A 54806-nucleotide genomic window follows, 5' to 3' on the forward strand; every position below is an offset into this window, starting at 1 on the left:
GGGCTGGGACAGCCGGTCCGGCTCGATCTAACGTCCCATCCCAATCCCATCCCAAATCCCCAATCCCTTTCTTTACCGTAAGCGCTGGAAGCGGCGATCCTCTCCGATCATGACCGGCAGGGTCATCAGTTTACCGTCTCGCAGCAAGGTATCCGGATTTCGGTGCCGGGGCGGGTTTCGGCAATCAGATCCATGGCATGGCGCATATTGCGAATGGCCTTGTCCTCGATCTCCACCAGTACATCTTCCTGCATAATGCCGGCCGCGGCCGCCGGGCCCTGCTCATTGACCGCCTCCACATAAATACCGGTACGTTCTCCCAGTTTGAGCAACTGCGCCATCATCGGCGTCATGTCGGCGCCACTGATGCCCAGATAGCCGCGGATCACCCGGCCGTTGACGATCAGTTCCTGCATGATGCGGTGAGCCAGGGCGTAGGGAATGGCGAAATTGATGCCGTAGCTTTCCTGATGGGCCAGGCTCTGGAAGGAGGCGGTGTTGATACCCACTATTTCGCCGTAGACGTTGATCAGGGCACCACCGGAGTTGCCGGCATTGATGGCGGCATCGGTCTGCAGCAAATCCTGGCGGCCGTTGCTGTCCGGTCCCATGCTGGACAGACCGGTCCGGCCGGTGGCACTGATAATCCCCTGGGTGATGGTCTGTCCCACGTTATAAGGGTTACCGATGGCCAGCACGATATCGCCGACCTGAGGCGCGAGCTTGTCATCCTGGGGGATAACCGGCAGCTGGCCGGCTGCTATTTTCAGTACCGCCAAATCGGTAGGGACATCGAAGCCGGTCACTTCTCCGGCGAGAATGCGGCCATCCTGCAATGCGACGATGATCTGATCCGCATCGGCGATCACGTGGTAATTGGTGAGGATATAGCCCTGTTCCGACATGATCACACCTGAACCCAGGCCGGTGGCGCTGAGTTCGGCAGCGTCTTCACCGCGCTGAAAACTGCGGGTATAGATATTGACCACGGCGGGGCCGGCCCGGCTGGCGGCATAGGAAAAGCTGGACACGCCCACCTGCTGGTTACGCCACCAGTGCCCGAAGGGCTGGGTCTTGAGTTGTGGAAACAGCAATAACAGGATCAGGGCCATCAGGATACCGAAAGCGCCGGCCTGAAGCAGAAACTTGAGAGAAGAGGCTAGCCGCATGGGGTGCTGTAATTGTTGTCGAATGACTACAGCATAACATATCGGACCATGAGGAGTGAGCGGAGAGGCGTGAGGGGGATTTACCCCTCACGCCTTGCTGAATTACCTGAGCACCAGATAGATGGAAGAGTTGCCGCGCTGGATGTTGAGCGCCATCACTTCCGGTTTGGCCTGAATAATCTGGCGTAGATCGTTGAGGTCTTTTACCCGCTGGCGATTGACGCCGATAATGATATCGCCTTTTTCCAGGCCGGACATGGCGGCCGGGGAGCGGGGCGTCACCTCGGTGATCTTCACACCCTTCACCTTGTCATCGTTATCGGTCGGGGCCAGCAGTGCGCCTTCGAGAGCCTGATTCAGGGTGTTGGCCTGAATATTTTCCTCGTCGGCCGGGGACAGGGTCACCTCGACCTGCTGCTCCTTGCCATCACGAAACAGCCCCAGGGTAACGTTTTTATCGGCACCCATGGTGGCCACCTTGGCGCGCAGCTCGCCGAAGGAACGGATGGGTTTACCGTCCAGACTGATGATGATGTCACCGGCCTGCAGACCGGCCTTGGCGGCGGAAGATCCTTCCAGCACCTGGCTGACAAAGGCGCCGTGTTGGCTGCGGTAACCGAAGGTACGCGCCAGTTCAGAGGTCAGCTCGCCGCCCATGACGCCCAGCACCCCACGGCGGACTTCACCGTATTCGAGGATTTGATCGGTCAGATTCTTGACCATGTTGGCGGGAATGGCGAAGCCGATGCCGATGTTACCGCCGCCCGGGCCGAGGATGGCGGTATTGATGCCGAGCAGCTTGCCTTCCAGATCCAGCAGGGCCCCTCCGGAGTTACCGGAGTTGATGGCCGCATCGGTCTGGATGAAGTTTTCCAGGTTCTCCACGTTCAGGCCGGAGCGACCGAGGGCACTGATGATGCCGGAGGTCACGGTCTGCCCCAGGCCGAAGGGATTACCGATGGCAATGGCGAAGTCACCGACCTTGAGCCGGTCGGAGTCGGCAAACTCGATTTCGACCAGTCCTTTGGCGTCCACCTTCAGCAGGGCAATATCGGTCTGCTTGTCGGTGCCGATCAGCTCGGCCTCGTACTCCTGGCCATCGATCAGGGTGATAATGATCTTGTCTGCGTCTTCGATTACGTGGTTGTTGGTGATCACATAGCCTTTGTCGGCATCGATGATGACGCCGGATCCAGCGCCTGGAAGGGTCTTTCCTGTACCTGCTCACCGGGGGCGTGGGACCGAAAAAAAAGCGGAACGGCTCGGGTAGCACCTGACGGCTGATCTTGCTGCCGGAAACGGAGATATTAACCACGCCGGGGCTGACCTTTTCCACCACCGGCGCCAGGCTGTTGATGCTGCTGCCGGCTCCAAATGGCAGGGCGGCCTGGGCCTGGGGCAACATCGCCAGTCCCAGGCTCAGGGTCAGGGCGGAAATCAGGGGGAGTCGACGTTTCATGTACATGCTCCTAAATCGATACATTCATCAGGGAAAGAATTCATTGTGACCAGCCTGGGGGCCGAAGAGTTCCGATATGGTCTGTATTATTTATTGTGGTTTTTGCTAGCGAGATCAAGCCCCTGTCGCTGGCCGGACTTGCTCAGGCAGGGAGAGGGCATTTACACTGGGGCTCCCGAACCGCTTTGATATACCCTAATGACCCCGAGCAAAAAATACCAGGCAGATCTCAGTCGCAGCGATTTTGTCAGCGATCCGGCCCAGGCCATGGCGGTCTCGCACCTGCAGCGGCTGTATGATGAACTGATGCAGCCAAGCGCCGGCGCCCAAGGTTTCCTTGTGGAACCGTATCACCGGACGGCAGCCGGAGCCGGTGAATGTCATTCAGGGGCTGTATTTCTGGGGGGGCGTCGGCCGGGGCAAGACCTATCTGGTGGACACCTTCTATGATTGCCTGCCGTTCGATAACAAGCTCAGGGTGCATTTCCATCGCTTCATGGTGCGGGTGCATGACGAACTGCAGCGTCTCAAGGGGCAGTCCGATCCGCTCAAGCTGGTGGCCGAGCAACTGGCCCGGGAGGCGCGGGTGATATGTTTCGACGAGTTTTTCGTTTCCGACATCACCGACGCATGATACTGGGCACCTTGTTCCAGTATCTGTTCGGCCACGGCGTTATTCTGGTGGCGACTTCCAATATTCCACCGGACGAGTTGTATCGCAATGGCCTGCAACGGGCCCGTTTTCTGCCGGCCATTGCGCTGATCAAGCAGCACTGCGAGGTGGTCAATGTCGATTCGGGCATCGATTACCGGCTGCGTACCCTGGAGCAGGCCGAAATCTATCATTCGCCGCTGGATGCCCAGGCAAAGACCAATCTGGAACGGTATTTCGATCGACTGACCAGCGAACCCGGCACGCGGGGAGCCGAGATCGAGGTCAATCATCGCCGGCTCAAGACCCTTGCCGAAGGCGACGGTGTGCTTCATATCGATTTTCAGGAACTGTGCTGCACGGCCCGCTCTCAGCTCGATTATATCGAACTGGCACGGTGCTACCATTCGGTGTTGCTGGCCAATGTGCTGCCGATGGGGCGGGACAGCGATGATGCGGCGCGCCGCTTTATCGCCATGGTCGACGAGTTCTATGAGCGGCATGTCAAATTGATCATCTCGGCGGCGGTACCGATGCCGGAACTCTACGGCCAGGGGCGGCTCGGTTTCGAGTTCAGACGCTGTTTATCCCGGCTGACTGAAATGCAATCCCACGAATATCTTGCCAGAGAGCACCTTCCTTAGTCACAATACCCGCCCCGGTATCTGGGCATGATGCCGGGAAGGGGCGGGCGGGCCGACTAATTTTAATGGGCATTAAAATTAGCAGGTGATTTTTACGGCAACTTTACCTATAATCGCCCGGCCCACGTTACACAGCTGTCGATAAGACAGCATCACAGTAAGCAGACTGGTGCTCGAAGGGGTACAGGTCTTGTCGTGTTTTGCGCATGTGCGCAAGTGTATGATTCATTTTAAGTAATTTGGGTTTATCCATGAAAACTTTTGTTGCTAAGCCAGAAACCGTAAAGCGTGACTGGTATGTTGTTGATGCAGAGGGCAAAACTCTGGGTCGTCTGGCCACCGAGATTGCTCGCCGTCTGCGCGGTAAGCACAAGCCGGAATTTACTCCGCACGTTGACTGTGGCGATTACATCGTCGTTATCAATGCCGAGAAAGTTCAGGTGACCGGTAATAAAGCCGAAGGCAAAATCTACTACTCTCACTCCGGTTTTCCGGGTGGCATCAAGTCCATCAGCTTCGAGAAGCTGATTGTACGCAAGCCTGAGATGGTAATTGAGTCTGCCGTTCGCGGCATGCTGCCCCGTGGCCCGCTGGGTCGTGCTATGTTCCGCAAGATGAAAGTCTTTGCAGGCAGCCAGCACAACCACGCTGCGCAACAACCTCAAGTACTGGACATCTAAGGCGGGATTAGGCAAATGGCAGAAACTCAATACTACGGTACCGGTCGTCGCAAAAGCTCCACTGCACGTGTATTCGTGAAGCAGGGCAGCGGCAACATCGTTATCAACAAGCGCTCACTGGATCAGTACTTCGGTCGCGAAACCGCCCGCATGGTGGTTCGTCAGCCGCTGGAACTGGTTGAGATGACCGAAAAGCTGGACCTGTACATCACCGTTTCCGGTGGTGGCATTTCCGGTCAGGCCGGCGCTATTCGTCACGGCATTACTCGTGCCCTGATGCAATACGACGAAACCCTGCGCGGTTCTCTGCGCAAGGCTGGCTTCGTGACTCGTGACGCTCGTCGCGTTGAACGTAAGAAAGTCGGTCTGCATAAAGCACGTAAGCGTCCCCAGTTCTCCAAGCGTTAATTGGGATTGCGTTTTGTATATCAAAGCCCGGGTTTACCCGGGCTTTTTTATATTTGAAGGAATGGATCAATTTCACTAATGATTTGTTGTTTTAGAACAAATTATGCTGCGAAATAATGATTTTTTGACTCTTTAGCCGTCCTTGTAAAAGACCACGCTTTTCTTTAGAATTTCGGGGTTTTTTTGTGGCAATTGAAACCATAATATCCGCCGCAGTTGTCACAAACCGTCTCGAAGCATGGAACGAACAATAAACGCGCGGAGACCAAAATGGGAGAGTTTTTGGATGAGCAATGCGCCAGTTGATACCGGTCGCCGCAGATTTCTGACCTGGTCAACCACAGCCGTGGGTGGGGTCGGAGCTGCTTTTGCCGCTGTGCCTTTTATCGCATCGTGGAACCCCAGCGCCAAAGCGAAGGCAGCAGGGGCCCCGGTAGAAGTAAATGTCAGCAAAATCGAACCCGGTCAGTTGATCCGGGTGGAATGGCGAGGAAAGCCGGTCTGGATAGTCCGTCGCCCCCAGGAAATTCTGGATTCCCTGTCTAAACACGATAACCAGCTGCGTGATCCTGCTTCCGAGCAGCCGCAACAGCCTGATTATGCCCAGAACGGCTATCGTTCCATCAAGCCCGAATTGTTTGTGGCGGTAGGGCTTTGTACCCACCTGGGTTGTTCACCAACCTATTTGCCCGATACGTTCGGCGAACAGGTTCAGGGTGTCAGTTCCGGTTTCTTCTGCCCCTGTCACGGCTCCAAGTTCGACATGGCCGGTCGCGTATTCCAAGGCGTTCCCGCTCCGCTGAACCTGGTGATTCCCCCTTATTACTATGTCAATGACACCACCGTTCTGGTGGGTGCAGACAAGGAAGGAGCCTAAGCATGCTGGGTAAACTCGTAGCCTGGATTGACGAACGAATTCCGATGACGGCGACCTACAACAAGCATGTGGGTCAGTATCCGGCGCCGAAAAACTTCAACTTCTGGTACTTCTTCGGCTCTCTGGCCATGCTGGTACTGGTCAACCAGATCCTGACCGGGGTCTGGCTGACCATGAACTACAACCCGTCCGGCGAGGGTGCCTTCGCCTCCGTTGAATACATCATGCGCGATGTGGAATACGGCTGGTTGCTGCGTTATATGCACTCCACCGGCGCCTCCGCCTTCTTCGTGGTGGTGTATCTGCACATGTTCCGCGGCCTGATTTACGGTTCTTATCAGAAGCCCCGTGAACTGCTGTGGCTGTTCGGTATGCTGATCTTCCTGGTGCTGATGGCCGAAGCCTTCATGGGCTACCTGCTGCCCTGGGGGCAGATGTCGTTCTGGGGTGCCCAGGTCATCATCTCGCTGTTCGGTGCCATTCCGGTCATCGGCGACGATCTGACCCTGTGGATCCGGGGGGACTATGTCATTTCCGGTGCCACCCTGACCCGATTCTTCGCGCTGCACGTCATCGCCCTGCCGCTGGTGCTGGTGATCCTGGTGTTCCTGCACATCGTTGCCCTGCACGAGGTCGGTTCCAACAACCCCGACGGCATCGACATCAAGAAGAACAAGGACGAAAACGGCTGGCCGAAAGACGCCATTCCGTTCCACCCTTACTACACCGTCAAGGATGTGGTGGGCGTGGCCGGCTTCCTGTTCTTCTTTGCCTTCGTGATCTTCTTCATGCCCGAAGGTGGTGGTTACTTCCTGGAAGCGCCAAACTTCGAAGCGGCCAACGGCCTGAAGACGCCCGAGCATATCGCGCCGGTATGGTACTTCACCCCCTTCTACGCCATTCTGCGGGCGGTGCCTGACAAGCTGACCGGTGTTGTCCTGATGGGGCTGTCGATTGCCGTGCTGTTCGTGCTGCCCTGGCTGGATCGCTGCAAGGTGCGTTCGTTCCGCTACCGCAGCAAGCTGCACCTGCTGAACATCGTGCAGTTTGTCATCTGTTTCATCATTCTGGGTATTCTGGGCGCGCTGCCGTCCACTCCGGTGCTGACGCTGCTTGCCCAGATAACTTCGTTCGGCTATTTCGCCTTCTTCGTGCTGCTGTTCTTCTACAGCAAAAACGAAAAAACCAAGCCGCTGCCAGAGAGGGTTACGTTCAAATGAAGAAGTTAATCATCGCTGTATTTGCGTTTCTGCCATCTCTGGTGATGGCTGCGGGTGGCAATGTACATCTTGATAAGGCCGACTACGATCTGAGCGACAAGGCATCTCTGCAGAACGGTGCCAAGCTGTTCATGAACTATTGTTCCGGCTGTCACAGCACCCAGTATCAGCGTTACAACCGGGTGGCCGAAGATCTGGGTATTCCGGAAGACATCATGCAGGCCAACCTGAACTTTACCGGGGCGGCCATCGGTGAGCTGATGGAAAACGCCATTCCCGAGAAAGACGCGGCCAGCTGGTTCGGTGCGCCGCCGCCCGATCTGACCCTGGTCGCCCGGGTGCGTGGTGCCGACTGGCTTTACACCTATCTGCGTTCCTTCTACAAGGACGACAGCCGTCCGTTCGGGGTGAACAACCTGGTGTTTCCGTCCGTGGGTATGCCCCATGTGCTGGAGCCGTTGCAGGGTAGTGCTCACCTGAAAACCGTGACGCATACCGTGGACGGCCATGAGGTAGCGACACCGGTGGGTATCGAGACCGAGGGTAACGGTGAGCTGACCACGGAAGAATATGACAATGCAGTACTGGATATTGTCAACTTCCTGGTCTACTCCGGTGAGCCAGTCAAGCTGGAGCGTCAGCGCATGGGTTACTGGGTACTGGGCTTCCTGGTTATCTTCTTTATCTTTGCCTACATGCTGAAGAAAGAATACTGGCGTGACGTACACTGATTAGACATCGTCTAAGCTAGGTTGGGAGCGGCAATGGGGCGAATATGCTTCCATTGCCGTTCCTATTTATGATTTGCGGAGGATTCAATGGCAGTTGCGGCTAATAAGCGTTCCATCATGACGCTGTTTTCAGGTGCTGAGGATATTTACAGCCACCAGGTACGTATCGTGCTGGCGGAAAAAGGGGTGAGTGTCGAGATCAGTCAGGTTGAACCCGACAGCCTGCCCGAGGACATGCTGGAACTGAACCCTTACGGTACCCTGCCGACCCTGGTCGACCGGGAGCTGGTGCTTTACGAATCTCATATCATCATGGAATATCTGGATGAGCGTTTTCCTCATCCGCCGCTGATGCCGGTCTATCCGGTCGCCCGCGGCACCAGCCGACTGATGATGCACCGTATCGCTCAGGACTGGTATTCGCTGGTCAAGCGCATCCAGCGTAATGAAAAGGCCGACGAGGCTCGCAAGGAGCTGCGTGAAGCCTTGCTGGCGGTTGCACCGGTGTTTGCCGAATATCCTTACTTCATGAGTGAGGAGTTCAGCCTGGTGGATTGCTACATGGGTCCCCTGTTGTGGCGGTTGCCGTCACTGGGCATCGAGCTGTCCGGACGTGGCGCCAAAGAACTGAAGACCTATATGATCCGTCTGTTCGAGCGGGAGTCATTCCAGGCTTCGCTGACCGAAGACGAGCGTGATATCGGCGGCAAGGTCTGATCATGGATAACATGACGCCCAGCCGGCCCTATTTGCTGCGCGCCTTCTATGACTGGCTGCTGGATAACGACTTGACCCCACACCTGCTGGTGAATGCCGCACTGCCGCATACCACAGTGCCCCACCAGTACGTGAAGGACGGTCAGATAGTGCTGAATATCGCCCCCCAGGCGGTGGTCGGGCTGCACATGGACAACGAGGCGGTCAGCTTCAGTGCCCGTTTCGGTGGCTCGCCGTTTCAGGTGTATGTGCCAATGGCGGCGGTGGTGTCCATTCAGGCGCGGGAAAACGGCGCCGGTACCTTTTTTCCGCCGGAGCCGGCCTATGAAGCCTGGCTGGAGTCGGCTGAAGAGGACGTTACGGACGAACCGGAGCCCGCGGTGGAGCAGGAGCCGAGTACTCCCACTCCGAAGAAGGGCAAGCCCAACCTTAGGGTGATTAAATAAAAAAACGCAGCCAGCCGGCTGCGTTTTTTTATGTCTGTGATCCCGGATGAGTTACGGCGCCGCCTGCACCAGTTCGAACACGGTAATCACCCGTTTCACGCCGCTGATATTGCGGGTCAGCTGCACCGAGATATCCGCTTCCTTCTGGGTCACCAGACCGATGAGAAACACCTCTCCATTCTCGGTCACCACCTTGATCTTGGTGCCGTCGATGTTTTTTTCTGCCAGCAGGGTGCTCTTGACCTTGGAGGTCAGCCAGGTGTCCTGGCTCCGTCCCGCCAGATCCACCGGCTGGCCCAGGCGGATCTCGTTGAATACCTCGGAGACACCGGGGACGCCCTTGACAATCTTTTCTGCCTGCTGCCGATAGGCTTCGGTTGGGGTCTGGCCGATCAGCAGGGTCTTGCCGTTGGTGGTGATCACCGCCAGTCGGCTGTCATCCCACAGCGGCTTGGTTTCACCGAGGCGGTGCAGGGCGCGCATGTCGATGGTCTGATCGCTGAGCTGAGTACCTAGGGTTCTGCGATCGGTGGCGGAACCCACCCCGGTGCCGGCCCCGGTCAGCATTACGCCGGCACAGCCTTGCAGCAGGACGAGCGTGGTCAGAACAAGCAGGTATCGTTGTTTCATCATTCATCTTCCTGTTGGGGGAAAAGGGTGCGATCGATCAGATCGCACAGACAATGCAGGGTCAGCAGGTTGACTTCATGGATGCGGGGAGCCCGCAATGCCGGTACCCGGATTTCCACATCGTTGGGGCCGAGCAAACCGGCCAGCTCGCCGCCATCACCGCCACTCAGTGCCACTATGGTCATATCCCGGCTGAGTGCGGCTTCTGCCGCCTTGATCAGGTTGCGGCTGTGGCCGCTGGTAGAGATCACCACCAGCACATCACCGGTCTGGCCCAGGGCTCGGATCTGGCGGGCATAGGCCTCGTCGAAATGCTGGTCTACCGCAATGGCACTGATGCTGCTGGTGTCCAGGGTCAGGCAGATCGCGGGGAGTGCCGGGCGCTCGGTTTCATAACGATTAATCAGCTCGCTGACAAACAGCTGCGCCAGGGCATTGGAGCCGCCATTGCCACACACCAGCAGCTTGTTACCGTTGAGCAGACACATCACCATCATCTGGGCGGCGGCCAGGATATCGTCCGGCAGAGCCTCTGCGGCGGCGATCTTGGTCTGGATGCTTTCGGTAAAGCTGGCTTTGATTTCTTCCTGCATGGGATTCCTTAAAATGCGTTGGGTATCCAGTGAGTATTGGTACCTTCGCAGGCAACCAAATCGAACCGGCAGGGCTGTTGTGATTCATTCAGCCCCTTTGATTGCAAGTAACAGAGGGCGGCTCGCCGCAGGCGTTGCTGCTTGGCCGGTGTCACCGAGACGGCAGCACCGCCGAAGAGGCTGTTCTTGCGATAGCGAACTTCCACGAAGATCAGGGTCTGGCCGGTGCTCATGATCAGATCGATCTCACCGAGTTTGCAGCGATAATTACGCATCACCAGCGTCAGCCCCTGCTCGAGTAAATACCGTTCGGCCTGACGCTCGAACTGATCGCCGCGGGCCCGGCTAGTAGTCACCGGGCAGCCATTCGCCATTACGATACTCCATCCATTGCAGCCGGCGTTGTACCACGCCACGCTCGTTCAGGCTGAGTTCGCCGGTCAACGCCGGTACGGCAGGCGCACCTTCCCGTAGCTGGGTCAGCTGGGGGATCAGGGTCAGGGCATCATAACCGAAGGCAAACAGCCGCAGCCAGCTGGAGCCGACGGTGGGCCACAGGGTATCGACTTCTTCCATCAGCTGCGGAGCGCCCCCAAACAGCCAGGGCATGTCGGCCAGCCGGATGCCATTCAGTTCGCTCATCGGTGCCTCTCCGCCGGGCAGGTAGCTGCGTGAGGTGACATAGGTCGGAAGACGGGCGGCGCGGCTGTCCCGGACGAAATCGAAGTAGGGCAGAATGAAACGGGTCTCGGTGGTATTGGTCACCATGAATACCGCATCGATGGCACCCGTTGCCGGGAGTTGCTCGGTGCTTCCTTTTATCACGCTCACACCAGCCACGGCGCCGGCGTTGCTGAGCGCCCGGCGAACATCAGACTCGATGGACTGCTGACTGGTAAAATAGGCCAGCCTGGCCGGACGGCCGCTCTGTTGTTGCCAGTGCGCATTGAATTCGGCGGCAACCCTGCGGCCCAGTTCGTTGTCGGGAGCAAACACCAGTGGCTGCTGATGGCCCTGATCCCACATATGCAGGGCGGCATCGGCTGCTTCCGCTTCGGGTGACAGGGAAAAGTAGTAGCGGTGGGGCAAGTCTGGCTGGTAGGCAGGCAGATTGAGTGCGAGCAGGGGAATGGCCGGATCCAGCCCGTTGAGGGCATCAATATCTTCCTTGAGCAGAGGGCCGATGATGAAATCGGCACCTGCCTGCTGGATCTGTTGATAGAGACCGGCCATGTCCCGACCGTTGGTGTCGAAGAAGCTGAGGCGTGACGACTGGCCCTGATGGGCGCTCAGTATGCCGTTGCGAATGGCTTCGGCCTGTTCCGCCAGTTTGCCGGACATCGGCAACAGCACGGCAATATGGGCCGGTTGATAGGATTCCAGTGTCATCACCGGGCCCGTGTCGTCAGACAGGTAGCGGTGCCCCGGATGATCCGGGTAGGCCTTGCGCCAGGATTGCAACTGCCAGCGACGCTGGGCGGGCTGGGCATGGTCGGTGTTCAGAATCGCCATCAGACGCAGCCAGCCGTTGATCTGTTCATCGTTGGCCGTATTTTGTGCCTTGCGCAGGGCCAGCGGTGACGGCTGCTGCAGCAGTTGATGAATACGATCCAGGTTGGGGCCCTGCTCCTGTCCATCCAGCAGTGGCTGGCGTTCAATCAGTACTTTGGCGGCTTCAATCGGCTGCTGTTGCTGCTCGTATCGATTGGCTTGCAACAACAGGTAATAGCTGGCGGCAGCAGGGGACAGGGTGGCCGGACTCAACCCCGAAAGCTGCTGAGCCGCCAGTCCGCTATTGCCGGCCGCCAGGGCGGCGGCGGCGTTCAGCAGGTCGATCACCGGCTGTTGTGCCGGGGTGGACTGCTGGCGAAGGCGGGCCAGTTGGGGCTCGGCGGCGGCAGTATTACCCTGCTGCAGCCAGGCGCGAATGGCCAGCACCCGCCAGGAGAAAGAGTCCGGCTCGGGAGCCTGCTCGGCCTGGGCCAGGTATTGCTCGGCACTTCTGTCGGTGAGGCCAAACATATCCGGTGCCGGTTCTAATGGACCCTTTTGCTGAGGCCCGGTGGTACACGCCAGCAGTATGGATGAAAGCACCAGAGTGCACAGCAGTCGTGTTACACTGCTACGTTGATATTTCGTCGCCAATCCCTTATATCCCAAACTGTGTCATTCTGGTCCTAAGTGTAATAGGGCCATGACGGTGAAACAATTGCTTGCACAGGAGTCCCCATGAGCCAAGCGGCTGCACTTTATATTGTGCCTACCCCTATCGGCAACCTGAATGATATCAGCCAGCGTGCTTTGGACACATTACAACAGGTTGATTTAATTGCCTGTGAAGATACCCGTCATACGGCGAAGTTGCTGTCCCACTACCAGATTAGTACGCCCACCTGGGCGCTGCATGATCATAATGAGCAGTACAAGTCGGAACAGCTGGTAACCCGCTTGCTGAGCGGCCAGTCGGTAGCGCTGGTGTCGGATGCCGGCACCCCCCTGATCAGCGACCCGGGTTATCATTTGGTCAACAGCTGTCGTGACGCCGGGGTGCAGGTTATCGCCTTGCCCGGCCCCTGTGCGGCGGTGACGGCGCTGTCTGCTGCCGGCCTGCCCACGGATCGCTTTGCTTTCGAAGGTTTTTTGCCGGCAAAGGAAAAAGCGAGGCTGGACAAAATCGAAAGCCTGAAGGATGAACCTCGCACCCTGGTGTTCTACGAATCCCCCCGCCGCCTGCTCGACAGTGTGGCAGCGCTGGTCGCGGTGTTGGGTGACGAACGCCGGCTGGTGGTGGCGCGGGAACTGACCAAGACCTTCGAAACCATTCACAGCCTGCCCGCTGGAGAGATGTTGCTCTGGCTGCAGGAAGACAGCAATCGCAGCCGGGGTGAAATCGTGCTGATGGTCGCCGGTTACCGGCCCGACAGCGATGACGAACTATCGGCCGAGGTATTGCGCACCCTGACCCTGCTGCGTTCCGAGCTGCCCCTGAAGAAGGCGGCAGCGCTGACTGCCGAGATCCACGGGGTCAAGAAAAACGCCCTCTACAAATACGGGCTGGAACATCTGGAGTCCTGAGCCTTGGCGCTCCCGGTTCATCAAGGCATGAGGGCTGGTGTCAGGGAAGTGACTGGTGTACACTCCGCCGCGGAGTTGGCCGGGTAATCGCTGCTTCGTCGTTGTGTCTTCGGGCATACGGGCGGAGGGGAGGAAAGTCCGGGCTCCACAGGGCAGGGTGCCAGGTAACGCCTGGGGGGTGCGAACCCACGACCAGTGCAGCAGAGAGCAGACCGCCGATGGCCCGCAAGGGATCAGGTAAGGGTGAAAGGGTGCGGTAAGAGCGCACCGCGCGACTGGCAACAGTTCGTGGCACGGTAAACTCCACCCGGAGCAAGACCAAATAGGCCTCCTACAGGCGCGGCCCGCGCTGGAGGCGGGTAGGTTGCTGGAGCCAGTGAGCGATTGCTGGCCTAGAGGAATGATTACTAATCGAGCTTGCTCGATACAGAACCCGGCTTACAGGCCAACTCCCACTATTTTGTAAAACGCAGCTTCGGCTGCGTTTTCTGTTTATGGCCGCCGGCGAATGGCCATGCCGTTTTATTTCTCCTTCCCTTTCTCCTTTCAACTCCCTGTCTGTTCACGCTGTGATTTATATCGTCGTTAATTCCTCTCAACCCGCCTGGAAATTAACTTTCTCTGCTGCGCTTGCTTGAAAAGCTTGAGTCCGCTCCTTACACTCTAGCAGGGTGGGGAAAAGTGGTTTTTTGTGGAACAAAGTAGATCTTAAGGACTCCGAATGCTGCGTGGTGCTCACGCCATCAGCCTGGATACCAAGGGCCGGTTGGCAATACCGACACGATTCCGGAACTCGTTGCGCGATGAGTGTGACGGTTTACTGATCTGCACCATCGATATCAGCAATCCCTGTCTGCTGCTTTATCCCCTTGCCGAATGGGAATTGATAGAAAAGAAATTGCGGGCCTTGTCGAGCACCAATCCGGTGGAGCGGCGGCTGCAACGAGTATTACTGGGACATGCTGCGGAGTGCGAGCTGGATGCTCAGGGCCGGTTTTTGGTACCAGGCCCGCTCAGGCAACATGCTGGACTCGAAAAAAAAATCATGCTGGTGGGGCAACTCAACAAGTTCGAAATATGGGATGACACCCGCTGGCAACAACAAATCAGCGATGACTTGCTGGCGCTTCCTGGAGAAGGCTGGGAGTCATCGGAACGACTGCGGGACTTCGCGCTATAACATGAGTCAACAACAGGCACATATCACAGTACTGCTGCACGAAGCCGTGGACGGCTTGAATATCAAGTCTGACGGTATCTATGTGGACGGTACCTTCGGTCGCGGCGGACACTCCCGTCATATTCTGTCTCAGCTGGGCCCGGAGGGGCGGCTGCTGGCGATTGACCGGGATCCCCAGGCCATCGCCGAAGCGGCCAAGATTGACGACCCCCGCTTTCAGATACTGCACGGTCCCTTTTCCCGCCTGGCGGAAATGATGGATGAGCAGGGACTGACAGGGCGCATCGATGGCGTCCTGCTCGATCTGGGGGTGTCTTCTCCTCAACTCGATCAGGCCGACCGCGGCTTCAGCTTCCAGAAAGACGGCCCCCTGGATATGCGCATGGATCCGACCAGCGGCCAGAGCGCCGCCGAGTGGCTGGCGCATGCGGATGTGGATGATATCGCCTGGGTGCTGAAAACCTTCGGGGAAGAAAAGTTCGCCAAGAAGATAGCCCGCGCCATCGTACATGACCGGGCAACAGAGCCTTATACCCGCACCCGGGCTCTGGCAGAGATGATCGCCCGGGTCAGCCCCAGCCGGGAAAAGAACAAGCATGCGGCTACCCGCAGCTTCCAGGCGATTCGTATCTATATCAACAGCGAACTGGAAGAAATCGAGCAGGCGCTCAACGGCGCCATGCAGGTGCTCGCTCCCGGCGGTCGCCTGTCGGTGATCAGCTTCCATTCGCTGGAAGACCGGCTGGTCAAACACTTCATCCGCAAACAGGAAAAGGGTCCCGAGGTTCCACCCGGACTGCCCTTGACCGAGGCTCAGCTGGCCGGTGGACGCCTGTTGAAGAGTATCGGCAAGGCGCGCAAGCCATCTGCCGCCGAGGTGGAGGCCAATCCGCGCTCGCGTAGCTCGGTGCTGCGCGTCGCCGAGCGACTGGAAACGCCGGAGTGATAACCGGACGCATTAATCTGGCCAGGGAAATAGGCCAGGATCTGTTGCGGCACAAGTTGCAGCTGTTGCTGGCCCTGGCGACCCTGGTGTCGGCTCTGCTGGTGATCGTCATTACCCAGAACACCCGGGAATTGACCAGTGAATACAACGAATTGATGGCCGAGCAGGACCGGCTGGATATCGAATGGCGGCATCTGCTGCTGGAACAAAACACCTTGATGGAGCACAGCCGGATAGAGGCGCTGGCCCGGGACAAGCTGGGCATGAAGCGACCGGCCCCGGCACAGGAAAAACTGGTGACGCAACGATGAAACGGCGCAAGCTTGCTAAAAAAGAACCCATGCTGACCGGTTGGCGTTTTCGGACCGTGTGCGGGGTGATCCTGTTCGCCTTCGTCGCCCTGTTTGCCCGTGCCGCCTGGATCCAGGTGGTGTCGCCGGACCGGTTGCGACAGGAAGGCGACATGCGTTCGCTGCGGACCACCCTCACCAGTACCACCCGTGGCATGATTATGGATCGCAATGGCGAGGAACTGGCGGTATCGGTGCCGGTTCAGGCGGTGTGGGCCGATCCCAAACAGGTGCATGCCGAGCTGAGCCTGGAAAAGGGACAGGCCTGGAAGGCCCTGGCCGACGTGCTGGGTGTTCCGCATGAAACCTTGATGAAACGGGTCGAGAACCCCAGACGTCGCTTCGTGTATCTGCAGCGTCAGGTTACCCCGGCGGTGGCGGAATATATTCGCCGGCTGCGGCTGCCCGGGGTACACCTGCGCCCGGAAGAACGTCGTTTCTATCCTACCGGCGAGATCAACGCCCACCTGGTGGGCATGACCAATATCGACGGCTCCGGTATCGAGGGCATAGAGCGAGGCTTCAACGAGTGGCTCACCGCCCAGGCCGGCGAGCGTCAGGTACGCAAGGACAGAACCGGCCGGATCATCGAGGATCTGGGTGTGGTATCGGAAGCGCGGGAAGCGAACCACATCCAGTTGACCATCGATCAGCGTATCCAGGCGCTGGCCTATCGTTCGCTCAAGCGGGCCACCGAATATTATCGTGCCACCTCCGCCTCGCTGGTGATGATCGACGTGAAAACCGGCGAGGTGCTGGCGATTGTCAACAGCCCTTCCTTCAATCCGAATAACCGCAGTCAGTACCAGAGTTTCCGGGCGCGTAACCGGGCGGTTACCGATACCTATGAGCCCGGCTCCACCATCAAGCCGTTGATCGTGATCAGCGCGCTGGAAAACGGCGTGGTCAACGCCGACTCCATCGTCGATACCAGCCCCGGCTGGATGCGACTGGGAGGCAAGCGGGTGTCCGATACCCGCAACCTGGGGCCCATCAGCGTGCAAACCGTACTGCAACGCTCGTCCAACATGGGAATGGCGCGCATGGCGCTGCAGGAAACGCCGGAGCAACTGCTCGACACCCTCTACCGTTTCGGACTCGGTATCGACTCCGGCATGGGGCTGGTGGGTGAAAGTACCGGCCTGGTGCCCCAGCGCCGGCGCTGGTCCGACATCGAGCGGGCGACGCTGTCGTTCGGTTACGGCATCACCGTGACCCCGCTGCAGCTGGCCCAGTCGTATGCGGTGCTGGCCAACGGGGGCGTACGTTACCCGCTGAGCATCGTCAAGCGCAGCCAGCCCCCGGTGGGTGAGCAGGTGGTGCCCCGGCAGCACGCGGATGCGGTGCTGCATATGCTCGAAAGCGTGGTCGGCCCCGGTGGTACCGCGCTCAAGGCCGCCATTCCCGGTTACCGGGTGGCCGGCAAGACCGGTACTTCGCGCAAGGCCATCGCCGGTGGTTACGGCAGCGACTATGTCGGCCTCTTCGCCGGCATGGCGCCGGTGAGCAATCCGCGGCTGGCCATGGTGGTGGTGATGAACGAGCCCCAGGGCGACAAATACTATGGTGGCGATGTGGCGGCGCCGGTGTTTGCCGAAGTCATGAGCGGTGCCCTGCAATTATTGAATATTCGCCCGGATGCGGCGACCCAGGAACAGTTCCAGCTGGCAGGACAGGAGGCAAACAGTGTCCCTCACACTTAGAGAGCTCGCGATACCGCTGGGCCTGTCGGCTCCGGCCATCGCCATCGACGCCATGACCCTCGACAGCCGGAAGGTGACGCCGGGCACCCTGTTCATCGCCGTCAAGGGGCACAGCGTGGACGGCCGCCGCTTTATCGAGTCGGCCCTGGCCAGGGGGGCGGCGGCGGTGATGTTCGAGGCGGACAGCCCGGAGCAGTCCGGCCTGGACCATAGGGATCACCGCTTGCTGGGGGTGTACCGCTTGCCCGAACGCCTGTCGCTGCTGGCCGGCGCCTTTTACGGCGATCCGTCCGCCGAGCTGCAACTGGTGGGAGTGACCGGCACCAACGGCAAGAGTACCGTCACCCAGCTTGTTGCCAACTGGAGCTGTCTGCTGGGCACCCAGGCCGGCGTGATGGGCACCCTGGGCAACGGTCTCTACGGCCAGTTGCAGGATGCCATCAATACCACCGGTTCGGCACTGGAGGTACAGCAACAACTGGCCGAACAGCAACAGGCCGGTGCCCGGCGGCTGGCGATGGAAGTCTCTTCCCACGGTTTGCATCAGCACCGGGTGGCTGCGCTGAATTTTGACGTGGCGGTGTTCACCAATCTCAGCCGGGATCACCTGGATTATCACGGCACCATGGCCGAATACGGCGAGGCCAAGCGGCGGTTGTTCGAGCTTTGCCGCAAGGCCCGGGTCATCAATGCCGACGACCCGCTCGGGCGGCGCTGGCTGCGCCTGTATCCGGATGCGATCGCCTACAGCCTGCACGGTCGACTGAACGATTTCGGCGGTCGTCAGTTGGTGGCGGAAACCGTACATTTTTATGGTGATGGCCTGAAAGTGACCATTAACTCCGACTGGGGGAATGGTGTATTATCCGCCCCCCTGATGGGCCGCTTCAATGTCGCCAATCTGTTGGCGGCGATGGGAACCCTGCTGGCGCTGGGCGAACCATTCGACAGGTTGTTGGCCACGGCGCCCCGGTTGTCCGGCGTGGCGGGGCGGATGGAGCCTTTTACCGCCCCCGAACAGCCGCTGGTGGTGGTGGATTATGCCCATACCCCCGATGCGCTCGAGCAGGTATTACAGGCGCTGCGTCAGCATTGCAAAGGCCGTTTATGGTGTCTGGCGGGCTGCGGTGGCGACCGGGACAAGGGCAAGCGTCCGCTGATGGCGGCCGCGGCGGAGCAGGGCGCCGATGTGGTGATCCTGACCGACGACAACCCGCGTACCGAGTCGGCCGAGGCCATTATCGAAGACATGCGCCGGGGCCTGAGCGAGCCTGATGCGGTGCTGGTGATCCATCAGCGGGCCGAAGCCATTCGCCACGCCATCGAGCAGGCGAATGCAGAAGATATTATTTTGGTGGCCGGCAAGGGCCATGAGGATTATCAGATAGTGGGTACTGACAAGATGCATTACAGCGATCGGCAAACCGTGTCCTCCCTGTTGGGGCTGGGCGCATGATTCCGCTCAGTCTCGGCCGGCTGGCCCAGGCGTCCGGTGGCGAGCTGCGCGGTGCCGATGGCACCATAGCGGCGGTCACCACCGACAGTCGTCAGGCGCTGGCCGACGGTGGCCTGTTCGTGGCCCTGAGTGGCGAACGCTTCGATGGCCATGATTTTGCCGCCGATGCCGTTGGGCAGGGTGCCACCGCCCTGCTGGTGGAGCGGTGGCTGGAGCTGAGTCTGCCTCAGATCAAGGTTGCCGATACCCGGCTGGCGCTGGGCGTGCTCGGCGGTCTGGTGCGGGAGCTGAGTTCGGCGCGGGTGCTGGCCATCACCGGCAGCTGTGGCAAGACCACGGTCAAGGAGATGGCGGCGTCCATTCTGCATCAGAAAGGCAAGGTGCTGGCTACCAGAGGCAATCTCAACAACGAAATCGGCGTGCCCCTGACGCTGTGCGAGCTGACGGCGGATACCGAGTATGCGGTGGTGGAACTGGGTGCCAATCATATCGGCGAGATCGCCTGGACCAGCTCACTGACAAGGCCCCATGCGGCACTCATCAACAACGTGGAAGCCTCTCACCTCGAAGGTTTCGGCTCACTCGAAGGGATCGCCAGAGCCAAAGGCGAAATCTACGACGGCCTGGTGGACGGCGGGGTGGCCATTGCCAATGGCGACAGTCCCTTCTGCGCCTTGTGGCGGCAGCAACATGAGCTGGTGTATTTCGGTGAACAGCGGGAATACCAGGCCCGCCAGATTAGCCTCGACCCCTCGGGATGCGCTGGTTTTCGTCTGCTGACGCCCCGCGGCGAAGTGGAGGTGCAGTTACCGGTGCCCGGCAAACACAATGTGTCCAATGCTCTGGCGGCTGCGGCCGGCACCGAGGCGCTGGGGGCGAGTCTGCAGGAGATCGCCGCCGGCCTGAGTCAGTTCGGGTCGCCCAAAGGGAGACTGCAGGTCTGGACGCGACCGGGCCTGACGGTGCTGGATGATACTTATAATGCCAGCGTCGCGTCGGTGCTGGCGGGCCTGGATACTCTGGCCAGCCTGTCCGGCTACCGCATCTTCGTATTCGGTGACATGGCGGAGCTGGGTGACTACAGCAAGGAGATGCATATCCGGGTGGGTGAACATGCCCGCAAGCTGGACATCGATTTGGTGTTGACCGTGGGTCGGGACAGCAGAGATACGGCGAGTGCGGCCCATGGCCGGCACTTCGAACAGAAACAGCAATTGCAGCCCGTTCTTTTTGAGGCGCTGTCACAACATAATAAGGTCGTGGTTTTGATCAAGGGCGCACGCAGTGCACGGATGGAAGAAATTGTCCGGGCCATTCAGGAGGGGTACCCATGCTAGTCTGGCTGGCGGAGTGGCTGACCCCCCATTTCAGCTTTTTTAACGTTTTTTCCTATCTGACGTTCCGGGCGGTGATTTCCATCCTCACCGGTCTGTTCGTATGCCTGTGGATAGGCCCGCGGCTGATCCGCCGGCTGCAGGCGCTGCAGATCGGTCAGGTGGTACGCAACGACGGTCCCGAGTCCCACTTCAGCAAGGCCGGCACCCCGACCATGGGCGGTCTGATGATACTGATCGCCATCTTCGTCTCGGTGCTGCTGTGGGCACGGCTGTCCAATCCCTATGTCTGGGTGGTGCTGTTCGTGCTGGGCGCCTTCGGCGCCATCGGTTTCGTCGATGATTACCGCAAGGTGGTCCGCAAGAACACCGACGGCCTGATCGCACGCTGGAAGTATTTCTGGCAGTCGGCGGCGGCTCTGGCGGCGGCCATCTTCGTATACTGGATCGCCAAGGATCCGGCCCAGACCCAGCTGGTGGTGCCTTTCTTCAAGGATGTGATGCCCCAGCTTGGCCTGTTGTTTATCGTGCTCAGTTATTTCGTCATCGTCGGCTCCAGCAATGCGGTCAACCTCACCGATGGTCTGGACGGACTGGCGATCATGCCCACCGTGATGGTGGCAGCAGGCTTCGCACTGGTGGCCTGGGCCACCGGCAACGTCAATTTTGCCGCCTACCTGCATATTCCCTACGTAGCCCATGCCGGCGAGCTGACCGTGGTCTGTACCGCCATGGTGGGCGCGGGGCTGGGCTTTCTCTGGTTCAATACCTTTCCGGCCCAGGTGTTCATGGGGGATGTGGGCTCGCTGGCACTGGGGGCGGCACTGGGGGCCATCGCCGTGCTGGTGCGGCAGGAATTTCTGCTGGTGATCATGGGCGGTATCTTCGTGATCGAAACCCTGTCGGTGATCCTGCAGGTCGGTTCTTACAAGCTGCGGGGCCAGCGGATTTTCCGCATGGCGCCCATTCATCATCATTACGAGCTCAAGGGCTGGCCCGAGCCGCGGGTGATTGTTCGTTTCTGGATTATAACCCTGATGCTGGTGCTGATTGGCCTGGCGACCCTGAAGGTGAGATAAGCGCATGTTATCCGAGCGTATCCTGATTATTGGGTTGGGGCAGACCGGACTTTCCTGTCTGCGTTACTGCCTGCAACGGGGCCTCAGCCCCGTGGTGATGGATACCCGGGCCCAGCCTCCGGGGGCAGAGCAAGTGCCCGCAGAGATTGAGCGGCATTTCGGTGGTCTCGACCTGGCGCCGATACTGGCGGCGGAGCTGGTGGTCGTCAGCCCGGGCCTCGCCCTGGCCACCCCCGAACTGCAGCAGGCGCTGGCCGCCGGCATCGAGGTGATCGGGGATGTCGAGCTGTTCGTGCGCGAATGCAGGGCTCCCATCGTCGCCATCACCGGCTCCAACGGCAAGAGTACCGTCACCACTCTGGTGGGCGAGATGGCGGCCGAGGCGGGTATCGAGGTTGGCGTGGGCGGCAATATCGGCACCCCGGCGCTGGATTTGCTGCGGCAGGAAGCAGAACGGCCGCTGGAGCTGGCGGTGCTGGAGCTGTCGAGCTTTCAGCTGGAAACGACCCCCGGCCTGCGGGCCGGTGCCGCCACCGTGCTCAACATCAGCGAAGATCACCTGGATCGTTACGACTCTCTGGCTCACTACCGGGATACCAAGCTGGGCATCTATGCCGGAGCAAAGCTTGCGGTCTACAACCGGGAAGACGACCAGACCCGGCCGCCGTCGGATGCTGCCGCCGTCAGCTTCGGTCTCGATCAGACCGAATATGGCCGCATGCAGCATCAGGGCGAACTCTGGCTCAGCCGTTTCGGCGAGCCGGTGCTGCCGGTGTCGGCGCTGAAGATTCTCGGCGCCCACAATCAGCTCAACGCCCTGGCGGCGATGGCGCTGGCGGACCAGGCCGGCATTCCCCTTGAGGCTCAGCTCGGGGTGTTGCGTCGCTTCGGTGGCCTGGTGCACCGTTGTCAGTTTGTGGCCGAAAAAAAGGGCGTGCGCTGGATAAACGACACCAAGGCCACCAATGTCGGTGCGACCCTGGCCTCCATCGCCGGCATCGGCGAGTCGGTCGCCGGTCGGCTGTGGCTGATCGCCGGCGGTCAGGGCAAGGGCCAGGATTTCAGTCCGCTGGCTCCCCTGCTGGAGCATGATATTGCCGGCATGGTTTGCTTCGGTCAGGACCGGGCCCGGCTGCTTGAGCTTGCGGCCAACACCCATGAGGTGGCGACCCTGGACGAGGCGGTTGCCTGGTGCGCGGCCCAGGCCCGGACCGGTGACTGGGTGCTGCTGGCCCCGGCCTGTGCCAGCCTGGATATGTATCCCAATTATCAGAAACGGGGCGAGCACTTCATCGCCCTGGTGGAGGCGCTATGAGATGGTGGCCTTCCTTCGGTAGCAGCTGGTTGCTGCGCCCCTCTCAGGGGCTGATCTACGACCGACAGCTGGTGATACTGTCGCTGTCGCTGATGGCTATTGGCCTGGTGATGGTATCGTCTGCATCCATCGCCGAGGGCATCAACCTGGGTGACGATCCCTTCTATTTCGTCAAGCGGCACGGTCTTTTTCTGCTGCTCAGCCTGGTGGTATCCGGCTTTATGCTGCAGGTGCCGATGGCTCGCTGGCAGCGATTCAACACCGGTTTTCTGGTGCTGGCGATAGTACTGCTGGTGGTGGTACTGGTGGTGGGGCGTGAAATCAACGGCAGTCAGCGCTGGCTGCCGCTGGGACCGCTTAACGTCCAGCCGGCGGAAATCGCCAAACTGGCGCTGTTTACCTTTCTGGCCGGTTACCTGGTGCGGCGGCAGGACGAGGTGCGCGGCCAGTGGAAAGGCTTCCTCAAGCCGCTGGCGGTGATGGGGGTGATGTCGGTGCTGCTGCTGAAGCAACCGGATCTGGGTTCGGTGGTCGTGCTGTTTGTCACCACCCTCGGCATGCTGTTTCTGGCCGGCGCCCGGCTTAGCCAGTTTCTCAGCCTGCTGGCCCTGGGAGCCGGGTTGCTGACCTTCCTGATCGTCAGCGCGCCCTACCGTATCCGGCGGGTGACCTCCTTTCTCAATCCCTGGGACGATCCCTTCGGCAGCGGCTATCAGCTGACCCAGTCGTTGATGGCCTTCGGTCGGGGTGGCTGGTTTGGCGAGGGGCTGGGCAACTCCATTCAGAAGCTTGAGTACCTGCCCGAGGCGCACACCGATTTCGTCTTCGCCATTCTCGGCGAGGAGCTGGGCTTTACCGGCGTGCTGCTGGTGTTGCTGTTGCAGGCCTGGCTGGCGTTCAAGGCGCTGCATATCGGTCAGAAAGTATTGCTGGGCGGCCGTCAGTACGAAGGCTATCTGGCCATGGGCATCGGCATCTGGTTCAGCTTCCAGACCGTGGTCAACGTGGGTGCGGCCTCGGGCATGCTGCCCACCAAGGGCCTGACGCTGCCGCTGGTCAGCTACGGTGGCTCCAGTCTGCTGGTGATCACCACCGCCGTGTGCATCCTGGTGCGCATCGACTTCGAGTGGCGACGGGATCACATGCAGGCCAGACAGCGGGAGGCAACATGAGCGAGAACAAGACCCTGCTGGTGATGGCCGGTGGCACCGGCGGCCATGTCTTTCCCGGGCTGGCGGTGGCAGACCGGCTGCGGGATCAGGGCTGGGATATTCACTGGCTGGGCACCGCCGAGCGGATGGAAGCTCAGCTGGTACCGAAACACGGTTATCCGTTGCATACCATCAGTATCGCCGGGGTGCGTGGCAACGGCCTCAAGCGAAAGTTGCTGGCACCCTTCCAGATCCTGAAGGCGGTCTGTCAGGCGCGGCGAGTGTTGCGTCAGGTCAGGCCTCAGGTGGTGCTGGGCATGGGCGGCTTTGCCGCCGGCCCCGGAGGCGTGGCGGCAAGACTGGCGGGTATTCCGCTGGTATTGCACGAGCAGAATGCCGCCGCCGGGCTGACCAACCGCCTGCTGGCGCGAATTGCGACCCGGGTGTTGATGGCGTTTCCCGGTGCCTTCGCCGACGGCGGCAATACCGCCGTGGTCGGCAACCCGGTGCGCCCGGAAGTGCTGGCGTTGCCGGTACCGGCCGAACGCATCTCCACCGGGCCTCAGCCGCTACGGCTGCTGGTGGTGGGCGGCAGTCTGGGCGCCAGAATATTGAACGAAACCGTGCCCGCGGCGGTGGCTCGGGCCGGCAACATAGCGGTGCGTCATCAAACCGGCAAGGGCAACGCCGAGGCGGTGCGCGAGGCTTATCAGGCGCTCGGCATCGAGGCCGAGGTGAGCGACTTTATCGACGACATGGCGGCGGCGTACGGCAGCGCGGATCTGGTGCTCTGCCGGGCCGGGGCGCTGACGGTGTCGGAAGTGGCCGCCGCCGGCGTGGGGGCGTTATTTGTTCCTCTACCCCATGCGGTGGATGACCATCAGACCCGGAATGCCCGCTCGCTGTCCGACAGCGGCGCGGCATTGTTGTTGCCCCAGTCCGAATTGAATGCGGAAGGGCTGGCTGCGCAATTACAGCAACTGGCCGCGAACAGGGAACAGCTGCTGGCGATGGCCAGTCAGGCCCGGTCGCTGGCGATTACCGATGCCGCGGAGCGGGTGGCCGAGTGCCTGCGCGCCGTGGCGAAATAAAACGAGAGAATGGCATGACCAAGGTTGAACTGGCAAAAATCAGAAGCATGGTACCCGAAATGAGACGGGTACGACGCATCCACTTTATCGGCATCGGCGGTGCCGGTATGGGCGGTATTGCCGAGGTGCTGGCCAACGAAGGCTATGCCATTTCCGGCTCCGACATCGCCTATAACCCGGTCACCGACCGGCTGGCGGCGATGGGGGCCACCATTTATCTGGGCCATGCTCCGGAGCAGGTTGCCGACGTCAGCGTGGTGGTGGTGTCTACCGCCATCAAGGCCGACAATCCCGAACTGGTGGCGGCCCGTGAGCTGCGTATTCCGGTGGTGCGCCGGGCCGAGATGCTGGCCGAGCTGATGCGTTTTCGCCATGGGGTGGCTGTCGCGGGTACCCACGGCAAGACCACCACCACCAGCCTCGTCGCCAGTATCTATGGCGAGGCGGGCATGGACCCCACTTTTGTCATCGGTGGCCTGCTCAACAGCGCCGGTTGCAACGCCCGCCTAGGCAGCAGCCGTTACCTGATCGCCGAAGCCGACGAGAGCGATGCCTCCTTCCTGCATCTGCAGCCGATGGTGTCCATCGTCACCAATATCGAAGCGGATCACATGGACACCTATGGCGGTGATTTCAGCAAGCTTGAAGGCACCTTCGTCGATTTTCTGCACAATCTGCCGTTTTACGGCCTGGCGGTACTCTGTGTCGACGACGAGGTGGTGCGTGAGCTGATTCCGCGGTTGAGCCGACAGTTTGTCACCTACGGCTTCAATGAGGACGCGGACTACCGGATTGAAGCCTTCAGCCAGCAGCGGGATCACAGCCGTTTCCGGGTCTGCCGCCCCGACGGCAGCTGCCTGGATGTACAGCTCAATCTGCCCGGCCGCCATAATGCCCAGAATGCCGCCGCCGCCATTGCCGTGGCCTGTGAAGACGGTATCGCCGACGAGGCCATACTGGCGGCGTTGATGAAGTTCGAAGGTGTCGGTCGTCGCTTCCAGCAATACGGCGAATTCGAGACCGGTCGTGGTCTGGCCAAGCTGGTGGACGACTACGGTCATCACCCGAGCGAAGTGCGGGCGACCCAGAATGCGGTGCGTGCCGGCTGGCCCGAGCGTCGGCTGGTGACCATCTACCAGCCCCACCGATACAGCCGGACCCGCGACCTGTATGAAGATTTTGTCGAGGTGCTGTCGAAAAGCGATGTACTGATCCTGCTCGAGGTGTACAGTGCCGGCGAGGCGCCTATCCCCGGTGCCGACAGTCGCGCCCTGTGCCGCTCCATCCGCATGCGCGGTCAGATGGAGCCTGTTTATGTGGCCACTCCCGACGAGGTACCGGCGGTGCTGGCAGAGCTGCTGCAGGACGGCGATCTGGTGCTGACCCAGGGCGCGGGCAACGTGGGTGGTCTGGCCCGCAAGCTTGGCCAGCTACGGCTATCGGTTGAGGCGATGAAGCTACAGGGAGAGCAGGCATGAAACAGTTCGGTAAAGTTGCGGTATTGTTCGGTGGCCACTCTGCCGAGCGGGAAGTGTCGTTGCGTTCCGGTGCCGCGGTTCTGGCCGGTCTGCAGCGTGCCGGAGTGGATGCGCATGGCATAGATCCCCGGGATTATCCGCTGACCCGATTGAAAGAAGAGGCTTCGAACGGGCCTTTATCGTGGTTCATGGCCGGGGTGGTGAAGATGGCACCCTGCAGGGCGCGCTGGAACACCTGGGTCTGCCCTATACCGGTTCCCGGGTGCTGGGGGCGGCGCTGGCGATGGACAAGGTCCGCACCAAGCAGGTGTGGCAGGCGATGGGACTGCCCACCGCCGATTTTCGGGTGGTGCACAAGAGCACTTTCCGGGCCGAGGACGCGGCGGCCCTGCTGGCACAGTTTGATGGCCCGGTGTTCGTCAAGCCTTCTCACGAAGGCTCCAGCATCGGCATGACCAAGGCCACCGATGCCGAGACCCTGGCCGGAGCCGTGCTCGAGGCCTTCAAGTTCGATGACGAGGTGCTGATCGAGCGCTTTATCGAAGGCGACGAGTATACGGTTAGCATCCTGGGCGAGCAGGCGCTGCCGGCGATCCGGCTGCGCACCACCCACGACTTTTATGATTACTCGGCCAAGTACCAGTCCGGCGATACCGAATATCTGTGTCCCTGCGGCCTGAACGAGACCGACGAACAGGCGCTGGGCGAGCTGAGCCTGGCCGCGTTCAGGGCAGTGGCGGCCACTGGCTGGGGCCGGGTCGATCTGATGCAGGACAAACAGGGGCGCTGGTGGCTGCTGGAAGTGAATACGGTACCGGGCATGACCGAAACCAGCCTGGTGCCCAAGGCCGCCAGGGTGGCCGGTCTTTCCTTCGATGAGCTGGTGGTGGCGGTACTGGATATGGCTTACTGATATGGCCTCTGTTACGACCCGTACCCGGCTGGCCTTTATCGGCGGACTGACCTTTTTCCTGGCGGTGCTGTCGGCGCTGCTGTGGGGGCTGTGGCTGCTGGTGATGTGGATGACGGCAGCCAACCAGGTACCGGTCAACAGCCTGATGATTCAGGGGGAGCACCGCTATCTCAGCCGGGAAGAAGTACGGCAATCGGTGCTGGCATTGCCGGAAGTCGGTAATTTCTTCACCCTGGAGGTGGATCGGGTGCAGCAGCAGTTACAGTCGCTGCCCTGGGTGTATCAGTCATCGGTACGCAAGCAGTGGCCCGACATACTGCGGGTTTATATTGTGGAACAGCCCGTGGCGGCGCAGTGGAACCAGGATGCCATGGTGAATACCCACGGCGAGATTTTCAGGACCCGTCATGATGATCCGGAACTGGTGTCCCTGTCGGGACCCGATGAAGAGTCGGGCCGGGTACTGGATGAATACCGGGAGTTGCAGCAGCTGCTGCAGCCGAACGGTTACCGGATCGAGCGGGTGCATCTGACCCCTCGCCGTTCCTGGGAACTGACCCTGGCGGGAGGGGTGAAGCTGTTGCTGGGCCGCGAGGATGTCGAGGCTCGCTTACAACGATTTATTGATGTCTATCCGGGCATTGCTGAGCGGGAGCGAGTGGCTTATCTCGACCTGCGCTACGATACCGGGCTGGCAGTGGGATGGAAGCAGGACGAAGAGACTGATAATGACAAAAAGCGCGGAACGAAATCTAATCGTCGGGCTTGATATCGGCACGGCTAAGGTCACAGCCCTGGTTGGGGAAGTGTTACCGGACGGCGATCTGAACATCATCGGGCTCGGCAGCCATTCCTCCAAGGGGATGGACAAGGGGGGCGTCAACGACCTCGAATCTGTGGTCAAGTCGCTGAAACGGGCGGTGGATGAAGCCGAGATGATGGCGGATTGCCAGATCACCTCTGTCTATCTGGGCCTGTCGGGCAAGCATATCGAATGCCGTAACGAAACCGGCATGGTGCCGATTTCGGACGAGGAAGTGACCCAGGAAGACGTGGACAACGTGATCCATACCGCCAAGTCGGTACGGCTGTCCGATGAACACCGGGTGCTGCATGTGTTGCCCCAGGAGTTCTCCATCGACTTCCAGGAAGGGATCAAGAATCCCATCGGCCTGTCGGGAGTGCGTATGCACGCCAAGGTGCACCTGATCACCTGCCACAACGACATGGCTCGCAACATCGAAAAATGTGTAGAACGACTGGGCCTGCGAGTAGACCAGCTTATTTTCAGCGCGCTGGCATCCAGTTATGCGGTGCTGACCGATGACGAGAAAGAGCTGGGTGTATGCGTAGTTGATATCGGCGGCGGCACCATGGACATGGCGTTGTTCACCGGCGGAGCCTTGCGTCATACCAAGGTGATCCCCTATGCGGGCAGCACGGTCACCAGCGACATCGCCTACGCCTTCGGTACGCCGCCGCTCGACGCGGAAGCGATCAAGGTGCGCCATGGCGGTGCCTTCAGCCGGCTGGTCAGCAAGGAAGACACCATCGAAGTACCCAGTGTGGGAGGACGCCCGGCTCGCAGTCTGCAGCGACAGACCCTGGCCGAGGTGATCGAACCGCGCTACAGCGAACTGCTCGGCATGATCAATCAGGAGCTGAGCAAGGTGCAGGGCGAGCTGAAAAAGGCCGGGGTCAAGCATCAGCTTGCTGCCGGCCTGGTCCTGACCGGTGGTGCGGCACAGATAGAAGGCCTGGTGGAATGCGCCGAGCAGATCTTCCAGTGCCAGGTGCGTATCGGCCAACCGGACGGGGTCAAGGGCTTATCGGATTATGTTGAAACACCGGTGTACTCCACCGCCGTCGGCTTGTTGCACTACGGCAAGGAGCATCAGTCGATGCCTCAACAGGACTACAACAACAAGTCCAGTGTCGCCGGGCTGTTCAAGCGGGTCGGTAACTGGTTGCGTGGCGAATTTTAATCTTGGCACTATTTAATACAGAAGATAGTAAGTAACCAAGAGCAAAGCGGAGAGAGCCTTATGTTTGAACTTATGAATGATCACGAGCAGGAAGCCGTCATTAAAGTGATTGGCGTAGGTGGCGGTGGTGGTAATGCCGTCGAGCACATGGTGCGTGAAAACCTGGAAGGCGTGGAGTTTCTGGCCATCAATACCGATGCCCAGGCCCTGCGTAATTCCAGTGCCAACCGCACCCTGCAGGTAGGCGGTGATATCACCAAGGGGCTGGGTGCCGGTGCCAATCCGGAAGTCGGCCGGGACGCGGCGCTGGAAGATAAGGATGCCATCCGCGATCTGCTGGACGGCGCCGACATGGTGTTCATTGCCGCCGGTATGGGCGGTGGTACCGGGACCGGTGCCGCTCCGGTGGTGGCGGAAGTGGCCAAGGAGCTGGGGATTCTCACCGTGGCGGTGGTCACCAAACCCTTTGCTTCGAAGGCAAGAAGCGGATGAACTATGCCCAGCAGGGCATCAACGAGCTGGCCAAGCATGTCGACTCCCTGATCACCATCCCCAACGACAAACTGCTGAAAGTGCTGGGTCGGGGCATCTCCCTGCTGGACGCCTTCAAGGCTGCCAACAACGTGCTGCTGGGTGCGGTACAGGGCATTGCCGAGCTGATCACCCGTCCGGGCCTGATCAACGTCGACTTTGCCGACGTGCGCACCGTGATGCGTGAAATGGGTACAGCCATGATGGGTACCGGCAGCGCGACCGGGGAAGACAGAGCGGAAGAGGCGGCCGAAAAAGCCATCTCCAGCCCGCTGCTGGAAGACGTGGATCTGGCGGGTGCCCGCGGCATCCTGGTCAACATTACCGCCGGTCTGGACATGACCATCGAAGAATTCGAAACCGTGGGTAATGCGGTCAAGGCCTTCGCGTCCGAAAACGCCACCGTGGTGGTGGGTACCGTACTGGATCCGGAAATCAGCGACGAACTGCGGGTGACCGTGGTGGCCACCGGTATCGGTGCCGAGCGCAAGCCGGACATCACCCTGGTCAAGTCCGGCACCAGCAACCGTGATGACAACGGCATGCGCCGGGTGGATACGCCACGGGAAGAGCAGTCTGGCAAGCTGGTGGTCAATGCCGATGCTACCCAGGCCAAGTCCGATATGGATTACCTGGATATACCGGCGTTTCTGCGCAAGCAGGCCGACTGAGAAAGGCTCTCAATTGGCGATGGCGGATTATTGTGCTAACATATCGGACCATTTGAATTCGGTTCGAATCGGGCCCTTTTGACTTGCGGATAACCTTATGATTAGACAACGAACTTTGAAAAATACCGTGCAAGCCACCGGAATCGGTCTGCACTCCGGCCACAAGGTGCAAATGACATTTGTACCGGCGCCGGCCAACACAGGTATTGTGTTTCGTCGTACCGATCTGGACCCGCAGGTCGATATTCGCGCCGATGCCGCCCTGGTCCGGGACACCATGCTCTGCACTGCTCTGGTCAACGAGCAGGGAGTCCGGGTCTCGACCATCGAGCACCTCTCTGCCGCCCTGGCGGGACTGGGTATCGACAACCTTGTTATCGAGGTCGACGCCCCCGAGGTGCCGGTGATGGACGGCAGTTCACATCCCTTTATCTACCTGCTGCAGTCCGGTGGAATCCGCGAGTTGAACGCGCTCAAACGCTTCATTCGCATCAAGAAGCCGGTACGGGTAGAAGACGGCGACAAGTGGGCGGAGTTCCTGCCTTATCGCGGCGGTTTCAAGATGGATCTGACCATCGACTTCAAGCACCCGGTGTTTGAAGGTCAAAGTCAGCATCTGGTGCTGGACTTTTCCGGTGCCTCCTTCGTCAAGGAACTGAGCCGGGCGCGGACCTTCGGGTTTATGCGGGATATCGAATATCTGCACTCCCAGAATCTGGCGCTGGGCGGCAGCCTGGAAAACGCCGTGGTGCTGGACGAATACAAGGTGCTGAACGACGATGGCCTGCGTTACCCCAACGAATTCGTCAAGCACAAGATGCTGGATGCCATCGGTGATCTCTACATGTGCAATCACAGCATCCTGGGTGAGTTCCGCGCCTACAAGACCGGCCATGCCATGAACAACACTCTGCTGCGGGCCATGCTGGCCGATGCCGAGTCCTGGGAAGTGGTTACCTTCGGTGAGCAGGGTGCCGAGTCGCCCATCCGTTACTACGATACCGCGTTCAGCCCCGCCTGAGCCTACTGAAAACACGCCGGCATCCTCTCCGCGCCGGCGTGTTTCCTTTTCTCTTCTGCAGTGTGAATTATGACCCATCCCGCAGCGCTTGCCGGCGCCAAGACCAGAGCTTCCCGGTTCGGTTATCGGCTGTTTGTGCTCCTGACACTACTGCAACTGCCGGTAATACTGTATCTGTACAGCCAGTGGCAAAACACCCAGCAGCAGCAGCGACAACTCAGCCAGCAGCTTGAGCAGCAGCAGCGCAGTCAGCAACAGCAACTCGGCCGTATCGGTCAGCGCCTGGGACAACTGCAGGCCGAGCTCAGTCAGCTGAGTGTGGTGGGGCAACGGTTGGTCAAAGACTACGATCTGGTCGATGAACTGCCACTGCAGCGGCTCGATGCCAACCTGCTTCAGCGTCCCTTCAACGGCTTTGCCGATTTGCATCTGGCCCTGACCCAGATGTCGGAGCAGGCACGGGAATACGGCATGACGCTGACGGCCCTTGAATCTCTGCTGCTGAATCTCCATATAAACGAAATTACCCAGATTCAGGGACACCCGGTACCGGGACACAGCCGGATGAGCTCTACCTTCGGCCAACGCCGGGATCCTTTTACCGGGCGCACCCGCTGGCATCGCGGACTGGATTTTTCCGGCAAGCGGGGTCAGCCGGTCGCGGCAACGGCGGCCGGCGTGGTCAGCGTGGTCGAACAGCACCCGGAGTTTGGCGGCCTGGTCGAGATAAATCATGGCCGGGGCTGGATAACCCGGTATGCTCATCTGGATACTCAGCTGGTTCAGGTGGGTGAACGTGTCGACAAGGGGCAGCATGTTGCCCTGATGGGGCGAACTGGTCGGGCGACCGGCGTCCATTTGCATTACGAAGTATTAAAAGGGAATAAACAGCTGGATCCGGCCCGTTTCTTGCCCAACTAGAGTTCGGCCCCACTCGGGGTTTTATTTTCCATCATCATTATTGGCCCAACATGATTACTAAACTGTTCACCATGATAATCGGTAGCCGCAACGACAGAACGCTCAAGCGGCTACGTAAAGTTGTAAATGAAATCAATGCGATGGAGCCGAAATTCGAGGCACTGTCCGATGCCGAGCTGCAGGCCAAGACCGCCGAGTTCCGCAGCCGGCTGGAGCAGGGCGAAACCCTGGATCAGCTGCTGCCGGAAGCCTTCGCCACGGTGCGTGAAGCCTCGCGCCGGGTGTTCGAGATGCGTCACTTCGACGTGCAGCTGATCGGCGGCATGGTGTTGCACAACAATCAGATCGCCGAAATGAAGACCGGTGAGGGCAAGACCCTGACCGGTACCCTGCCGGTGTACCTGAATGCCCTGACCGGGCGCGGCGTGCACGTGGTGACGGTGAACGATTATCTGGCTCGCCGCGATGCGGAAGCCAACCGCCCGCTGTTCGAGTTTCTGGGTCTGACCGTAGACTGCAACCTGCCGGGCATGGGACCGCAGGAAAAACACGCCGCCTATGCCGCCGATATCACCTACGGCACCAACAACGAGTTCGGTTTCGACTATCTGCGCGACAACATGGCGTTCTCGCCCCAGCAGCGGGTACAGCGGCCGCTGTATTATGCGTTGGTGGATGAGGTGGATTCGGTGTTGATCGATGAGGCCCGTACCCCGCTGATCATCTCCGGCCCGGCCGAAGACAGCTCCGAGCTCTATATCCGCATCAATACCCTGATCCCCAAACTGGTGAAACAGGACAAGGAAGACACCGAAGAGTACACCGGTGATGGCCACTACACGGTCGACGAGAAGAACAAGCAGGCGCTGCTGACCGAAAACGGCCAGATTTTCGTGGAAGAAGAACTGAAGCGCATGGGGCTGCTGCAGGAGGAGGACTCGTTGTTTTCCGCCGGCAACATCACCCTGCTGGCTCACGTCAACGCCGGCCTGCGCGCCCATACCCTGTTCGAGCGCAACGTCGACTACATAGTGCAGGATAACGAGGTGGTGATCGTCGACGAACACACCGGCCGCACCATGCCGGGCCGTCGCTGGTCCGAAGGCCTGCATCAGGCGGTGGAAGCGAAGGAAGGGGTGAAAATCCAGAACGAAAACCAGACCCTGGCTTCCATTACGTTCCAGAATTTCTTCAGGCTGTACGACAAGCTGGCGGGCATGACCGGTACCGCCGATACCGAAGCCTTCGAATTCCAGCACATCTACGGCCTGGATACGGTGGTGATCCCCACCAACAAGCCGATGGTGCGCAAGGACATGGGCGATCTGGTCTATCTGACCGCGCCCGAGAAATACCTGGCCATCGTCGAGGATATCAAGGGTTGCGTGGAGCGGGGCCAGCCGGTGCTGGTGGGTACCGTTTCCATCGAAAACTCCGAGCTACTGTCGGGCATCCTCAAGAAAGAAGGCATCCCCCATCGGGTGCTGAACGCCAAGTTCCACGCCAGCGAGGCGGAAATCATCGCCGAGGCGGGCCAGGCCGGTACCGTGACCATTGCCACCAACATGGCCGGTCGTGGTACCGATATCGTGCTCGGGGGCAACTGGCAGGCCGAAATCGAGGCGCTGGATAATCCGAGTGCGGAGCAGATTGCCGCCATCAAGGCCGCCTGGAAACAGCGTCACGATGCGGTGATCGAAGCCGGTGGTCTGCATATCATCGGCACCGAACGCCACGAGTCCCGCCGCATCGACAACCAGCTGCGGGGGCGGGCCGGTCGTCAGGGCGATCCGGGCTCCAGCCGTTTCTATCTGTCGATGGAAGATGCCCTGATGCGTATTTTCGCCTCCGACCGGGTTACCGGCATGATGAAGAAGCTGGGCATGGAAGAAGGCGAGGCCATCGAGCATCCCTGGGTGACCCGGGCCATCGAGAATGCCCAGCGCAAGGTGGAGACCCGTAACTTCGATATCCGTAAAAATCTGCTGGAATTCGATGATGTCGCCAACGACCAGCGCAAGGTGGTGTATGAGCAGCGCAACGAGCTGCTCGACTCGGGTGATATCAGCGAAACTATCGCCGTGATCCGTGAAGATGTGCTGAGCGGTATTGTCGATGAATATATTCCGCCCCAGTCACTGGAAGAAATGTGGGATGTGCCCGGGCTGGAGCAGCGGCTGCAGGCCGATTTTGCCCTGGAACTGCCGGTATCCGAATGGCTGAAAGAGAACGAAAAGCTGCATGACGAACAGTTGCGCGAGCGCATTCTCGAAGAGGCCACCAAGGCCTATGCCGAGAAGGAAGCGGTGGTCGGCGCCGAGGTGATACGCCAGTTCGAAACCTCGGTGATGCTGCAGACCCTGGATACCCTGTGGAAAGAGCACCTGGCGGCGATGGATCATCTGCGCCAGGGCATTCATCTGCGCGGCTACGCCCAGAAGAACCCCAAGCAGGAATACAAGCGTGAATCCTACGAGCTGTTTACCCAGTTGCTGGACAACCTCAAGCGGGAAGTGGTCAGCATCCTGAGTCGGGTACGGGTACAGAGCCAGGAAGAAGTGGAAGCGGCCGAGGAAAAACGACGCGAAGCCATCGAAAGTCTGCCTCAAAGCTACAGTCATGCGGCGGCTGACAGCCCGCTGGAGCAGGGCCAGGCCCCGGCTGACGACACCGCGACCTTCGTGCGTGAAGGGCAGAAGGTGGGGCGCAACGATCCCTGTCCCTGTGGCTCGGGCAAGAAGTACAAGCAGTGCCATGGCAAGCTGAGCTGAACGCTTTTTCTGCCGGCCATCCGAACCGCCCCCCCGGGGCGGTTTTTTTATGCCGACGCGCGTGCACAAGGGCCAGTCCGCTTCGGATCAGGCAGGCAGAGCCCTTGTCCCTTCCGGGTCCGCTCAGTATACTGCCGTCTCTCAAAACGCGAGGTTTCTTCATGTTAAAGCTGCTGCGGCTGTTCTTGCTGGCCCTGGCCATGGTTGTGGTCTTTGTGCTTGGTACCCTGGTGTGCCTGTTGCGTCCCCGTCATCCCAACAACGTTTATCTGCTTGGGCGTCTGTTCAACAAGGCCTGTCCACTGATAGGACTCAAGGTCCGGTTCCGGGGTTATGAGCACGTCAAGCATCTGCAGTCGGCGGTCTATATCGCCAATCATCAGAGCAACTGGGATATTATCGCCCTGCCCGGTGCCGTGATGCCGCGCACCGTGGCCATCGGCAAGAACAGCCTGTTCTGGATCCCCCTGTTCGGGCAGTTGTTCTGGCTGAGCGGCAACCTGCTGATTAACCGAGAAAACAAGGCCAAGGCCGCCAGTACCATCGGTACCGTGGTCGACAAGATTCGCGGCCGCAACATGTCTATCTGGATGTTTCCCGAAGGGACCCGCAGCAAGGGAAAAGGCCTGCTGCCGTTCAAGACCGGTGCCTTTCATATCGCCCTGCAGGCCCGGGTTCCCATCGTGCCCATCGCCTGCTCCAGCTATTTTGGTCAGGTGGATCTGAACCGCTGGGACAATGGCGAGCTGATCGTCGAGATCATGCCGCCTATCGAGATCGACAACTATGAACCCAATCACCTGCGTGATCTGCTCAAGCACAGCCGCCAGCTGATTGCCGAACGTATTGTGGAGCTGGACAGCGAAGTCCGTCGTCCCTGAGCAGCGCCTCATTCCATTACCCGGCCAAGGAGCCATCCATGACTGAACAGCAAGACTGGCGGGAAGAAACCCGTGAAATCATTACTTCCCTGCTGGAAGATGGCAGCAACCCGGAAGTGGAATACACCATAGAGCATCACTTTTCCGGCCAGGACTTCAACCGGCTCGAAAAAGCGGCCGTCGATTGCTTCAAGGCCGAATTCGAAGTGACCGATGCGGAAGAGCTGACCCTGGAGCGGGGCCAGACCTTGCTGTGTTTCGATGCCATCAAGGAAGGCCCGCTGAACGAAGAGGCCATCATGCGCAGATAGAGCAACTGCTGCCGATAGCGCAAAAATACGGTATCGAATACGACGGTTGGGGCACCTACTTCGAAGAATAAGCGGCCCGAGGTATTGGGCCGCCAGCGTGATGAACCGGCTCAGAGCAGGGGCAGCATCAGGGGGATTTCACAGTCATTATGCCCGGTGTTGCCCAGCCGCTCGCAGGGTTCGAACCCCAGCTTTTGATAAAGCGCCAGCGCCTCGGGCAGTAGTGCCGTGGTTTCCAGATAGCAGTATCGATAACCGAGCAGACGGGCCTGCTGACATACCTGCAGTGCCAGCCTGCGACCGGCACCCATACCCCTGGCCGAGGCGGCCAGATACATCTTCTGCAGTTCGCACACACCATCGCAACCGGCTACCGGGCCCAGACCGGCACCGCCGAGCAGACCCCCGGAATCGTCTTCCAGCACCCAATAACCGGCACCCTGTTGTCGATATACCTCGCTCAGCCTGTCCAGGCTGGGATCGGCCACGCTGAAGCCTTTATCGGCGGTGAGCCCATATTCTGCGGAAACGGCCCGGATCAGCGCCGCCAGCGGCGCGTTGTGACGGGGTTCCAGCAATGTCATCCGGCCGGGAAGCGAGTCATCGGGAGGCAGTGCAGACCGGCTTTCTGGTGTTTCAATCATCGATATTCTCCTTTGCTGACTGCCTGACCATAACCACAGCCCCGGCAGATGCAACGCTTTTCTTCGCCGTCTATGCTTAGCTCAGAGGTGAATCGATATGAACAAAAAAAGCAGACGTTGGTGGTGGCTGTTGCCACTGGTGTTGATACCGCTGTTAATCTCGGGCTGGGGTGAACTGCAGGCCCGGCTGGGGCGTCATCTGCTGTCGGAGCCACCGGAACTGGTGGTGGAGGCGCTGCCACCCGGTTACGATCCCGCCGCTGCCAGGCCCGTCTATGACGGGCCTCATGCTTCCCGGGTTCCTCTGGATTTATCCGCCTTTCCGTTTCCCGTCAGTCCCGGTCAAACCGGTCCGGTAGATACGTCGCTCGGCCCGTTGCAGTATCCCTTCGCCTGCAATACCGAAGAGGTCGGACTGGGGCAGCCGTTGGTGGATAATCATCAAGGCATCGGCACCCCGGTGTACGCCGAGCTCGACGGAATGAAGGACAAGACCCGGTTGCTTGGGCACAGTCAGGACTGTCTGTTGCAGACCCGGGTCGATTATTTCTACAAGGTCACGGGGCGAGACGATTTTCACCCCTTGCCGGCGGGCAGCGAGCCGGCCGACATGGACAGGGTCAACTGGCAGGGCCGTTCCATTCCCTTCGTGCTGCGGGTAGAGCGGGGTACCATCAACCGCTTCATCTACGTCATCGCCATGCTGGCCGATCCGGCGGCGCCGGTGACCGATAGCCACAGCCCCTACTGGAACAACAAGCTCATCTATCACTTCAAGGGTGGAGTGGGCATCGGCAAGCGGCAGGGCAAAATGAGTCTGGGTCGCATCGCTTCGCGTCTGGTCAGCCAACTGGCTCAGGGCTATGCCCTGGCGGGGTCGAGCGGTAATGTCACCAGCAATCACTACAACATGTGGCTGGCGGCCAACACCGCCGAGATGGTCAAGGCGCAGTTTGTGGCGCGCTATGGCAAGCCGGTCTATACGGTTGGCATCGGTGGTTCCGGTGGCGCGGTGCAGCAGTACCTGTTTGCCCAGAACAAACCCGGACTGCTCGATGCCATTATTCCCCAGTACAGTTATCCGGACATGATCACCCAGAGTATCTGGGCGCTGGACTGTGAACTGCTGGAATATTATTTCGATGTGACGGCGCGGGATAACCCCCGCTGGCGGGTCCAGGAAAACCGGGGCCAGGTAATGGGGGTGGCGGCCAGCAGTGACGTCGAACACGAATTCAAGAAATACTATCGCTGGGCCCGGGTGGCCGGCCTGGGGCTGACCCTGCCGGCTCTGCCTCCCGGCGCCACCGAGTGCTCCAATAGCTGGCGGGGGCTGGCCCCGCTGACCAACAATCCCCGTTATTTCCATCGGGCCCATCATTATGCACCGGCCGTAGCCAGAGGCGACAGATTCAGCCACTGGCACGATCTGGCGGCTTTCTATGGGGTAGGGGAAGATGGTTATGCCCATCGTACCCATGACAACATCGGGGTGCAGTATGGCCTGGAGGCATTGAAGCAAGGGCAAATCAGCATCTCCGAGTTTCTGCACCTCAACGCCAATATCGGCAGCTGGAAGGCACCGAAAGACATGGCGCAGGAAAAACTGTGGGTGCTGACCGGGGACGACAGCCTGGCGGATGTTTCCATCTGGAGCGATCATAACATGCAGAAAACGCCGGGCAGTCCGGTGCCGTTGCGGGTGTTCGAACGCAATCAGGTCGATCTGGTCAAAACGGCGCCCCGTAGCCGGGGGCATGACGGAGCCATGGCGGCGGCTTATTATTCCGGCCATGTCTTTCTCGGCAACATCGACATTCCGGTGATCGACTTGCGCCATTATCTGGATGACCAGCTCGATATGCATCATTCCTACGCTACCCTGTCATCCTGCTGCGGATCCGCCAGGCCAGAGGGCAGGTGGATAACATGCTGATCTGGCAGAGTGGCAAGCCTTATGACCCCAGCGATCGCGCCTTTGTCCTGCTCGACGAGTGGCTGACCACGGGGCAACGTCCGCTGGCGGCGAAGGACGCCTGCTGGACGGATCAGGGGGAGCCGATTGCCGAGGGCGACAATGTCTGGAACGGCGCCTGGCGGGGTGACAGCGACACCGGCGCCTGTCTGAGTCATTATCCGGCTTACCGTTCGCCGCGTAATGCCGCCGGCAGCCCATTGACCGGGGATCTGTTCAAATGTGCGCGGGTACCGGTCGCTGACGCCATAGCCCAGGGCTTTTATGCTCCCCGGGACGTGGCCCCCTACGGTGCCATGCTGGAGGTGGTATTCCCGGATGGGGTTTGCGACTACCGGCGAGGCGATGTGGCCCGTCCACCGGAGGCCGAGCTGGGGGTGCTGTAGTGGCGACAACCGGACTCAGGGAACGCCCGGATGTGCTATCAGTACGATCCGTATGCTCAGTCTGGGCTGGAGTCGCGAGTCAGAACAGGTGACGGGCCCGGAAATGGTGCTCACCCGGTGCCATCTCGTTGCTGATGGCGGTCAGAATGGACGGTGAAATCTGGCCGCTGTCTGCCTCGAAGGTGCCGCACAGCTTCAGCGTGCGACGGATGTCTACCTTGTGGCCCAGATATTCGAGTACCACCCGGGTACAACTGGGCATGCGCTCTCCGCTGGCCGAGGCGCCAAGTCGCAGGCCACTCAGTCGTCCTACCCGGCTCTTGAAGGTCGGGATCAGTATGGTCTGGGTCAACTGGTTGCGGGTAAGCGATTCGTAATCCATCAGGAAAATACGATCCGCCAGCAGGTGCCCCATTCCGAGATACTTGCTGTGATAGACCCTCTCGCCGGGACTCTGTTGCAGCCGTTCTGTGCGCTGATAGTAGATGTGGCTGCCCCGCTTTTCCAGACACACCAGGTTGCGCAGAATCTTGCCGGGGAAGGCCATGGAGTAATGATATTCGAAGTAATAGCCGAGGTATTTTTCCAGTCCCTGGGAGTGGGCCCGCAGCAGATCCAGGTGGTGATGCTCCGGGTGCTCCTCCATATCTTCCCGTGGCCGGGGCCGCACCTGGATCAGCAGCTCGAACTGGCTGTGAGGCATCAGTATTTCGTATTCCTCCACTCCGAAGAAGTCACACAGCCGGCGCAGGCTGTGGGCCGACGGTTTGTAACGCCCGCTGAGGTAACGGTTGAACTGGGGCCGGTTGATATTGAGCTTGCGGCACACCTCGGCCACCGACTTGTAGTAGCTGCATAGCAAACGCAGGTTTTTGGCAAATTCTTGATGCATAGGGACTCCCGGTAACTGGCTCCAGTGTACCCAAACTCATTTTCCTGCAACAGAGTGCATCTGTTTCTTGTTGATGTCGTTAGTGCGCCAAGTAGCACCATATTGCTACAGGGTGCCAACTTCCCCGCTCGCCCCGCTTATTGCTGTAATAGCGCTCTTGAACCTTGATGCCGCCGGCCAGCAACCGGGATTCAGATTGGGTGATGACAGGGTACAGCAAGGCTGACAGTGTCATTCTCCGGTCTGACCAACGACTTTGTGGGAGAGCTCCAAATGCAAACACGTACCGAATACGATCTTCTGGGTGAACAACAGGTACCGGCCGAGCCTGGTACGGCATTCAGACCCTGAGAGCCAAGCAGAACTTCAACATCACCGGTGTCCCCATCAGCCATTTCCCAGAGCTGATCCAGTCGCTGGCCATGGTCAAGGCGGCCGCCGCCCGCGCCAACCACCAGCTCGGCCTGCTGGCCCCGCACAAGGCCGAGGCGATCGAAGCCGCCTGCACCGACATCATCGGAGGGGATCTGCATGACCAGTTCGTGGTAGACCTGATCCAGGGAGGGGCCGGTACCTCTACCAACATGAATGCCAACGAGGTGATTGCCAACCTGGCGCTGGCCAAGCTGGGCTGTGAGCGGGGACAGTATCAGCAGTTGCATCCCAACAACGATGTCAATCGCTCCCAGTCCACCAATGACGCCTATCCCACCGCCGCCCGGCTGGCGATTGTCTTTGCCGCCCAGCCGCTGAAGGCGGCCATCGCCGGTCTGCAGCAGAGCCTGGCCGACAAGGGGAGGGAGTTCGCTCATATCCTGAAAATGGGCCGTACCCAGTTGCAGGATGCCGTGCCCATGACGCTGGGTCAGGAATTCGAAGCCTTCGCCGTCAACCTGGGCGAGGAAGAGGCCCGCATCGACGATGCCTGCCGGCTGCTGTGTGAAGTCAATCTGGGGGGCACCGCCATCGGTACCGGCATCAATGCTCACCCCGGCTATGCGCGTCTTGCGGTAGCCGAGCTGGCGGAGATCAGCGACTTGCCGGTGAGCCTGGCACAGAATCTGGTGGAAGCCACTTCCGACATGGGCGCCTTCATCACCTTCTCCAGTGTGCTCAAACGGCTGGCGGTGAAGCTGTCCAAGCTCAGCAACGATTTGCGCCTGCTTTCCAGCGGTCCGCGTACCGGTCTGGGCGAGATCATGCTGCCGGCCATGCAGCCCGGTTCTTCCATCATGCCGGGCAAGGTCAATCCGGTGATCCCGGAGGCGATGAACCAGACCGCCTTTCAGGTGATTGGCGCCGATCTGGCGGTGACCCTGGCCGCCGAGGCCGGTCAGCTGCAGCTCAATGCCATGGAGCCACTCATTATCTACAATCTGCTCAACAGTTGCCGCATGCTGGGCGAGGCCATCCGCATGCTGGACGAACGCTGCGTACAAGGTATCGAAGCCAACGAAGCCCAGTGTGCCAACCATGTACAAAACAGCATCGGCATCGTTACCGCCCTGGTTCCCCATATCGGCTACGACAATGCCAGCCGCATCGCCGGCATGGCGTTGTTGAGCGGTGCCGGAGTGGCGGAACTGGTGCGTAAGGAAGAGTTGCTGAGCGAGGAAGCGCTGGCCGCCATCCTGAGCCCGGCGGCCATGCTGGCACCGGTGGCGGTGTAAGGTGGGACGCGTACTGATATTGCATACCGGCGGTACCATCGGTTGCCAGGCTTCCCGCGACGGCCACAAGCCCAGCTCGGGGTTTGCCGAACTGTTGCGACGCCGGCTGCAGGATAGCGGCGAACCCGGGCTGCCCGAATTCGATGTGATTGAGCTCGGCCAGTTGATCGACAGCGCCAACCTGAGCCCGGATCACTGGCTCAAATCGCCGGGCTGCTGGTGATCCACTGGCAGAATTATGACGGTTTTCTGGTGCTGCACGGTACCGATACCATGGCCTATACCGCCTCGGCGCTGTCATTCATGCTGCCGGGGCAGGATAAGCCGGTGATCCTGACGGGCTCCCAGATCCCCCTGAGCGAACGGCGTAGTGACGGCCTGGACAACCTGATCAACGGTCTGTATTTGTGTCAGACGGCAGGACTGGCGGAAGTGTGTGTCTATTTCAACGGCCGGCTGCTGCGGGGCAACCGTACCACCAAGCTCAAGGCGACCGAGCTGGATGCCTTTGCGTCCCCCAATCTTCCACCGCTGGGGGTGGCAGGGATCAGCATGGAGCTGGATCGGGGGCGGTTGCTGCCGGCCGCTCCCCTGCGCTTCCGTATTCCGGCATTTGATGCCGAAGCGGTGACGGTGCTCAGCCTGTATCCGGGCATTAGCGCCCGGGCCGCCCGGGCCCTGCTCGATGACGAGCGGGTACGGGGTGCCGTGATGCTGAGTTTTGGCGTGGGCAATCCGCCCGATGCCAATACCGAGCTGATGCAGGTGCTGGAAGAAGCGGTTGCACGAGGGGTGGTGATCGTCAATCGTACCCACTGTTTGTACGGCAAGGTGGATCAGGGCACCTATGCCACCGGCCATACTCTGACCCGTATCGGAGTGACACCGGGAGGAGATCTGACACTGGAAGCGGCCTTTGCCAAGCTGCATTTTCTGCTGGCGCTGGAGACCAGTCCCGAACAGATACGCAGCCTGATGCTGCAGTCCATGCGTGGAGAGATTCAGGGACCGGCAGCCGACTGGTTGAGTCTGAACCGGGTGGCGGGAATTAAAGTGTTCTCTTCGGGGTCTTACTAGCATGCCGGGTACGCACTCAGTGCGTTTTCATCATTGCTAACGTCGAGGTAGTGGTATGAACATCATCAAACAAGCGGTTACCGGCGGCCTTGTCGCCTCCCTGCTGCTGACACTGGCGGCATGTAGCAACCTGTCCGAGCGGGATCGCAACACCGCCATCGGCGCCGGGGTGGGTGGTGTTGCCGGTTCGGTGCTGACGGACGGCAGCGCTCTGGGTACCGTGGGCGGAGCCGTGGTCGGCGGCGTGATCGGCCGCGAAGTCAGCAAAGACAAGAAGTGAGCAGGGATGATATCCGGCACGGCGCGGAAAATTATTTCCGCCGCCGTTATGGGCTGACAGCGCCGGGCCGGTAGGCGCGCTCCCCCAGATAATTGCCCGGCGGGTAGTAATTGCATACCAGGATGAGGTTGTTGCTGCAGACCGAGGTGGCACAGCCCAGCTCGCGGGTGTCGGGCCAGATCATCTGGGTGTAATGTCCAACCCGGGGCGCCATTTCCCGGGTGAGCGGCTGCCCCGCATAATCCCGCTTTTCGTCCTCCCAGGCCTTGATACCGTCCAGCTCGTCATAAAATCCCAGCGTCCCCATAAACAGGTTTTCACCGAAGCCCGAGCCCCGACTGTGCTCGATGTCGCAGCGCTGGGCCAGCTCGCCGGCCCAGCGTTGTGCCTGCCTCTCGGCGGCGGCAGACCAGCCGAGCGGGGCCGCACCGACCTCTGCCCGGACTTTGTTATGGTATGCCAGCTGTTGTCGTTGCTTGTCCGTGAGTGAGCCGGTTGCCGCCCCGCCAGTGAGCAGTGGGCTGGAGGCCGGCGGCCTGTCGCTTTGTTCGTGAGCCTGGCGAGCGGTGGCCGAACCCGGGCCATAACAGCCAGGCAGCAAAGCCAGCCCGGCCAGGAGCAGTATTCTGTTCATCCTGAGTCCTCGTGCCGTTGTTTCTTAAGAATGGCATAGATTCCGCCCAATCCGGCTGGCCGGCGGCCGATATTGTCTGATGAGGCCGTTGTAATATTGGCCGGCCGGTGAGCGACTATGGTACAGGAGTTGCCATCCGCCGAAGGAGCAAACATATGAACAACAAAGGTGTCAGCATCACCCTGTTCCGCTGGGCGGGCGCCTGGGGACCCTTCCGGATCAAGATCCCCTGTGGGGAGTGTGCACTGTCCAGAGACGTGATCCGGGATACGTTGAGCCGTGAGCTGGCAGAGATTCCGGTCGAGCTGGAAACTCGAGACTGGCTGAGCGAGTGGTGGCGGCCCCTGATAAAGGGAGGCTGGCATGCGCCCATCATCATGGTCGAAGGGCGTGTGATCGCCCAGGGGCAGGCCCTCAATCGCGGGGTGCTGGTGCAGGCGGTGATTGAAGCCCATGTCCGCCGTACGGCGCTGACCGGTAACCATCTGTTCGGCAAGGAAGGCTGTCCGCACTGTCAAAAGGCCAAGGATTATCTGCACCGGGCCGGCATCGAGTATCGTTATCACGATGTGGTCAGGGACGAACGCTCGCTCTATGAAATGCTGGCGAGGGTCAAGCCGGTCATCGGGCCGAAAACGCCGGTGACGGTGCCACAAATCTGGCTGGAGGGGCGTTATATCGGTGGCGCCGATCGGCTGATCGGATAAGGCTCACCGTGGACAGACAACCAAAAAAAGCCAGCCTCTTCAGGCTGGCTTTCTGGTCAGATTCGGCGGCCCGTCTTACAGGCTGGCGATCTGTTCTTGCTGTTGCTGCAGCTTGCCCAGGCTGGCCTGGTAGTCGGCCAGTTTTTCCTGCTCCTTGGCCACTACTTCGGCGGGGGCCTTGGCGACGAAGCCTTGGTTGTTCAGCTTGCCTTCCAGTCGCTTGATTTCACCGGCCACCTTGTCCAGCTCCTTCTGCAGCCGAGCCAGCTCGGCGTCCTTGTCGATAAGGCCGGCCATCGGCAACAGCAGTTCGGTGTCGCCGATCAGCTGCTTGGTGGATACCGGTGCTTCCTCGTCGGCCGCCAGCAGGGTGATGGCGTCCAGTTTGGCCATGGCCTTGAGGAAGGCATCGTTGTCGATGGCGCGACGGGCGTCGTCACCGGCCGGACGCAGCAGGACACTCAGTGCCTGGCTGGGCGGAATGTTCATCTCGGCGCGCAGGTTGCGGATGGAGACGATAAAGCGTTTCACCCACTCCAGATCGGCCATGGCTGCCTCGTCTTCCAGTGCCGCATCCGCCTCCGGATAGGCGGCCAGCATGATGCTGTCGCCGCCACGGCCGGCCAGCGGGGCCACCCGCTGCCAGATTTCTTCGGTGATGAAGGGCATGATGGGATGCGCCAGCCGCAGCAGGGTTTCCAGCACTTCGATCAGGGTCTTGCGGGTGCCGCGCTGTTCGGCCTCGGAGCCATGCCACAATACCGGCTTGGTCAGCTCCAGGTACCAGTCGCAGAACTGGTTCCAGATAAACTCGTAAAGCGCATTGGCGGCCCGGTCGAATCGGTAACCGTCCAGGGCGTCGCGCACGTCCTTGATGGTGACCTGCAGCTGAGCCTGGATCCAGCGATCCGCCAGCGAGAACTTGAGCTCGCCGCCGTTCTGGCCGCAATCCTGCTCTTCGGTGTTCATCAGCACATAGCGGGAGGCGTTCCACAGCTTGTTGCAGAAGCTGCGATAGCCGTCGAGCCGGCTCATGTCCCAGTTCAGATCCCGGCCGGTGGTGGCCATGGCCATGAAGGTGAAGCGCAGGGCGTCGGTGCCGTGGGCTTCGATGCCTTCCGGGAATTCCTTGCGGGTGCTCTTGGCTACCTTGGCGGCCAGCTTGGGCTGCATCATGTTGCCGGTGCGCTTTTCCACCAGATCTTCCAGGCCGATGCCGTCGATCATGTCCAGTGGATCCAGCACGTTACCCTTGGACTTGGACATCTTCTGACCCTGCTCGTCCCGGACCAGACCGTGTACGTAGACGGTCTTGAAGGGCACCTGGGGCTTGCCGTTTTCGTCCTTGATGAAGTGCATGGTCATCATGATCATGCGGGCCACCCAGAAGAAGATGATGTCGAAGCCGGTGACCAGCACGCTGGACGGATGGAAGGTGGCCAGCTCCGGGGTCTTCTCCGGCCAGCCCAGGGTGGAGAAGGTCCACAGGGCGGAGCTGAACCAGGTATCGAGTACGTCTTCGTCCTGGCTCAGTACCACCTCGGCACCCAGGTTATGGTTGGCGCGCACCTCGGCCTCGTCGCGGCCCACATAGACCTTGCCCTCGGCGTCGTACCAGGCGGGAATGCGGTGGCCCCACCACAGCTGACGCGAGATGCACCAGTCCTGAATGTCACGCATCCAGGAGAAATACATGTTTTCGTACTGCTTGGGCACGAACTGGATTTCACCGTCTTCCACTGCCTGGGTAGCGACCTTGGCCAGGGGCCCGGCGCGTACGTACCACTGATCGGTCAGCATCGGCTCGATTACCACGCCGCCCCGGTCGCCGTAAGGCACGGTCAGATCGTGATCCTTGATGCTGTCGAGCAGGCCCAGCTCATCCAGGGCGCCAACGATGGCATCACGGGCGGCGTAGCGCTCCAGCCCCTGAAACCGGGCCGGCAGCTCGGCTGAGTAGGCGTCACTCGGCTCGCCCTTGCTGGTGAATACCTCGGCTTCGGCACGAATGTCGGCGTTCAGGGTCAGCACGTTGATCAGCGGCAGCGAGTGGCGCTTGCCCACTTCGTAGTCGTTGAAATCGTGGGCCGGGGTGATCTTCACACAGCCGGTACCCTTTTCCATGTCGGCATGTTCGTCGCCGACGATGGGAATGCGACGATCGACCAGAGGCAGCATGATGAACTTGCCGATCAGATCCTTGTAGCGGGGATCTTCCGGGTTCACCGCCACGGCGGTATCACCGAGCATGGTTTCGGGACGGGTGGTGGCCACCACCAGATAGTCCTTGCCATCGGCGGTCTTGACGCCATCGGCCAGCGGATAGCGGAACTGCCACATGTGGCCTTTCATATCGCGGTTTTCGACTTCCAGATCGGAGATGGCGGTGTGCAGCTTGGGATCCCAGTTCACCAGGCGCTTGCCACGGTAGATGAGGTCGTCTTCATACAGCTGTACGAACACTTCCTTCACCGCGTTGGACAGGCCCTCGTCCATGGTGAAGCGCTCGCGCTCCCAGTCGACCGAGGCGCCCATGCGGCGCAGCTGCTTGGTGATGGTGCCACCGGACTCTTTCTTCCAGTCCCAGATCTTGTCGATGAAGGCCTCGCGGCCGTAATCGTGGCGGTTCTTGCCTTCTTCGGCGGCGATCTTGCGCTCCACCACCATCTGGGTGGCGATACCGGCGTGATCGGTGCCCACCTGCCACAGGGTGTTCTTGCCCTGCATGCGCTGGTAGCGGATCAGGGTATCCATGATGGAGTCCTGGAAGGCATGCCCCATGTGCAGGCTACCGGTCACGTTGGGCGGCGGTATCATGATGCTGTAGGGGTCTTTGCTGGTATCGCCGTGGGCCTTGAAGTAACCCCTGCTTTCCCATTGCTGGTACAGGGCCTGCTCGATGGCGTTGGGATTAAAGGTTTTTTCCATGATATTAGTCGTCTTGAGTTTGGGGTGGTACAGGGGCGGTCGTGAGTTCGAACCCGGCCTGACGATAGACTTTGAAGCGTTCCCGGGCCTGTTGCTTGCCCTCCTCATCGGAGGGCACGAAGTCAATCAGTTGCTGGAAACGCCGGGCAAAGGCGGGAGCCTGGGGCGCCAGGTTGATCAGCACCTGGCGGCCGCTGTGCGGAGCCTGCCAGCTGATGACCACAGGGGCACCCCGGGCCGGGCCTTCGCCCTGAAGATTATGGGCCACGAAGCCGTCGGAGGGCTGCTGCCACAGCCGTTCATCCAGCGCCTCGGCCTGGGCCTGGTCACGGGTATGAATGAAAACGCCCAGCCCCTGACGGTAGCAATCGGTGGTCAGCCGACACACCAGCTGCTCCAGCAGCTCGGAGCCGGACTGATCCGGCAGCAGGTAAAAACAGCCCTGGCTCATGCTCACTCTTCGGTGTTGTTCACGCCGGCCCGGTTCAGCAGGAACTGGGTCAGCAGCGGCACCGGACGACCGGTGGCGCCCTTGTTCTTGCCGCTGTTCCAGGCGGTACCGGCCACGTCGAGGTGAGCCCAGTTGTACTTTTTGGTGAAGCGGCTGAGGAAGCAGGCGGCGGTGATGGTGCCCGCCGGACGACCACCGATGTTGGCCATGTCGGCGAAGGGGCTTTCCAGCTGCTCCTGATATTCGTCGCTCATCGGCAGACGCCAGGCGCGATCGCCGGCCTGCTCCGAGGCGTTGAGCAGTTCGTGGGCCAGCGGATTGTGGTTGGCCAGCAGCCCGGAAGTGTGGTGACCCAGGGCGATGATGCAGGCACCGGTCAGGGTGGCCACGTCGATGACCGCTTCCGGCTCGAAACGCTCGACGAAGGTCAGGGCGTCGCACAGCACCAGCCGGCCTTCGGCATCGGTGTTGAGCACTTCGATGGTCTGGCCCGACATGCTGGTGAGGATGTCACCGGGGCGATAGGCGTTGCCATCGGGCATGTTTTCACAGCCGGCGAGAATGGCTATCACGTTCACCGGCAGTTGCATCTCGGCCAGGGCATGCATGGTGCCCAGCACCGAGGCGGCGCCGCCCATGTCGTACTTCATTTCGTCCATGCCTTCGGCAGGCTTGATCGAGATGCCGCCCGCATCGAAGGTCAGGCCCTTGCCCACCAGGGCGATGGGACGGGCATTCGGGTCCGGATGGCCCTTGTATTCGATCACCGACATCATGGCTTCGTTGTGAGAACCACGGGCCACCGCCAGGTAGGCGTTCATGCCCAGCTCGGCCATTTCTTCCTCGCCGATCACCCGGGTGCTGATGTTGCTCCAGGCATCGGCCAGCTGGCGGGCCTGAGAGGCCAGGTAGGCGGGATTGCACACATTGGGTGGCATGTTGGCCACATCCCGGCATACCTTGACGCCCTTGGCCACGGCCAGACCGTGCTGGGTGGCGCGCTCGCCAATGGTCAGTTCCCGTCGCGTGGGCACGTTGAACACCAGCTTGCGCAGCGGGCGACGCGGCTCGGCCTTGTTGGTCTTGAACTGGTCGAAGGTATAGAGGCTGGCTTTAGTGGTTTCCACCGCCTGGCGCACCTTCCAGTAGGTGTCGCGGCCCTTGACGTGCAATTCGGTCAGAAAGCAGACGGCTTCCATCGAACCGGTGTCGTTCAGGGTGCTGATGGTGTTGCGGATGATCTGCTTGTACTGTCGCTCGTCGAGCTCCCGTTCCTTGCCGCAACCGACCAGCAGCACCCGCTCGCTCAGCACACCGGGTACCTGATGCAGCAGCAGCATCTGGCCGGCCTTGCCTTCCAGATCGCCGCGGCGCAGCAGAGAGCTCAGGTAGCCGTCACTGATTTTATCCAGCTGTTCGGCAACCGGAGAGAGACGGCGGGGCTCGAATACGCCGACGACGATGCAGGCGCTGCGCTGTTTTTCGGGGCTGCCACTTTTAACACTGAACTCCATGGATTCTCCTACAGCTTGAAGACAATGAGCGCCAGATCAACGATAATGATGGCCATCGCTAAAAGACGCCGAACTTCGCGTACTTAATATGCGAAAATCGTAATTTTACGCTTATTCTTAAGCGTTTCCATTAAAAAGACAAGTTTACACTGGGATTAACGGTGATTGCATTCCGCTATTTGTTTCGGGAAACCCTGAAGACGCAGCTGGCCGTGCTGTTCGTGCTGCTGCTGATCTTCATCAGCCAGAATTTCATCGAGGTGCTGGGCGAAGCCGCCAGTGGCAAGATCCCCGGCGCCTGGTGGGCAAGCTGCTGCTGCTCAACCTGCCGGAAATGGCCACGCTGATGCTGCCGGTCAGTCTCTTTATCGGCATCCTGTTTGCCCATGGCAGGCTCTATGCCGAAAGCGAGATGACGGTGATGCGGGCGGTGGGCATCGGCCCCGGCAAGATCATGCGCGCCACTCTGGTGCTGGCGCTGTTCTGGACCGCAGTGGCATTGTTCAATTCGCTCTGGCTCAACCCCTGGTCCAAGACCCAGGTGTATCAGCTGCTGGAAGAGGTCAAGGCCGATCCGGGCTTTGCGGTGTTGCGCGAAGCCCGCTTCATGAGCCTGGACGGGGGCCGTATCGTGGCCTACGTAGAGGATCTGGAGTCCGCGGACGAGGGCAACCGGTTGAGCCGGCTCTTCGTGGTGCAGCGGGGCCAGGCCCAACAGGCGCCCAGCATCGTAGTGGCCGACGGGGGCCGTTTGCAGGAGCGGGCCGGTGGCCAGTGGCTGACCCTCGATCAGGGACGACGCTACAGCGGTACGCCCGGCAGCCGGGAGTTTGATATCGCCGAATTCGACGAATACAGCGCCTATATTCGCGCCGCCGAGGTGGGAGAGGCCGAACGCAAAGAGTCCGCGCTCGACAGCATCGGGCTCTGGCAGTCGGACGAGCTGATGGATCGGGTGGAGTTGCAGTGGCGGCTGGTCATACCGCTGTCGATGCTGGTGCTGACGCTGGCGGTGGTGCCACTTGCCGTGGTTAATCCGCGCCAGGGACGTTATGCCAAGTTGCTGCCGGCCATTCTGCTGTATCTGCCTACTTTCTGCTGCAAAGTGCTTCCCGCTCGGCGGTAGAGGGAGGCAGTCTGCCGGTACAGCCCGGGCTCTATACGGTACCGCTGCTGTTCTTGCTGCTGGTGACCCTGCCGCTCAATCTGCTGGAAACGGCCTGGTGGAACCGGACCCGGGAAAAACTCAAACGGAACAAGGCGGCCTGATGCTGACTATTCTCGATCGTTATATCGGCCGTACCGTGCTGATGTCCATGTTGTTGTGTGAACTGACGCTGGTGGGGTTGTCCGCCATTATTCGCTACGTGGAACAGCTGCGCAGCGTGGGCGAGGGCAGCTATACGTTGTTGTCGGCGTTTTATTATGTGCTGCTGTCGATGCCCAAGGAAATCGTGCTGTTTTTCCCCATCGCCGCCCTGCTGGGCGGTCTGATCGGTCTCGGGCAGCTGGCCAGCAGCAGCGAGCTGGTGGTGATGCAGGCGTCGGGCAGCTCTCGCTTCAACATTGTCACCAGTGCCCTGAAGACGGCGCTGCCGCTGATGCTGATTATCATGCTGGTGGGCGAATATGTGGTGCCGGCTACCAAGCTGGCGGCAGACGATCTGCGCACCCAGTCCCGCTCCAACGGTCAGGTGGTGCTGTCGGTCAACGGGGTCTGGGCCAAAGACGGCGAGTCCTATATCAACATCGGTCAGGCCCGGCGTGATGGTACTCTGAGCAATATCACCCTCTACTACTTCGATGATGATATGAGGCTCGACCGCATCACCCAGGCGGCCAGTGCGCTGTATCGGGACCAGCAATGGCAGTTGAATGATGTGACCGACACCCTGTTCGATACCGGCGTGTCCATCGACACCGAACAGTATGCCAGCCGAGCCTGGCATTCCAGCCTGACCCCGGAAAAACTGGGGGTGGTGGCCATCGATCCGGACGAACTGCCGATGCGGGGACTATGGGAATACAAGGGCTATCTGGAAGACAACGGCCAGGATGGCAGTCTTTATGAGCTGGAGTTCTGGCGCAAGGCGCTGCAACCGGTGATGGTGATTGCCATGATGCTGCTGGCCTCTTCCTTCGTGTTTGGCGCCCTGCGCAGCGTCACCATGGGGGCCCGGATACTGATGGGGATTCTGTTCGGCTTCGGTTTCTATGTAGCCAATGAAGTCTTCGGTCCCATCAGCCTGGTCTACGATGTGCCGCCGGTACTGGGTGCCATGGGGCCCAGCCTGCTGTTTATCGGCGTGGCGCTGTTTCTGCTCAATCGCCGGGCGTAAAAGCCGGGATTGGAGGTTGGGGACTGGATCAATCCCGAGTCCCCGGTCCCCAATCCCGGTTATTGTTTATCCAGCAATTGCTTGTTCTGTTCTTTGGTGAGGACCACCATTTCGCAGTCGGCGATTTTATCCTGTAATGCCAGCCGGTTGCGTGGATTCAGCCAGATCCAGAAGTTGCCCAGCCCCAGCAGCGCGCTGAGGGCACGGATCAGGCATTGAGACAGCCGCAGGCGGCTGCCATCGGTATTCTGCACTCGCAGGCGCCAGGCGCGCATGCCGATGGTCTGACCGCTGGTACGCCAGAACCAGCAATAAAAGCCAAGGGCTACGCTCAGCAGGCTCAGTTGGTACAGTCGGTTGGCACTGAGCAGCGCGGCGGTATCCTGATAGGGTCCCAGCGTTATCCAGCCCAGGCTCAGGGCCAGCGAGGTCAGGCCGAAGAAGATAAATCCGGCCACCATCAGCAGCGAGACGACCACCAGCACATCATAAAGCCAGGCGCCCAGCCGTCGCATTACACCTGCCCTGGGCAGCCCCGTATAAGAAGTCACTACCATTACCCGCCGTTTGCTGAAAAAGTTGCGCTATTCTAGCAAATGCAGTGGCTTGGGGTCATCGTTACTCGGCTGTATGATTGCTGTTCGGTTGTCGCAGGTCGAGTCATAATTTGCTTGCGGGGAGCGAGCGGATACGTATAATGCCAGTCGCTCACCTTGGTGGGCTATCAAGTGGCAGTGTGATGGAATTGGTAGACATGAGTGATTCAAAATCACTTGCCTTCGGGCGTGCCGGTTCGAGTCCGGCCTCTGCTACCACTTGATAATCAAAACCACCCTCGAGGTGGTTTTTTGCTTTCCGGCAAGTGCTTTTCCCGCTCGACGTTTCTCCGAACACCCGCTTTCAGCCTGACGGCCGGTATTGGTCCTGCCCGGTTTATCCGTCTTCATGACCGGTGACGCACGGGCCTTTCAAGGTCCATTCCCGCCCGAGGCGGGATCACGTAGAATGACCTGTTTTTTCGCTTCTTCGCATAGAGTGTATTTTCATGCTAAAACCCGGCCAGCTGGTTACCGCCTCCGTTCACAGCCTTACCGATAAAGGAGATGGCATCGCCACCCTGGAAGGCCGACCCCTGTATATCGAAGGCGCCTTGTCCGGCGAGCAGGTCGAGGTGCGGCTGAGCCTGGTCAAGCCCAACTTCTGCCAGGGCACTCTGGTGCGTGTGTTACGGCCGTCGACCGCCCGCCGTGAGGATTTCTGCCCCTATACCGCCTGTGGTGGCTGCCAGCTGCGGGTCATGAGTGACGAAGCACAGCTCGATTTGAAGCGCCAGTTGCTGATTGATGCCCTGGCGGCAAGGGGGCTGGATTGTCCGGTGGCGGACACTATGGGCATGAATGAGCCCTTCCATTACCGCAACAAGGCCCAGTATGCGGTACAGCCCGGGCCTTATGTCGGCTTTTATGCCAAGCACAGCCATCAGCTGGTGGAAGTGGACGAGTGTCGGGTGCAGGCACCGGTGACCACCGATGTGGTGCAGCGAGTAAGAGCCTGGATGCGTCGCTGTGCGGTGCCGGCGTACAACGAAGCCACTCATGGTGGCAGCATTCGCCATATCATGGTGCGTAACGGCATTCACAGCGGTGAGCTGATGGTGGTGCTGGTGGCGGCCGAAGCCCCCTCGACTGAGGCGCTGGCGCAGCTGGTGAACGAGCTTGAATCCGTCGCCGGGCTGGCCAGCCTGCAACTGAATATCAATGCCGCGGTCGGCAACCGGGTGCTGGGACCGGAGAACCGGCTGCTGTGGGGCAAGGAGCTGATAACCGACAGCCTGGACGGTCTGGAGTTTGCCATTTCGCCGCTGTCTTTCTATCAGGTCAATCCGCGCCAGACCGAGGTGCTGTACCGAGAGGCGATGCGACAGGCCAACCTGCAGGGCAATGAGGTGGTGTTCGACCTTTACTGCGGCATAGGTACCATCAGCCTGTTTATGGCCCGTCATGCCAGACAGGTGATTGGCATAGAACTGGTGCCCGAGGCCATTACCGATGCTCGCGCCAATGCCGAGCTGAACGCCATCGCCAATATCGAATTTCATCAGGGTGCCGCTGAGCTGTTGGTGCCCCAACTGTATGCCGAGGGTATCAAAGCCGATGTGGTGGTGGTGGATCCGCCGCGGAAGGGATGTGATCCGGCGCTGCTGGCTACCCTGGCCGAGATGCAGCCCAGCCGACTGGTGTATGTTTCCTGCAATCCCAAGACCCTGGCCCGGGATCTGGCCTGGTTGTGTGAACATGGCTTCAGGTTGGAGCAGGCCACACCGGTGGACATGTTCCCTCATACCATGCATGTGGAAACGGTGGCGTTGTTGACCAGAAAACAGGGCAAATAAGGCATTGCAATAGCCTCAACTGATAATTATTATCAATGGCGTTATCGGAAGGGGGAAGCTCGATGGTGGTTTTATTGGTCTTAATCTGGTTATCACTGCTGTGGTGGGTGCCGGGTTCGGCACTCACTTTGTGGCTGAGTGCCGGCTTCGCCCTGTTTGCCTTGCTGCTGGCAATGCCCTCGGTCAGTCGTCACTGGTACTGGCTGCCCATCGGCGGGCTGGCTGGGCTGGGGATGGCATTGGGTATGATGATGACTGGAAATGGGGCCTAGTACCGTCAGAAGCGAGCGAGGTTAAAGTGGTCAAAGATCAAGATGCATGATGCTGTAACCCGGCAAGAGACTTGCGAGCATGCAATAGATATAAGGGATTTTTAATAAAAAGAAGTATTGTGAGGAATACTGCGTAAATAACCGGGAGGTTATTACTGATGTAACAATCGTGGTGCGAAGGGGGGGACTTGAACCCCCACGTCCATAGGACACTAACACCTGAAGCTAGCGCGTCTACCAATTCCGCCACCCTCGC

Annotated in this window: 45 protein-coding genes, 2 tRNA genes, 1 other RNA gene and 8 pseudogenes; 42 read left to right on the top strand and 14 right to left on the bottom strand. The window is 60.1% G+C overall.

The annotated features are described in order from the left end of the window. Positions 1 to 72 precede the first annotated feature (72 nt). Positions 73 to 1169 (bottom strand): annotated as a pseudogene (gene degS, locus BFR47_RS07705) (outer membrane-stress sensor serine endopeptidase DegS). Positions 1170 to 1271: 102 nt separating this feature from the next. After that, positions 1272 to 2628 (bottom strand): annotated as a pseudogene (locus tag BFR47_RS07710) (Do family serine endopeptidase). Positions 2629 to 2826: 198 nt separating this feature from the next. On the opposite strand from BFR47_RS07710, the pseudogene zapE reads away from it, so the two are divergent. The 8 genes and pseudogenes from zapE to BFR47_RS07750 all read left to right on the top strand — a co-directional run bounded on the left by zapE (position 2827) and on the right by BFR47_RS07750 (position 9003). Continuing rightward, positions 2827 to 3924: pseudogene (zapE, locus tag BFR47_RS07715) on the top strand (cell division protein ZapE). Positions 3925 to 4175: 251 nt separating this feature from the next. Beyond that, the gene (gene rplM, locus BFR47_RS07720) at positions 4176 to 4604 is read left to right on the top strand and encodes a 50S ribosomal protein L13 (RefSeq protein ID WP_071472527.1); all 429 of its coding nucleotides are present in this window, start codon (positions 4176 to 4178) and stop codon (positions 4602 to 4604) included. A 15-nt stretch (positions 4605 to 4619) separates the two neighbouring features. Continuing rightward, the gene (rpsI, locus tag BFR47_RS07725) at positions 4620 to 5012 is read left to right on the top strand and encodes a 30S ribosomal protein S9 (protein WP_071472528.1); all 393 of its coding nucleotides are present in this window, start codon (positions 4620 to 4622) and stop codon (positions 5010 to 5012) included. Between the two features lie 286 nt (positions 5013 to 5298). After that, positions 5299 to 5889: a ubiquinol-cytochrome c reductase iron-sulfur subunit gene (gene petA, locus BFR47_RS07730; RefSeq protein ID WP_071472529.1), complete on the top strand. Its 591-nt coding sequence runs from the start codon at positions 5299 to 5301 to the stop codon at positions 5887 to 5889. Between the two features lie 2 nt (positions 5890 to 5891). Beyond that, positions 5892 to 7109 carry a cytochrome b gene (locus tag BFR47_RS07735; protein ID WP_071472530.1) on the top strand — a complete coding sequence of 406 codons (1218 nt, stop codon included), beginning with the start codon at positions 5892 to 5894 and terminating at the stop codon, positions 7107 to 7109. Beyond that, complete coding sequence (locus BFR47_RS07740) at positions 7106 to 7840, top strand: cytochrome c1 (protein ID WP_071472531.1); 735 nt, start codon at positions 7106 to 7108, stop codon at positions 7838 to 7840. The genes BFR47_RS07735 and BFR47_RS07740 overlap by 4 nt, the downstream gene beginning before the upstream one ends. A gap of 87 nt (positions 7841 to 7927) precedes the next feature. Beyond that, positions 7928 to 8557 carry a stringent starvation protein SspA gene (gene sspA / locus BFR47_RS07745; RefSeq protein WP_071472532.1) on the top strand — a complete coding sequence of 210 codons (630 nt, stop codon included), beginning with the start codon at positions 7928 to 7930 and terminating at the stop codon, positions 8555 to 8557. Between the two features lie 11 nt (positions 8558 to 8568). Next, positions 8569 to 9003, top strand: a complete 435-nt coding sequence (locus BFR47_RS07750) for a ClpXP protease specificity-enhancing factor (protein WP_175514079.1) — start codon at positions 8569 to 8571, stop codon at positions 9001 to 9003. Positions 9004 to 9054: 51 nt separating this feature from the next. On the opposite strand, the gene dolP is transcribed toward BFR47_RS07750, so the two are convergent. The 4 genes from dolP to BFR47_RS07770 are packed head-to-tail and all read right to left on the bottom strand — an operon-like array spanning position 9055 to position 12248. Then, positions 9055 to 9636 carry a division/outer membrane stress-associated lipid-binding lipoprotein gene (gene dolP / locus BFR47_RS07755; RefSeq protein WP_071472534.1) on the bottom strand — a complete coding sequence of 194 codons (582 nt, stop codon included), beginning with the start codon at positions 9634 to 9636 and terminating at the stop codon, positions 9055 to 9057. Continuing rightward, complete coding sequence (locus tag BFR47_RS07760; RefSeq protein ID WP_071472535.1) at positions 9633 to 10226, bottom strand: D-sedoheptulose-7-phosphate isomerase; 594 nt, start codon at positions 10224 to 10226, stop codon at positions 9633 to 9635. Before BFR47_RS07760 ends, dolP begins: the two co-directional genes overlap by 4 nt. An 8-nt stretch (positions 10227 to 10234) precedes the next feature. Further along, complete coding sequence (locus tag BFR47_RS07765) at positions 10235 to 10600, bottom strand: YraN family protein (protein WP_071472536.1); 366 nt, start codon at positions 10598 to 10600, stop codon at positions 10235 to 10237. Next, positions 10572 to 12248 carry a penicillin-binding protein activator gene (locus BFR47_RS07770; protein WP_245748851.1) on the bottom strand — a complete coding sequence of 559 codons (1677 nt, stop codon included), beginning with the start codon at positions 12246 to 12248 and terminating at the stop codon, positions 10572 to 10574. The genes BFR47_RS07765 and BFR47_RS07770 overlap by 29 nt, the downstream gene beginning before the upstream one ends. A gap of 207 nt (positions 12249 to 12455) precedes the next feature. Between BFR47_RS07770 and rsmI the strand changes: the two genes are divergently transcribed. The 22 genes and pseudogenes from rsmI (at position 12456) to rraB (ending at position 36460) form a co-directional block, all read left to right on the top strand. Continuing rightward, the gene (gene rsmI, locus BFR47_RS07775) at positions 12456 to 13301 is read left to right on the top strand and encodes a 16S rRNA (cytidine(1402)-2'-O)-methyltransferase (RefSeq protein WP_071472538.1); all 846 of its coding nucleotides are present in this window, start codon (positions 12456 to 12458) and stop codon (positions 13299 to 13301) included. Positions 13302 to 13372: 71 nt separating this feature from the next. After that, positions 13373 to 13758, top strand: an RNA gene (gene rnpB, locus BFR47_RS07780) — RNase P RNA component class A. Positions 13759 to 14022: 264 nt separating this feature from the next. Then, the gene (gene mraZ / locus BFR47_RS07785) at positions 14023 to 14481 is read left to right on the top strand and encodes a division/cell wall cluster transcriptional repressor MraZ (RefSeq protein WP_071472539.1); all 459 of its coding nucleotides are present in this window, start codon (positions 14023 to 14025) and stop codon (positions 14479 to 14481) included. 1 nt (position 14482) lies between these two features. Then, complete coding sequence (gene rsmH / locus BFR47_RS07790; RefSeq protein WP_071472540.1) at positions 14483 to 15427, top strand: 16S rRNA (cytosine(1402)-N(4))-methyltransferase RsmH; 945 nt, start codon at positions 14483 to 14485, stop codon at positions 15425 to 15427. Continuing rightward, entirely contained in the window at positions 15427 to 15738 is a 312-nt protein-coding gene (gene ftsL / locus BFR47_RS07795) for a cell division protein FtsL (protein ID WP_139215132.1), read from the top strand. Before rsmH ends, ftsL begins: the two co-directional genes overlap by 1 nt. After that, positions 15735 to 17480 (top strand): penicillin-binding transpeptidase domain-containing protein, encoded by a 1746-nt coding sequence (locus BFR47_RS07800; RefSeq protein WP_071472542.1) that lies wholly within the window; start codon positions 15735 to 15737, stop codon positions 17478 to 17480. The genes ftsL and BFR47_RS07800 overlap by 4 nt, the downstream gene beginning before the upstream one ends. Then, on the top strand, positions 17464 to 18936 hold the full coding sequence (gene murE, locus BFR47_RS07805; RefSeq protein WP_071472543.1) for a UDP-N-acetylmuramoyl-L-alanyl-D-glutamate--2,6-diaminopimelate ligase: 1473 nt from the start codon (positions 17464 to 17466) through the stop codon (positions 18934 to 18936). The genes BFR47_RS07800 and murE overlap by 17 nt, the downstream gene beginning before the upstream one ends. Continuing rightward, on the top strand, positions 18933 to 20273 hold the full coding sequence (locus tag BFR47_RS07810) for a UDP-N-acetylmuramoyl-tripeptide--D-alanyl-D-alanine ligase (RefSeq protein ID WP_071472544.1): 1341 nt from the start codon (positions 18933 to 18935) through the stop codon (positions 20271 to 20273). Before murE ends, BFR47_RS07810 begins: the two co-directional genes overlap by 4 nt. Further along, on the top strand, positions 20267 to 21349 hold the full coding sequence (gene mraY, locus BFR47_RS07815; protein ID WP_071472545.1) for a phospho-N-acetylmuramoyl-pentapeptide-transferase: 1083 nt from the start codon (positions 20267 to 20269) through the stop codon (positions 21347 to 21349). The genes BFR47_RS07810 and mraY overlap by 7 nt, the downstream gene beginning before the upstream one ends. 4 nt (positions 21350 to 21353) lie before the next feature. Continuing rightward, positions 21354 to 22664: a UDP-N-acetylmuramoyl-L-alanine--D-glutamate ligase gene (gene murD, locus BFR47_RS07820; protein ID WP_071472546.1), complete on the top strand. Its 1311-nt coding sequence runs from the start codon at positions 21354 to 21356 to the stop codon at positions 22662 to 22664. Further along, positions 22661 to 23836 carry a cell division protein FtsW gene (gene ftsW, locus BFR47_RS07825; RefSeq protein ID WP_071472547.1) on the top strand — a complete coding sequence of 392 codons (1176 nt, stop codon included), beginning with the start codon at positions 22661 to 22663 and terminating at the stop codon, positions 23834 to 23836. Before murD ends, ftsW begins: the two co-directional genes overlap by 4 nt. Then, positions 23833 to 24906, top strand: coding sequence for an undecaprenyldiphospho-muramoylpentapeptide beta-N-acetylglucosaminyltransferase (gene murG / locus BFR47_RS07830; protein ID WP_071472548.1), 1074 nt, complete (start codon positions 23833 to 23835; stop codon positions 24904 to 24906). Before ftsW ends, murG begins: the two co-directional genes overlap by 4 nt. A 14-nt stretch (positions 24907 to 24920) precedes the next feature. Next, complete coding sequence (gene murC / locus BFR47_RS07835) at positions 24921 to 26384, top strand: UDP-N-acetylmuramate--L-alanine ligase (protein WP_071472549.1); 1464 nt, start codon at positions 24921 to 24923, stop codon at positions 26382 to 26384. A 181-nt stretch (positions 26385 to 26565) separates the two neighbouring features. Beyond that, complete coding sequence (locus tag BFR47_RS07840) at positions 26566 to 27297, top strand: D-alanine--D-alanine ligase (protein ID WP_245748852.1); 732 nt, start codon at positions 26566 to 26568, stop codon at positions 27295 to 27297. Position 27298: 1 nt separating this feature from the next. Then, positions 27299 to 28066 (top strand): cell division protein FtsQ/DivIB, encoded by a 768-nt coding sequence (locus BFR47_RS07845; protein ID WP_071472550.1) that lies wholly within the window; start codon positions 27299 to 27301, stop codon positions 28064 to 28066. Then, on the top strand, positions 28026 to 29282 hold the full coding sequence (gene ftsA, locus BFR47_RS07850) for a cell division protein FtsA (RefSeq protein ID WP_071472551.1): 1257 nt from the start codon (positions 28026 to 28028) through the stop codon (positions 29280 to 29282). The genes BFR47_RS07845 and ftsA overlap by 41 nt, the downstream gene beginning before the upstream one ends. 60 nt (positions 29283 to 29342) lie before the next feature. After that, positions 29343 to 30484, top strand: a pseudogene (gene ftsZ / locus BFR47_RS07855) (cell division protein FtsZ). 97 nt (positions 30485 to 30581) lie between these two features. Further along, the gene (gene lpxC, locus BFR47_RS07860; RefSeq protein ID WP_071472552.1) at positions 30582 to 31505 is read left to right on the top strand and encodes a UDP-3-O-acyl-N-acetylglucosamine deacetylase; all 924 of its coding nucleotides are present in this window, start codon (positions 30582 to 30584) and stop codon (positions 31503 to 31505) included. A 69-nt stretch (positions 31506 to 31574) separates the two neighbouring features. Continuing rightward, positions 31575 to 32426, top strand: a complete 852-nt coding sequence (locus tag BFR47_RS07865; RefSeq protein WP_071472553.1) for a M23 family metallopeptidase — start codon at positions 31575 to 31577, stop codon at positions 32424 to 32426. Positions 32427 to 32476: 50 nt separating this feature from the next. Next, positions 32477 to 35197: a preprotein translocase subunit SecA gene (gene secA / locus BFR47_RS07870; RefSeq protein WP_071472554.1), complete on the top strand. Its 2721-nt coding sequence runs from the start codon at positions 32477 to 32479 to the stop codon at positions 35195 to 35197. Positions 35198 to 35358: 161 nt separating this feature from the next. Then, complete coding sequence (locus BFR47_RS07875) at positions 35359 to 36078, top strand: 1-acylglycerol-3-phosphate O-acyltransferase (protein WP_071472555.1); 720 nt, start codon at positions 35359 to 35361, stop codon at positions 36076 to 36078. A 38-nt stretch (positions 36079 to 36116) separates the two neighbouring features. Beyond that, positions 36117 to 36460 (top strand): annotated as a pseudogene (rraB, locus tag BFR47_RS07880) (ribonuclease E inhibitor RraB). Between the two features lie 39 nt (positions 36461 to 36499). Here the strand turns inward: rraB and BFR47_RS07885 are convergent. Beyond that, on the bottom strand, positions 36500 to 37033 hold the full coding sequence (locus BFR47_RS07885; protein WP_083399061.1) for a GNAT family N-acetyltransferase: 534 nt from the start codon (positions 37031 to 37033) through the stop codon (positions 36500 to 36502). A gap of 97 nt (positions 37034 to 37130) precedes the next feature. On the opposite strand from BFR47_RS07885, the gene BFR47_RS07890 reads away from it, so the two are divergent. Together BFR47_RS07890 and BFR47_RS19110 are read left to right on the top strand one after the other, a co-directional pair. Then, positions 37131 to 38969: a DUF6351 family protein gene (locus tag BFR47_RS07890; protein ID WP_139215130.1), complete on the top strand. Its 1839-nt coding sequence runs from the start codon at positions 37131 to 37133 to the stop codon at positions 38967 to 38969. Continuing rightward, complete coding sequence (locus BFR47_RS19110) at positions 38963 to 39394, top strand: DUF6351 family protein (RefSeq protein ID WP_139215131.1); 432 nt, start codon at positions 38963 to 38965, stop codon at positions 39392 to 39394. Before BFR47_RS07890 ends, BFR47_RS19110 begins: the two co-directional genes overlap by 7 nt. A 79-nt stretch (positions 39395 to 39473) precedes the next feature. On the opposite strand, the gene BFR47_RS07895 is transcribed toward BFR47_RS19110, so the two are convergent. Beyond that, positions 39474 to 40286 carry a helix-turn-helix domain-containing protein gene (locus tag BFR47_RS07895; protein WP_071472556.1) on the bottom strand — a complete coding sequence of 271 codons (813 nt, stop codon included), beginning with the start codon at positions 40284 to 40286 and terminating at the stop codon, positions 39474 to 39476. A 273-nt stretch (positions 40287 to 40559) separates the two neighbouring features. Here BFR47_RS07895 and BFR47_RS07900 point away from each other — a divergent pair. The 4 genes and pseudogenes from BFR47_RS07900 (at position 40560) to BFR47_RS07915 (ending at position 43313) form a co-directional block, all read left to right on the top strand. Next, positions 40560 to 41956 (top strand): annotated as a pseudogene (locus BFR47_RS07900) (aspartate ammonia-lyase). A 1-nt stretch (position 41957) separates the two neighbouring features. Then, positions 41958 to 42457: pseudogene (locus BFR47_RS18635) on the top strand (asparaginase domain-containing protein); the annotation flags it as partial. Between the two features lie 51 nt (positions 42458 to 42508). After that, positions 42509 to 43033 carry an L-asparaginase family protein gene (locus BFR47_RS18640; protein ID WP_245748854.1) on the top strand — a complete coding sequence of 175 codons (525 nt, stop codon included), beginning with the start codon at positions 42509 to 42511 and terminating at the stop codon, positions 43031 to 43033. A 55-nt stretch (positions 43034 to 43088) separates the two neighbouring features. Further along, positions 43089 to 43313, top strand: coding sequence for a glycine zipper 2TM domain-containing protein (locus BFR47_RS07915; RefSeq protein WP_071472559.1), 225 nt, complete (start codon positions 43089 to 43091; stop codon positions 43311 to 43313). A gap of 46 nt (positions 43314 to 43359) precedes the next feature. Here BFR47_RS07915 and BFR47_RS07920 read toward each other — a convergent pair whose 3' ends face one another. After that, entirely contained in the window at positions 43360 to 43947 is a 588-nt protein-coding gene (locus BFR47_RS07920) for a CAP domain-containing protein (protein ID WP_083399062.1), read from the bottom strand. Positions 43948 to 44102: 155 nt separating this feature from the next. On the opposite strand from BFR47_RS07920, the gene BFR47_RS07925 reads away from it, so the two are divergent. Next, positions 44103 to 44654, top strand: a complete 552-nt coding sequence (locus tag BFR47_RS07925; protein ID WP_071472560.1) for a glutaredoxin family protein — start codon at positions 44103 to 44105, stop codon at positions 44652 to 44654. Positions 44655 to 44729: 75 nt separating this feature from the next. Here BFR47_RS07925 and BFR47_RS07930 read toward each other — a convergent pair whose 3' ends face one another. Genes BFR47_RS07930 through pepA form a run of 3 tightly spaced genes read right to left on the bottom strand, consistent with a single transcriptional unit; the run spans position 44730 to position 49547 of the window. Continuing rightward, complete coding sequence (locus BFR47_RS07930; protein ID WP_071472561.1) at positions 44730 to 47582, bottom strand: valine--tRNA ligase; 2853 nt, start codon at positions 47580 to 47582, stop codon at positions 44730 to 44732. Between the two features lie 4 nt (positions 47583 to 47586). After that, on the bottom strand, positions 47587 to 48033 hold the full coding sequence (locus tag BFR47_RS07935) for a DNA polymerase III subunit chi (protein ID WP_071472562.1): 447 nt from the start codon (positions 48031 to 48033) through the stop codon (positions 47587 to 47589). 2 nt (positions 48034 to 48035) lie between these two features. Beyond that, positions 48036 to 49547 (bottom strand): leucyl aminopeptidase, encoded by a 1512-nt coding sequence (gene pepA / locus BFR47_RS07940; protein WP_071472563.1) that lies wholly within the window; start codon positions 49545 to 49547, stop codon positions 48036 to 48038. Between the two features lie 149 nt (positions 49548 to 49696). On the opposite strand from pepA, the pseudogene lptF reads away from it, so the two are divergent. Then, positions 49697 to 50816 (top strand): annotated as a pseudogene (gene lptF, locus BFR47_RS07945) (LPS export ABC transporter permease LptF). Beyond that, on the top strand, positions 50816 to 51886 hold the full coding sequence (lptG, locus tag BFR47_RS07950) for an LPS export ABC transporter permease LptG (RefSeq protein WP_071472564.1): 1071 nt from the start codon (positions 50816 to 50818) through the stop codon (positions 51884 to 51886). Before lptF ends, lptG begins: the two are co-directional and overlap by 1 nt. Before the next feature lie 59 nt (positions 51887 to 51945). Here lptG and BFR47_RS07955 read toward each other — a convergent pair whose 3' ends face one another. Beyond that, the gene (locus BFR47_RS07955) at positions 51946 to 52443 is read right to left on the bottom strand and encodes an RDD family protein (protein WP_071472565.1); all 498 of its coding nucleotides are present in this window, start codon (positions 52441 to 52443) and stop codon (positions 51946 to 51948) included. A gap of 173 nt (positions 52444 to 52616) precedes the next feature. Between BFR47_RS07955 and BFR47_RS07960 the strand changes: the two genes are divergently transcribed. From BFR47_RS07960 to BFR47_RS07970, 3 genes are all read left to right on the top strand, one after another. Continuing rightward, positions 52617 to 52701 (top strand) — tRNA-Leu (locus BFR47_RS07960). A gap of 230 nt (positions 52702 to 52931) precedes the next feature. Beyond that, a complete protein-coding gene (gene rlmD, locus BFR47_RS07965; protein ID WP_071472566.1) occupies positions 52932 to 54278 on the top strand; it encodes a 23S rRNA (uracil(1939)-C(5))-methyltransferase RlmD in 1347 nt (448 codons plus the stop codon). Between the two features lie 62 nt (positions 54279 to 54340). Then, entirely contained in the window at positions 54341 to 54550 is a 210-nt protein-coding gene (locus tag BFR47_RS07970) for a hypothetical protein (RefSeq protein ID WP_071472567.1), read from the top strand. A 170-nt stretch (positions 54551 to 54720) separates the two neighbouring features. On the opposite strand, the gene BFR47_RS07975 is transcribed toward BFR47_RS07970, so the two are convergent. Next, positions 54721 to 54806: transfer RNA gene (locus BFR47_RS07975), tRNA-Leu, on the bottom strand.

This window comes from Oceanisphaera psychrotolerans (genome assembly GCF_001870485.1).
GTDB lineage: Bacteria > Pseudomonadota > Gammaproteobacteria > Enterobacterales > Aeromonadaceae > Oceanimonas > Oceanimonas psychrotolerans.

Coding starts and splice junctions, on each gene's coding strand:
- rplM (WP_071472527.1), top strand. CDS start 4,176: ATGAAAACTTTTGTTGCTAAGCCAGAAACCGTAAAGCGTGACTGGTAT.
- rpsI (WP_071472528.1), top strand. CDS start 4,620: ATGGCAGAAACTCAATACTACGGTACCGGTCGTCGCAAAAGCTCCACT.
- petA (WP_071472529.1), top strand. CDS start 5,299: ATGAGCAATGCGCCAGTTGATACCGGTCGCCGCAGATTTCTGACCTGG.
- BFR47_RS07735 (WP_071472530.1), top strand. CDS start 5,892: ATGCTGGGTAAACTCGTAGCCTGGATTGACGAACGAATTCCGATGACG.
- BFR47_RS07740 (WP_071472531.1), top strand. CDS start 7,106: ATGAAGAAGTTAATCATCGCTGTATTTGCGTTTCTGCCATCTCTGGTG.
- sspA (WP_071472532.1), top strand. CDS start 7,928: ATGGCAGTTGCGGCTAATAAGCGTTCCATCATGACGCTGTTTTCAGGT.
- BFR47_RS07750 (WP_175514079.1), top strand. CDS start 8,569: ATGACGCCCAGCCGGCCCTATTTGCTGCGCGCCTTCTATGACTGGCTG.
- dolP (WP_071472534.1), bottom strand. CDS start 9,636: ATGATGAAACAACGATACCTGCTTGTTCTGACCACGCTCGTCCTGCTG.
- BFR47_RS07760 (WP_071472535.1), bottom strand. CDS start 10,226: ATGCAGGAAGAAATCAAAGCCAGCTTTACCGAAAGCATCCAGACCAAG.
- BFR47_RS07765 (WP_071472536.1), bottom strand. CDS start 10,600: ATGGCGAATGGCTGCCCGGTGACTACTAGCCGGGCCCGCGGCGATCAG.
- BFR47_RS07770 (WP_245748851.1), bottom strand. CDS start 12,248: ATGTTTGGCCTCACCGACAGAAGTGCCGAGCAATACCTGGCCCAGGCC.
- rsmI (WP_071472538.1), top strand. CDS start 12,456: ATGAGCCAAGCGGCTGCACTTTATATTGTGCCTACCCCTATCGGCAAC.
- mraZ (WP_071472539.1), top strand. CDS start 14,023: ATGCTGCGTGGTGCTCACGCCATCAGCCTGGATACCAAGGGCCGGTTG.
- rsmH (WP_071472540.1), top strand. CDS start 14,483: ATGAGTCAACAACAGGCACATATCACAGTACTGCTGCACGAAGCCGTG.
- BFR47_RS07800 (WP_071472542.1), top strand. CDS start 15,735: ATGAAACGGCGCAAGCTTGCTAAAAAAGAACCCATGCTGACCGGTTGG.
- BFR47_RS07810 (WP_071472544.1), top strand. CDS start 18,933: ATGATTCCGCTCAGTCTCGGCCGGCTGGCCCAGGCGTCCGGTGGCGAG.
- mraY (WP_071472545.1), top strand. CDS start 20,267: ATGCTAGTCTGGCTGGCGGAGTGGCTGACCCCCCATTTCAGCTTTTTT.
- murD (WP_071472546.1), top strand. CDS start 21,354: ATGTTATCCGAGCGTATCCTGATTATTGGGTTGGGGCAGACCGGACTT.
- ftsW (WP_071472547.1), top strand. CDS start 22,661: ATGAGATGGTGGCCTTCCTTCGGTAGCAGCTGGTTGCTGCGCCCCTCT.
- murG (WP_071472548.1), top strand. CDS start 23,833: ATGAGCGAGAACAAGACCCTGCTGGTGATGGCCGGTGGCACCGGCGGC.
- murC (WP_071472549.1), top strand. CDS start 24,921: ATGACCAAGGTTGAACTGGCAAAAATCAGAAGCATGGTACCCGAAATG.
- BFR47_RS07845 (WP_071472550.1), top strand. CDS start 27,299: ATGGCCTCTGTTACGACCCGTACCCGGCTGGCCTTTATCGGCGGACTG.
- ftsA (WP_071472551.1), top strand. CDS start 28,026: ATGACAAAAAGCGCGGAACGAAATCTAATCGTCGGGCTTGATATCGGC.
- lpxC (WP_071472552.1), top strand. CDS start 30,582: ATGATTAGACAACGAACTTTGAAAAATACCGTGCAAGCCACCGGAATC.
- BFR47_RS07865 (WP_071472553.1), top strand. CDS start 31,575: ATGACCCATCCCGCAGCGCTTGCCGGCGCCAAGACCAGAGCTTCCCGG.
- secA (WP_071472554.1), top strand. CDS start 32,477: ATGATTACTAAACTGTTCACCATGATAATCGGTAGCCGCAACGACAGA.
- BFR47_RS07875 (WP_071472555.1), top strand. CDS start 35,359: ATGTTAAAGCTGCTGCGGCTGTTCTTGCTGGCCCTGGCCATGGTTGTG.
- BFR47_RS07885 (WP_083399061.1), bottom strand. CDS start 37,033: ATGATTGAAACACCAGAAAGCCGGTCTGCACTGCCTCCCGATGACTCG.
- BFR47_RS07890 (WP_139215130.1), top strand. CDS start 37,131: ATGAACAAAAAAAGCAGACGTTGGTGGTGGCTGTTGCCACTGGTGTTG.
- BFR47_RS19110 (WP_139215131.1), top strand. CDS start 38,963: ATGCTGATCTGGCAGAGTGGCAAGCCTTATGACCCCAGCGATCGCGCC.
- BFR47_RS07895 (WP_071472556.1), bottom strand. CDS start 40,286: ATGCATCAAGAATTTGCCAAAAACCTGCGTTTGCTATGCAGCTACTAC.
- BFR47_RS18640 (WP_245748854.1), top strand. CDS start 42,509: ATGGAGCTGGATCGGGGGCGGTTGCTGCCGGCCGCTCCCCTGCGCTTC.
- BFR47_RS07915 (WP_071472559.1), top strand. CDS start 43,089: ATGAACATCATCAAACAAGCGGTTACCGGCGGCCTTGTCGCCTCCCTG.
- BFR47_RS07920 (WP_083399062.1), bottom strand. CDS start 43,947: ATGAACAGAATACTGCTCCTGGCCGGGCTGGCTTTGCTGCCTGGCTGT.
- BFR47_RS07925 (WP_071472560.1), top strand. CDS start 44,103: ATGAACAACAAAGGTGTCAGCATCACCCTGTTCCGCTGGGCGGGCGCC.
- BFR47_RS07930 (WP_071472561.1), bottom strand. CDS start 47,582: ATGGAAAAAACCTTTAATCCCAACGCCATCGAGCAGGCCCTGTACCAG.
- BFR47_RS07935 (WP_071472562.1), bottom strand. CDS start 48,033: ATGAGCCAGGGCTGTTTTTACCTGCTGCCGGATCAGTCCGGCTCCGAG.
- pepA (WP_071472563.1), bottom strand. CDS start 49,547: ATGGAGTTCAGTGTTAAAAGTGGCAGCCCCGAAAAACAGCGCAGCGCC.
- lptG (WP_071472564.1), top strand. CDS start 50,816: ATGCTGACTATTCTCGATCGTTATATCGGCCGTACCGTGCTGATGTCC.
- BFR47_RS07955 (WP_071472565.1), bottom strand. CDS start 52,443: ATGGTAGTGACTTCTTATACGGGGCTGCCCAGGGCAGGTGTAATGCGA.
- rlmD (WP_071472566.1), top strand. CDS start 52,932: ATGCTAAAACCCGGCCAGCTGGTTACCGCCTCCGTTCACAGCCTTACC.
- BFR47_RS07970 (WP_071472567.1), top strand. CDS start 54,341: ATGGTGGTTTTATTGGTCTTAATCTGGTTATCACTGCTGTGGTGGGTG.